The sequence below is a fragment of the Aurantibrevibacter litoralis genome (assembly GCF_034651555.1).
Taxonomy (GTDB): Bacteria; Bacteroidota; Bacteroidia; order Flavobacteriales; family Flavobacteriaceae; genus Aurantibrevibacter; species Aurantibrevibacter litoralis.
The window spans coordinates 57,672-115,342 of sequence record NZ_JAYEEQ010000003.1 but is presented as its reverse complement, the minus strand read 5'-3'; the positions used below and the strand labels follow the sequence as shown (position 1 = coordinate 115,342).

The 57,671-nt window shown below is 40.7% G+C and carries 40 protein-coding genes (1 of these 40 only partly in view); 17 read left to right on the top strand and 23 right to left on the bottom strand.

Features of this window, described 5'->3' with window-relative positions:
• Positions 1-368, bottom strand: partial view of a DNA polymerase III subunit delta gene (holA, locus tag U1E44_RS04125; RefSeq protein ID WP_322929783.1) — the beginning only. Its footprint begins 634 nt before the window's first position; the window shows 368 of its 1,002 coding nt (coding positions 1-368); the start codon lies at positions 366-368; its stop codon lies off the left edge, out of view.
• Positions 369-453: 85 nt separating this feature from the next.
• On the opposite strand from holA, the gene U1E44_RS04120 reads away from it, so the two are divergent.
• The 3 genes from U1E44_RS04120 (at position 454) to U1E44_RS04110 (ending at position 2,862) form a co-directional block, all read left to right on the top strand.
• Positions 454-900, top strand: coding sequence for a type I restriction enzyme HsdR N-terminal domain-containing protein (locus tag U1E44_RS04120; protein ID WP_322929782.1), 447 nt, complete (start codon positions 454-456; stop codon positions 898-900).
• Positions 901-912: 12 nt separating this feature from the next.
• A complete protein-coding gene (locus U1E44_RS04115; protein WP_322929781.1) occupies positions 913-1,914 on the top strand; it encodes a glycosyltransferase family 2 protein in 1,002 nt (333 codons plus the stop codon).
• Positions 1,915-2,013: 99 nt separating this feature from the next.
• Complete coding sequence (locus U1E44_RS04110; RefSeq protein WP_322929780.1) at positions 2,014-2,862, top strand: OmpA/MotB family protein; 849 nt, start codon at positions 2,014-2,016, stop codon at positions 2,860-2,862.
• Between the two features lie 304 nt (positions 2,863-3,166).
• Here the strand turns inward: U1E44_RS04110 and U1E44_RS04105 are convergent, their stop codons facing one another.
• The 3 genes from U1E44_RS04105 to U1E44_RS04095 all read right to left on the bottom strand — a co-directional run bounded on the left by U1E44_RS04105 (position 3,167) and on the right by U1E44_RS04095 (position 10,082).
• Positions 3,167-3,787: an L-threonylcarbamoyladenylate synthase gene (locus U1E44_RS04105; protein ID WP_322929779.1), complete on the bottom strand. Its 621-nt coding sequence runs from the start codon at positions 3,785-3,787 to the stop codon at positions 3,167-3,169.
• Positions 3,788-4,307: 520 nt separating this feature from the next.
• Entirely contained in the window at positions 4,308-7,700 is a 3,393-nt protein-coding gene (locus U1E44_RS04100) for a HEAT repeat domain-containing protein (protein WP_322929778.1), read from the bottom strand.
• 54 nt (positions 7,701-7,754) lie between these two features.
• Positions 7,755-10,082, bottom strand: coding sequence for an ATP-dependent helicase (locus U1E44_RS04095; protein ID WP_322929777.1), 2,328 nt, complete (start codon positions 10,080-10,082; stop codon positions 7,755-7,757).
• Positions 10,083-10,364: 282 nt separating this feature from the next.
• Here U1E44_RS04095 and U1E44_RS04090 point away from each other — a divergent pair, with 282 nt between their 5' ends.
• From U1E44_RS04090 to U1E44_RS04075, 4 genes are all read left to right on the top strand, one after another.
• Positions 10,365-10,910, top strand: coding sequence for a DsrE family protein (locus U1E44_RS04090; RefSeq protein ID WP_322929776.1), 546 nt, complete (start codon positions 10,365-10,367; stop codon positions 10,908-10,910).
• A gap of 37 nt (positions 10,911-10,947) precedes the next feature.
• On the top strand, positions 10,948-12,222 hold the full coding sequence (locus tag U1E44_RS04085) for an amidohydrolase (protein ID WP_322929775.1): 1,275 nt from the start codon (positions 10,948-10,950) through the stop codon (positions 12,220-12,222).
• 232 nt (positions 12,223-12,454) lie between these two features.
• Entirely contained in the window at positions 12,455-13,294 is an 840-nt protein-coding gene (locus tag U1E44_RS04080) for an OmpA family protein (RefSeq protein WP_322929774.1), read from the top strand.
• A 291-nt stretch (positions 13,295-13,585) separates the two neighbouring features.
• Positions 13,586-14,104, top strand: a complete 519-nt coding sequence (locus tag U1E44_RS04075) for a DUF7935 family protein (protein ID WP_322929773.1) — start codon at positions 13,586-13,588, stop codon at positions 14,102-14,104.
• Here the strand turns inward: U1E44_RS04075 and U1E44_RS04070 are convergent.
• The 3 genes from U1E44_RS04070 to U1E44_RS04060 are packed head-to-tail and all read right to left on the bottom strand — an operon-like array spanning position 14,088 to position 17,979.
• Complete coding sequence (locus tag U1E44_RS04070) at positions 14,088-14,996, bottom strand: patatin-like phospholipase family protein (protein WP_322929772.1); 909 nt, start codon at positions 14,994-14,996, stop codon at positions 14,088-14,090. The two genes, U1E44_RS04075 and U1E44_RS04070, sit on opposite strands and share 17 nt — an antisense overlap.
• Complete coding sequence (locus tag U1E44_RS04065) at positions 14,993-15,898, bottom strand: patatin-like phospholipase family protein (RefSeq protein ID WP_322929771.1); 906 nt, start codon at positions 15,896-15,898, stop codon at positions 14,993-14,995. Before U1E44_RS04065 ends, U1E44_RS04070 begins: the two co-directional genes overlap by 4 nt.
• Complete coding sequence (locus tag U1E44_RS04060; protein WP_322929770.1) at positions 15,895-17,979, bottom strand: M1 family metallopeptidase; 2,085 nt, start codon at positions 17,977-17,979, stop codon at positions 15,895-15,897. Before U1E44_RS04060 ends, U1E44_RS04065 begins: the two co-directional genes overlap by 4 nt.
• A 597-nt stretch (positions 17,980-18,576) precedes the next feature.
• Here U1E44_RS04060 and recG point away from each other — a divergent pair.
• The 5 genes from recG (at position 18,577) to leuB (ending at position 25,825) form a co-directional block, all read left to right on the top strand.
• Complete coding sequence (gene recG / locus U1E44_RS04055; protein ID WP_322929769.1) at positions 18,577-20,682, top strand: ATP-dependent DNA helicase RecG; 2,106 nt, start codon at positions 18,577-18,579, stop codon at positions 20,680-20,682.
• A gap of 293 nt (positions 20,683-20,975) precedes the next feature.
• Positions 20,976-22,388 carry a 3-isopropylmalate dehydratase large subunit gene (gene leuC, locus U1E44_RS04050; RefSeq protein ID WP_322929768.1) on the top strand — a complete coding sequence of 471 codons (1,413 nt, stop codon included), beginning with the start codon at positions 20,976-20,978 and terminating at the stop codon, positions 22,386-22,388.
• Between the two features lie 104 nt (positions 22,389-22,492).
• The gene (gene leuD, locus U1E44_RS04045) at positions 22,493-23,089 is read left to right on the top strand and encodes a 3-isopropylmalate dehydratase small subunit (protein ID WP_322929767.1); all 597 of its coding nucleotides are present in this window, start codon (positions 22,493-22,495) and stop codon (positions 23,087-23,089) included.
• 91 nt (positions 23,090-23,180) lie between these two features.
• Positions 23,181-24,698 (top strand): alpha-isopropylmalate synthase regulatory domain-containing protein, encoded by a 1,518-nt coding sequence (locus U1E44_RS04040; RefSeq protein WP_322929766.1) that lies wholly within the window; start codon positions 23,181-23,183, stop codon positions 24,696-24,698.
• 71 nt (positions 24,699-24,769) lie between these two features.
• Entirely contained in the window at positions 24,770-25,825 is a 1,056-nt protein-coding gene (gene leuB, locus U1E44_RS04035; protein ID WP_322929765.1) for a 3-isopropylmalate dehydrogenase, read from the top strand.
• A 75-nt stretch (positions 25,826-25,900) separates the two neighbouring features.
• Here the strand turns inward: leuB and U1E44_RS04030 are convergent, their stop codons facing one another.
• The 8 genes from U1E44_RS04030 to ilvD all read right to left on the bottom strand — a co-directional run bounded on the left by U1E44_RS04030 (position 25,901) and on the right by ilvD (position 36,065).
• Positions 25,901-27,106: an MFS transporter gene (locus U1E44_RS04030; protein ID WP_322929764.1), complete on the bottom strand. Its 1,206-nt coding sequence runs from the start codon at positions 27,104-27,106 to the stop codon at positions 25,901-25,903.
• A gap of 247 nt (positions 27,107-27,353) precedes the next feature.
• A complete protein-coding gene (locus tag U1E44_RS04025) occupies positions 27,354-28,946 on the bottom strand; it encodes an NADP-dependent glyceraldehyde-3-phosphate dehydrogenase (protein WP_322929763.1) in 1,593 nt (530 codons plus the stop codon).
• Positions 28,947-29,041: 95 nt separating this feature from the next.
• A complete protein-coding gene (gene ilvC / locus U1E44_RS04020) occupies positions 29,042-30,517 on the bottom strand; it encodes a ketol-acid reductoisomerase (RefSeq protein ID WP_322929762.1) in 1,476 nt (491 codons plus the stop codon).
• 30 nt (positions 30,518-30,547) lie between these two features.
• Positions 30,548-31,075 (bottom strand): acetolactate synthase small subunit, encoded by a 528-nt coding sequence (ilvN, locus tag U1E44_RS04015; protein ID WP_322929761.1) that lies wholly within the window; start codon positions 31,073-31,075, stop codon positions 30,548-30,550.
• A gap of 132 nt (positions 31,076-31,207) precedes the next feature.
• Positions 31,208-31,915 carry a class I SAM-dependent methyltransferase gene (locus U1E44_RS04010; protein WP_322929760.1) on the bottom strand — a complete coding sequence of 236 codons (708 nt, stop codon included), beginning with the start codon at positions 31,913-31,915 and terminating at the stop codon, positions 31,208-31,210.
• 4 nt (positions 31,916-31,919) lie between these two features.
• Entirely contained in the window at positions 31,920-32,501 is a 582-nt protein-coding gene (locus tag U1E44_RS04005) for an O-methyltransferase (protein WP_322929759.1), read from the bottom strand.
• A gap of 50 nt (positions 32,502-32,551) precedes the next feature.
• On the bottom strand, positions 32,552-34,285 hold the full coding sequence (ilvB, locus tag U1E44_RS04000; protein ID WP_322929758.1) for a biosynthetic-type acetolactate synthase large subunit: 1,734 nt from the start codon (positions 34,283-34,285) through the stop codon (positions 32,552-32,554).
• Positions 34,286-34,382: 97 nt separating this feature from the next.
• The gene (gene ilvD, locus U1E44_RS03995; RefSeq protein ID WP_322929757.1) at positions 34,383-36,065 is read right to left on the bottom strand and encodes a dihydroxy-acid dehydratase; all 1,683 of its coding nucleotides are present in this window, start codon (positions 36,063-36,065) and stop codon (positions 34,383-34,385) included.
• A 734-nt stretch (positions 36,066-36,799) separates the two neighbouring features.
• Here ilvD and U1E44_RS03990 point away from each other — a divergent pair.
• Both U1E44_RS03990 and U1E44_RS03985 read left to right on the top strand, forming a co-directional pair.
• A complete protein-coding gene (locus tag U1E44_RS03990) occupies positions 36,800-38,176 on the top strand; it encodes an aldehyde dehydrogenase (RefSeq protein WP_322929756.1) in 1,377 nt (458 codons plus the stop codon).
• Between the two features lie 126 nt (positions 38,177-38,302).
• Positions 38,303-39,421 (top strand): hypothetical protein, encoded by a 1,119-nt coding sequence (locus U1E44_RS03985; protein ID WP_322929755.1) that lies wholly within the window; start codon positions 38,303-38,305, stop codon positions 39,419-39,421.
• A gap of 208 nt (positions 39,422-39,629) precedes the next feature.
• Here U1E44_RS03985 and U1E44_RS03980 read toward each other — a convergent pair whose 3' ends face one another.
• The 7 genes from U1E44_RS03980 to U1E44_RS03950 form a co-directional block, all read right to left on the bottom strand.
• Positions 39,630-39,929, bottom strand: coding sequence for a DoxX family protein (locus U1E44_RS03980; protein WP_322929754.1), 300 nt, complete (start codon positions 39,927-39,929; stop codon positions 39,630-39,632).
• A gap of 230 nt (positions 39,930-40,159) precedes the next feature.
• Positions 40,160-41,548, bottom strand: coding sequence for a glucoamylase family protein (locus U1E44_RS03975; protein ID WP_322929753.1), 1,389 nt, complete (start codon positions 41,546-41,548; stop codon positions 40,160-40,162).
• The gene (locus U1E44_RS03970) at positions 41,541-42,914 is read right to left on the bottom strand and encodes a glucoamylase family protein (RefSeq protein WP_322929752.1); all 1,374 of its coding nucleotides are present in this window, start codon (positions 42,912-42,914) and stop codon (positions 41,541-41,543) included. Before U1E44_RS03970 ends, U1E44_RS03975 begins: the two co-directional genes overlap by 8 nt.
• An 89-nt stretch (positions 42,915-43,003) precedes the next feature.
• On the bottom strand, positions 43,004-44,794 hold the full coding sequence (locus U1E44_RS03965; protein WP_322929751.1) for a LamG-like jellyroll fold domain-containing protein: 1,791 nt from the start codon (positions 44,792-44,794) through the stop codon (positions 43,004-43,006).
• A gap of 25 nt (positions 44,795-44,819) precedes the next feature.
• On the bottom strand, positions 44,820-46,361 hold the full coding sequence (locus tag U1E44_RS03960; RefSeq protein WP_322929750.1) for a RagB/SusD family nutrient uptake outer membrane protein: 1,542 nt from the start codon (positions 46,359-46,361) through the stop codon (positions 44,820-44,822).
• Positions 46,362-46,462: 101 nt separating this feature from the next.
• Complete coding sequence (locus U1E44_RS03955) at positions 46,463-49,477, bottom strand: SusC/RagA family TonB-linked outer membrane protein (RefSeq protein ID WP_322929749.1); 3,015 nt, start codon at positions 49,475-49,477, stop codon at positions 46,463-46,465.
• Positions 49,478-49,711: 234 nt separating this feature from the next.
• Positions 49,712-52,489, bottom strand: a complete 2,778-nt coding sequence (locus U1E44_RS03950) for a helix-turn-helix and ligand-binding sensor domain-containing protein (protein ID WP_322929748.1) — start codon at positions 52,487-52,489, stop codon at positions 49,712-49,714.
• 226 nt (positions 52,490-52,715) lie between these two features.
• On the opposite strand from U1E44_RS03950, the gene hemN reads away from it, so the two are divergent.
• Entirely contained in the window at positions 52,716-54,077 is a 1,362-nt protein-coding gene (gene hemN / locus U1E44_RS03945) for an oxygen-independent coproporphyrinogen III oxidase (RefSeq protein WP_322929747.1), read from the top strand.
• A gap of 24 nt (positions 54,078-54,101) precedes the next feature.
• Positions 54,102-54,923 carry a universal stress protein gene (locus U1E44_RS03940; protein ID WP_322929746.1) on the top strand — a complete coding sequence of 274 codons (822 nt, stop codon included), beginning with the start codon at positions 54,102-54,104 and terminating at the stop codon, positions 54,921-54,923.
• A gap of 303 nt (positions 54,924-55,226) precedes the next feature.
• On the opposite strand, the gene U1E44_RS03935 is transcribed toward U1E44_RS03940, so the two are convergent.
• Positions 55,227-56,627: a Gfo/Idh/MocA family protein gene (locus U1E44_RS03935; protein ID WP_322929745.1), complete on the bottom strand. Its 1,401-nt coding sequence runs from the start codon at positions 56,625-56,627 to the stop codon at positions 55,227-55,229.
• A 593-nt stretch (positions 56,628-57,220) separates the two neighbouring features.
• Here U1E44_RS03935 and U1E44_RS03930 point away from each other — a divergent pair.
• A complete protein-coding gene (locus U1E44_RS03930; protein WP_322929744.1) occupies positions 57,221-57,598 on the top strand; it encodes a hypothetical protein in 378 nt (125 codons plus the stop codon).
• Positions 57,599-57,671 lie beyond the last annotated feature (73 nt).

The window sequence follows — 57,671 nt, the reverse complement described above, 5'->3', positions numbered from 1 at the left end:
AATTTCTTTCGTTTATCCAGCGTACCGTACTTATAGCAAAGAACCAAAACCGTGGAGGGTTGAGGATGTGCTACATACTCACTTAATTGCTCAATGGTTTTTGAAAGATGCTGCGCCTCCTTCACAATGATAACCTGTTTTTCTGCCATCATGGGGTATCGTTTGGCATGACCAATTATTTCTGCCACTGTGGTATCCTTCCCATAGAGTACCATTTGGTTAAACCCTCGCTCTTCTTCAGACAAAATGTGCTCTTCAATATAGGTTGAAATCCTGTCAATATAATAAGGCTCATCACCCATTAAAAAGTAAACCGGTTTTATGTTCCTTTGCTTTATATCTGTAACGATCTGTTTTACTTCTTCCATTCAAAAAAAAATCATCAAATTTACACTCTTAAAAAGACACCTTTCGGGTTCTAAATAGCTCCTATTAAAGCAAAAACGCAAAGAAATGATTCCGCTGCAGTTTTCAGAGTACGAGTTTCGCTTCAAAAATAGGGAAAATAAAATCTTTATTTTTGATGATATCCGTAAAAAATTCGTGGTATTACAGCCCGAAGAATGGGTACGTCAGCACACAGTACAATTTTTAATCCATGATAAAAAATACCCAAAAAGTCACATTAACGTAGAAAAGGAAATTAGAATTCACAACTTAAAAAAAAGGTATGATATTCTGGTATACAATCCTTTGGGTGAAATTGAAATTCTAGTAGAGTGTAAGGCTCCGGAAATAGCTATAACGCAGCGTGTTTTCGACCAAATTGCGCGTTATAATTTTCACCTAAGGGCGAAGTACCTCATGGTGACTAACGGCTTAGCTCATTTTTATTGTATAATGGATTTTGAAAAAGAAAAATATACTTTTTTAGAAGAAATTCCTGATTTTAGCCTTTAATTTGTCTTCAGATTGAAACTAGCCATTGTTATACTTAACTGGAACGGAGCGGTACTTTTAGAAAAATACTTGCCTTCGGTTACCCAATTTTCTAATGGGGCTGCTATTTACGTAGCCGACAATGCATCTACTGACGACTCTGTCGCCTTTGTAAAGGCGAATTATCCTAAACTAAAAATTATTCAGAATACGGAAAACGGCGGCTTTGCCAAAGGGTATAACGATGCCCTAAAAAAGGTAGATGCGGATCTATTTTGTTTACTGAATTCGGACGTGGAGGTTACTGAAAACTGGCTTAAACCCATTGAAACGGCTTTTGCAACCAACCCCAAACTAGCCATAGCCCAGCCCAAAATTTTAGATTTATTGAAACCAGATCATTTTGAATATGCGGGTGCCGCAGGAGGGTTTATAGATCGGTTGGGATATCCCTTTTGCCGGGGACGTATCTTTCAAACCTTAGAGAAAGATACGGGGCAATACAATGATTCTAGAGAAATATTCTGGGCCACAGGAGCTTGCATGTTTATTAAACGTGATGTTTTTTGGGATTTGGGAGGCTTTGATGAAGCTTATTTTGCGCATCAAGAAGAAGTAGATTTGTGTTGGCGGGCAAAAAACAAAGGTCTCAAGGTATATTATATAGGGGCGTCTTCGGTGTACCACTTGGGGGGCTCTACCTTAAGCAATATGAATCCGAGAAAAACCTTTTTGAATTTTCGAAATTCCTTGTTTTCGATTACCAAAAATTTACCCCGAAATATTGCGGTGCCCATAATTTTGCTTCGTTTAGTCCTCGACGGAGTGGCTTTCTTCCGCTTTTTAATTCAGTTTAGAATGCGGCACGGACTGGCTATTATCCAGGCCCATTTTAGTTTCTATTATCATTTTCGTAAAATGTGTCGCAAGCGAGAAAAGACCCCGTTTATAAAAAAATATTATGTTACCAAATCCATTGTGTGGTCTTATTTTGTGCATCAAATACGTTATTTTAACATTTTAGTAAAAGATTAACGAAAACAGCACCTTCACGGAATGCTTTTTGTCTAATTTTGTGGTGTTGTATTGTACTTTGAAGAATAAAAAAAACCTTAATCTATATATTGAATAATTATGAAAAAAATCATTTTAGGCTTATTTGGGGTAACTTTATTGTTATCTTCTTGCGTTTCCCAAAAAAAATATGCCGACCTAGAAGCCAAACAAAAAGAAACACAAGATTTGTTGAATTCGGCCACGGTTAAACTAAATTCTTGTTTGGAAGAAAAAGCAACCGCTTCTTCTAAATTGAAAACCTTGGAAGACCAAAATGCATTCCTTCGTGCCAATAACCAAGAGTTAATTAACAACATGGGGAATTTAACTACCTTGACCACCAAAGGTGCCGAAAACTTAGAGAAATCCTTGGAAAGTTTACAAGAAAAAGACCTTACTATCAGAAAACTTCAAAACGCCATTACACGTAGAGATTCTGTGAACCTTTCCTTGGTACAAAGCCTTAAAGGGGTGTTAGGAAATTTGGATGATCAGGACATTCAGATTAGTGTAGAAAAGGGTGTTGTTTTTGTCTCTATCTCGGATAAATTATTATTTACCAGCGGTAGTTACAATGTAACTTCCAAAGCCAAAGAAATTTTAGGTAAAGTTGCCCAAGTGGTAAACAATAAACCGGATTTTGAGTTTATGGTAGAAGGCCATACGGACAATGTACCGTACCGAAGTGGTGTATTATTAGATAACTGGGATTTAAGTACCAAAAGAGCCACATCTGTAGTGCGCATTCTTCAAAATGATTATGGTGTAGACCCTAAAAGAATGACGGCTGCCGGACGAAGTGAATACATTCCGTTATCGCCAACCGATAAAGCCAAGAACAGAAGAACCCGAATTGTGGTATTACCAAAATTGGATCAGTTCTACAGCATGATAGAAGAAGGTATGAAAGACCCGAAAATTAACTAAGGTTTTTGCCTTGTACATACCAAAAACGCAACCCAAATGGGTTGCGTTTTTTTTATACTTACTTTGTCTTAAGATGCCTTACCTACGTATAATAAAAAATTTCTTGAAACTGACTATCCCCGAGGCAAGCCATAGGGGTAATTCGCCAGTTTCATTTTGGCCTTTGGGCCAAAAACAAAAACCGAAATTTTGTATTTCACCTCACCCGGAACTGCAAAAAGACAGTTCCGACCTCTCCAAAGGAGAGGTAAATAGGAAACCCCGACCTAAGGGTCGCGGAATCTTTAGATTGAACCGTTCGCTCTTAAAAAACATCTAATGTACCTTTCCCTTCGCGCACTACCACGGGTTCTCCCTGCGAAAGATCAATGATGGTGGAAGCCACATTATCGCCATAACCACCATCAATAACAACATCTACCAAATTCTGCCATTTCTCAAAAATGAGTTCCGGGTCGGTAGTATATTCTATAAGCTCATCCTCGTCCCTTATAGAGGTAGAAACAATGGGATTACCAAGGCCTTCTACCAGCGCTTTAGCAATGGCATTGTCCGGTATTCGAATCCCTACCGTTTTTTTCTTTTTAAAATCTTTGGGTAAATTGTTGTTTCCCGGTAGAATAAAAGTATAGGGTCCCGGTAAAGCACGTTTTAGAATCTTAAACGTAGCTGTATCTATCTGCCGAACATAATCCGAGAGATTACTTAAATCGGCACAAATAAAAGACCAGTTGGCTTTTTCTAGTTTGATGCCCTTTATACGCGCAATGCGTTCTAGGGCTCTAGTGTTGGTAATATCGCAGCCCAAGCCGTATACCGTATCGGTGGGATAAATAACCAACCCGCCTTTTTTAAGTATATCTACTACTTTTTTAACCTCTTTTGGGTTGGGGTTTTCGGGGTATATTTTGATGAATTCTGCCATACAACCTTTCCTTCTTATACCTACAAAATAACGCTATTTTTTTTAATCTGCTAAGGCCTTTAGGACGATCCAAAAATAGACAACTAAGCCGTTGTTCATTTTGGCTTGATTTCTTCAATTTTTGCCCTGGTCTATAGGGTAAATCGAAAAAACCTTTATTACTTCCTTCAGGATCGAGGCAAATAAATAAAAAATTTCTTGAAACTGACTAGCCCCGAGGCAAGCCATAGGGGTATACTTCTACTGCGCTCAGTACGGGTTTCGCCAGTTTCATTTTGGTCTTTGGGTCAAAAACCGAAATTTTGTATTTTACCTCACCCGGAACTGCAAAAAGGCAGTTCCGACCTCTCCAAAGGAGCGGTAAATAACCCCGACCCAAGGGTCAGGGAATCTTTAGATTCAAGATTTTAGTATCATATAAGCACTAAATGATCAAAATACACAATGGGTACAACAACAAAAACAAACAGCATAGGACGTAGGGCTATGCTGTTTGTTGTATTGCAGTAATACCGAAAAACTATTTTAAATTCACTAAAAATTCTATCACATCCCGAAGTTCTCGTTTCGACATCAGCATGCCCATAGCCGGCATACTAGAAGGAAGATTTGTTCTTTTGGCGATACGCCCCAAAGGAATTTCCATTGGCTCTGCCTCCGCCGTTTTTAAGATGAGTTCATCGGCATGTTCCTCTAGCAGAATACCTGTAACATTTTGCCCATCCGTTAAGGTTAAAGACACCGTTCCGTAACCTGGGGCTAAGCGAGCACTTGGTTCTACCAAAGCTTGTAAAAGCTGTTCTCTACTTAACATACTACCTATATTTGTAAGCGAAGGCCCCACGTTTCCGCCATCTCCACCCACACTATGACAACGCATACATTGACCTGTACTATTATACCGGAAATAATCCCTACCGCTGCCACGATCTCCACCAAACAAGGTTTCCTTGAATGCATCAAGCGTATTTTCGTTCGATTTTAATGGTGCTAATTGAGCAATTAGTGTTTCTGACTGTGAAGCAGTAACAGCCTCAGAAACATCGAGCAGCAATGCCGACGAAAGTTTTTTACGCGCTAATTGATCTATGAGTCCACCTAGCACGGCTTCTGTTTTTTCTATAGGCATTTCCCCTAACACCCGTACCACTTCTTGTTGCTCTCGTAAGGTGCCATTTTTGAAAATTGGATTAACGATTGACGGTAGTTTTTCCTTAGAAATATCGAGTTGGCCTATAAACTCTATAGCAGTAGTACGTACCCCTTGATCCTTATCTTCCATTCCTCGCTTAATCACGGACGCTATGTTGCTATATTTTAAGCTGCTTAAGGTTCTTACAATGGCCGACCTTACCTCCGGATAGGTGCTTTTCGCCATCTTTTTGTCTAGAATTTCGTTATAATCCGAAATACCCAATTCTCCTACCATTTTAGCGATAGACACAATCACCTCCGGGTTACTTTCCTTTAAGAACCCTTCCATATGCTCCTTTACTTTTAGGATTACAGGTGCAGCATCTCTTTGTATTTCACCTCGGTTACGGCCATCTACCCTATCTAGCACGGAAGGGTTAGACCAGGTTCCCAAAGCGGCCAGTGCCTCGGCCTTCAAAGAAGCGCTTACTTCTGGGTTATTGGTGTAGGATAGTAACCCATCCAATTCCTTGGAGCCACCAACACGTAAACTGGCATTAATCGCTCTTCGCATCAAAGCTTCCGATGTAAATCGGGTTTCATTTAGCACCGCTGCCAATTGCGGTAAGGCATCTGCAATAGATAGATCGTCGTTAATAGCTCTAGCAGCTTCAGCTACAATATATTCGTCTTCATCCTTTAAAAACAAAGCGATTTGGGCATCTCCCAACCGCCTTAAAACCAAAACTGCCGCGATCCGTAACGCCCTATTTGGATGTCCTGCCAAGGCCACCAAGGGTGCAGGGTCTCCTATCCGGGACAAGGCCAACACCGCTGCATGCCGCACGTATACATCGGTATCATTATTTTGCTCAATAAGCCTTAATAAACCCTCGATGGCATTCTTCTCCTTTATACGACCTAAAGCTTGCGCAGTAAAAAATTGTACCCTAGAATTGTCGGAGGACAATAGTGGAATTAGGCTTTTCCCGGCCTTCGCATAGCCCACATCGCCCATAACCTTTGCCGCCTGTGCTATGATCTCCGGATCGGAATCTGCAAGTAAGGGAATTAAATTTTCTGAAACACTAAGATCTGCGGCGGCCAATTGCCCCAATCCCCAGATACCATGAATACGTGCGAACTGATTTTCCTTTTGAGCTACTGCATTTTTAAAAACAGATAGAGCCTTTTTTCCTTCTTTTGCCAATGCAAACTGTGCCTTTTGCCGGATTCGCATATCGTCATAAAATAGGAGTTGATACAATTCATCCCTAGACTGTTTGTCGAAATTTAGCGTCATCAGACGTGCGGTTTCTTGTCGTTGAGCGCTAAGATCGTTTTCGTCGTCGCTTACATCCATTTTCCAAACACGTCCATAATTTTTAGTATTCCATCCATTAATCCAGTCGGCAACATAAAGTGCGCCATCGGGTCCAAATCGCAGTCCGGTGGGTAAAATACCACTGATAATTACATTTTCTTGTTCCAGTTCAAAAGAAGCTCCTGATGGCTTTAAGGTAAAAGCCCAAACACGGGAGCGCACCGGAGTACCCACAAATTCTGATAAAAAGAAATGGTTTTTCCATTTGGATCCTAGTGCAGTACCCGGATTAAATGTCATTCCGGTGGGTCCATTATGGAAATTCATGATCGGCGGAATAAAATAGGCCGCCTGTCCTTCCCATCTAGGTTTGTACATAGCTTCATCCATCCATACATTGTACCCGTTATTTTTAGGATCGGTATACTTACCAAATTGCCAACTGGTACGCCAACCTGCATCCAACCCATCTACAATGTACACTAGGCGCTCGCTTTCGCCTGCATGGTCGCCATCGTTATCTGCCGTTATAATATTACCATATGCATCAAAAACGAATTCATGTGTGTTTCGCAATCCGGCTGCAAACACCTCAAAATTGCTTCCATCCGGGTTAGAGCGCACAATAACACCTTGATTTGGATAGGGATAAGTACTTCCATCTACCGCCGTGATATTGGCACCAATATCTCCGGCACCCCAGTATATTTTGCCATCCGGACCTTCAATAGCACCAGACATTCCGTGACCCCCAAAACCAATGTGCACGTTGTATCCGTGACTGATAGATGTTTTATTTTCATAAACCCCATCACCATTAATATCCTTTAAACGCCACATATCTGGACCAATCCCGAGAAATATATCGTCCTTACGCACCAATAATGCACCCGCAACATCGGTAATCTCTTCATTAAAATCGGAAAGAATACGGGTAGATTTATCTGCGAAGCCATCCCCATCTTCATCTTCTAATTTCCAAATCTCGTCTTTTTCTACGGCCAAATCTTGCCAATCGTGTAGCCCATCGCCGTTGAGGTCTTTTAACCATTCGTTTTCTTTGCTTTTTTCAGGAGCAAAAACTTCCCGTAAAAAAGCCCTTCTTTCGGCTACTGTGGTTAAACTAATAGACGGTGTCATCCAATCCCGATGGCCTCGAATATCGAATTCCGAATTTTTCTGTCGGTTTGTTCGGGTAAGATATACAGCCCCTTTGTCATCGATGTCCATAGCAATGGGATCCGGAGCCAACGAATCTGAAGCCCACAGGGTAAGCCTGAGGCCATCTGCCAATGAAACAGGAGTATTTTCTCTTACCTCAGCGGCTCTAAGAGCCACATCTACGGTGTCTCTGACCACCAAAGGTATTTCTGTAGGGATTTTAGGCTCCGGTGCGCAAGCTGCCACCAAGATTACACTTAAAATAAGCGTTGCTGGTTTTTTAAAATGTGTCATTTGGATATTGTTGTTTTGGTTTTGGTGCTGTACGCAAAAGTAAGGTTAAAATTTTTAGTGAGATACTATTTCTAGCTTCGCAAAGCGAAGGAGTAACTTTTTAATATCGCCATGATCAAATTGTATTTCGGCCTTTTTATCATTTCCGATGCCTTCTATTTTTAAAACCTTGCCACGCCCAAAACGCGAATGGTTTACGATAGACCCCATGGAAAGACTGCCATCTATTCCGCTTGGATTACCAACCGGATGAGCAAGATCGGGTTTTAGTTTTCGCAACTTACGCAATTGATTTTCAGAAGGTTTAAGAGGATTAGGTGCTGTGCCATTGATCGGTTTATCTTGTCGCAAACGACTTTTATCTACCTCTCCAAAAATATCGCTGTCTATGGCCGATGTATAGCGATACGTTGTTATGGGCGTTAGATCTTCTATATACTTTTCATCGATCTCACCAATAAACCGGCTCGGTTCTGCATCAATTAATTTTCCCCAACGATATCGATTTTGGGCATATGTTAAATAAGCCTGCTTTTCTGCCCGTGTTACGGCTACATAGAACAAGCGACGCTCTTCTTCCAACTCGCTTCGCGTACTCATACTCATCGCTGAAGGAAACAAATCTTCTTCCATACCCACAATGTACACATAGGAAAACTCTAATCCCTTGGCTAAATGTACGGTCATAAGAGCTACACGATCATCATCTCCGGTATCCTTATCCAAATCTGTAGCCAAGGCCACATCTTCTAGAAATTCTGACAAATTGCCGGTAGCTTCTGCTAATTCTTTTTGTCCTTCCACGAAATCTTTAATACCGTTTAGTAATTCTTCGATATTTTCCATTCGGGCTATTCCCTCGGGAGTACCGTCTTTTTTAAATTCTAACAGGATCCCGGTTTTTTTTGCGACGTGTTCGGCAAGGGTAAACGCATCGGTCGTTTCATTCATGATTTGAAAGCTTTTGATCATGTTTACAAAATCTGTCAATCGACCCCGTGTGCCTGAATTAATTTTTAAATCTACTTTAGCTATATTTTCGATCACCTCAAAAATAGACCGTTTGTATTGGTTGGCTGTTATGGTAAGTTTATCTAAGGTACTTTGTCCTATGCCTCTTGCCGGAAAGTTAATAATGCGAACCAGAGCTTCTTCATCTTTGGGATTGATCACCAATCGCAAGTAGGAAAGAATATCTTTTATCTCTTTTCGTTGGTAAAATGAGAGTCCACCGTAAATACGATACGGTATATCTCTTTTACGCAAGGCATCTTCTATAGCTCTGGACTGCGAATTAGTGCGGTATAATACGGCAAAATCACCATTTTTTAATTGATGTTGCATCTGATTTTCCCAAATAGAACCCGCCACAAAACGACCCTCTTCGGCATCTGTAGGGCTTCTGTGTACTTTTATGGCCGCGCCTTCTTCATTGGATGTCCAAACTACCTTTTCTAACTGGTTCTTGTTTTTTGCGATGATGCTATTGGCCGCATTTACAATATTCTTGGTAGATCGGTAATTCTGTTCTAAACGATATAGTTTTACGCCTTCGTAATCTTTTTGAAAATTGAGAATATTAGAAATATTAGCCCCTCGAAACGAATAAATACTTTGGGCATCATCGCCCACCACACAAATATTTTGATACCGATCTGATAGTGCTTTTACAATTAAATATTGGGAGTGATTGGTGTCTTGATACTCATCAACCAAAATATACCGAAATCTATCTTGATATTTCATTAGAACCTCCGGAAAGCGGGTAAGAAGCTCATTTGTGCGCAACAAAAGATCATCAAAATCCATAGCACCCGCTTTGAAGCAGCGTTCTACATAATGCTGATAAATTTCACCCAAACGAGGTCTTTTAGCCATAGCATCGGCCTCTAAAAGTTCCGGATTATTAAAATAGGCCTTTACGGTAATCAAACTATTCTTGTATGAAGAAATTCTATTTTGAATCTGTTTGTATTTATAAACATCTTTGTCTATACCCATTTCCTTAATGATGGAAGCAATTAGACGTTGGGAGTCTTGGGTGTCATATATTGTGAAATTGCTGGGGAAACCCAGTTTATTACCATCAAAACGCAACAATTTGGCAAAAACAGAATGGAACGTTCCCATCATAAGGTTTTTAGCTTCTGATGTGCCAACGATATCTGAAATTCGCTTTTTCATTTCCCGCGCAGCTTTGTTGGTAAATGTAAGTGCCAGAATATGAAAAGCATCTACCCCCTGAGCCATTAAATGTGCTATTCTATAGGTAAGTACCCTTGTTTTTCCGGAACCTGCACCAGCAATCACAATCAATGGGCCATCCTTGTGCAGCACCGGTGCCTTTTGGGCTTCATTTAACTCATTAATAAACTTCTCCAAGACTTTCTTTGTTTTTAAGGGAGGGTGAATTTAGACATAAATACCCTTATCTTAAAACCTTGATTTTAATAATTATGAACAAATAAGAACGAGACAAGGTGTACTCGCCGTGGATGTAGTGCAGAACGGACTTCTACAAAACACCATCTCTTGAAAATGCTATGGTTCTATAGCAATTAAAAAGCTGCGGGTACCTCTTAGCCTGTACGCCATTTTCATTTTTACTATTTTTTTTCTTGATATGCCACCTTCTTGTTATATTTAGCACATGATAAGTTTACTATGTTAAAATTTAATCCTTTTATTCTTCTTGCTGTTGCGTTATTGAACATGGTTAATTGCCTAGGGCAATCTAAAAACACGGGGCCGATTATTTCAGATTTTGGAGCTGTATTTACCGTAGAAAATCCTGATTTTGTATTGAATACCTTAAAAAACTACCATGCGGTATTCGATGTTATGGCGAGTCCTGAAAGCCATACCGTACTAAACCCCAATATAGAAACGGCAGCTCGTTTTTTAAATATGCATGCGCAGGCAGGCATTCCTATAAATCAACTTAAAGCAGCCCTTGTGATACACAGCACTGCGTCTAAAGATATTTTAAGCGATAGTGCGTACCAAGCCCGCTACGGGACGGAAAATCCGAATAAAAAATTGATTCAAGCCATTACGGCTGCCGGAGGCCAGGTTATTCTATGCGGGCAATCGGCCGCGAGTAGAGGTATCGCCAGAGATGAACTTATGCCGGAAGTGCAATTGGCACTATCGGCGATGACAGCACTTATTCAATTACAAGACGAAGGCTATCGACTTATAAAATTTTAAGCATCAAAAATAATAGGTTAACATTTAAAATTGAAACATGAAGAATATAATCACAGCCGTACTACTTTGCTCGGGGTTATTAACCTTGGCACAAGGCCCTAATTTGGAAAAGGACTACACTGCCATAGAACGTAAAGTTATTGAATGGCGCAGGGAAATACACCAAAATCCGGAATTGGGTAACAGGGAGTTTAAGACGGCGGAGAAAATTGCGAATCATTTAAAATCGCTAGGGTTAGACGTAAAGACCGGTGTGGCGCATACCGGGGTTGTAGCCATTCTTAAAGGCAACCGTCCCGGAAAAGTAGTAGCGCTACGCGCAGACATAGATGCGTTGCCGGTGACAGAAAGAGCCGATCTGCCTTTTAAATCTCAGGTAACCGCGGAATTTATGGGAGAGAAAGTAGGCGTCATGCATGCCTGCGGACATGATACGCACACAGCTATTTTAATGGGAGTGGCTGAGGTCTTATCTAAAAACAAAGACAAAATTAAAGGAAGTGTAAAGTTTATATTTCAACCTGCCGAGGAAGGTCCGCCACCGGGTGAAGAAGGTGGTGCCAAATTGATGGTTAAAGAAGGGGTGCTACAGAATCCGAAGGTCGATGCCATTTTTGGGTTACATATTAACTCCCAGACACCGGTAGGCACCATTAAGTACAAATCGGGCGGCGCAATGGCCGCTGCACAACGTTTTGTAATTCAGGTAAAAGGAAAACAAACCCATGGTTCGCAACCCTGGTCTGGAATAGACCCTATTTTGATTAGCGCAAAAATAATAGACGGATTGCAGACCATTGTAAGTAGGGAATTAAGACTAACCGATGAGGCTGCCGTAATTTCTGTTGGTAAAATTACGAGCGGTGTACGTTTTAACATCATCCCGGAAAGTGCTGAAATGATTGGCACCATACGTACGTTAGATTATGATATGCAAGCGCAGGTTACCCGAAGAATGCAAGAAATGGTGCCTGCTATTGCAAAAGCTTACGGAGGCGATGCTACCATAGAAATTACTACCAGTACAGAAATAACATACAATGAGCCTAGTTTGGTGGCAAAGATGCTACCCAGCATCCAAAAAGTAGCAGGCATAGAAAATGTTCAGGAACAAAAGGCAATTACCGGAGCAGAGGATTTTTCTTATTTTCAAAAAGAAGTACCCGGCTTTTTCTTCTTTTTAGGAGGAATGACCCCAGGAAATACCAATGCTGCACCGCACCATACACCCGATTTTGTATTGGACGATAGCGGGCTTCTTTTAGGGGTTAAAGCGCTGACTCAAATGAGTTTAGATTATTTGGGTAGCTAATTTCTTGTAGAGTAAATTTATATCCACTGTTATAAAAAACGTGTAACAGCCACCTTTTAGAACCGCATTAAAAGCCACAGCTACAAAATCGGTGGCTTTTTCACTTTCAAAAAGAAATAATGGATGAAATGATGGAATTATCGATTTTTTTTACCGCTTTCTCGCGACTTTTAAACATCATGGTTTCACTTGGGAGAAAACAGGTTTTGTATGCATTGTTTTAATTTTCATTATGAAAACCCGTATTTTTGACCTTATATTTGCTCAGAAATTGAATTGTAAAAACATGATCTACTACGGGATGAAAACACATGTATTTTTAATAGCTGCCTTATTGGCTGCCATGCTTACACAAGCTCAAAATAAAAAAGACCTTCTCTATGAAATTGGAAATTTAAAGTCGGAACTTACCGAAACCAAAACGGCGTTGGCAGAGGCAAAGAAAATTGAAAAGGCCAGTTTGGCTGAGGCAGAAGCCCATAAAGTACAAGCCTTAGAACTCCAGAAAATAAATGCCTCCTTGATGCAAAATCTCAATAGTTTTACCGAGGCATCGGCACAACGATCAGATAATATTGGGCGCACTTTAGAAACACTCAAGGTAAAAGAAGCACAGCTAAAAGCAATTACAGATGAATTTAGTAGAAACGACTCTATTGCCTTACTTGTCCTCACCAATTTTAAACAAACCCTTGGAGAAGACGCCAATATTGGTGTAGAAAATGGTGCCGTTAGTACCTTATTGTCTCCCAATTTGTTGTTTGGCTCGAATGCGAATAGTTTTGCGTTACAGGCAACGGCAGAGCAACCTTTAGAGCAAATTGCCAAAGTCATTAAGGCTAATCCCGATACAGCAATTGCTATAGAAACACAAAGCACAGGCACAGATGGACTAGATTTGGCTGCCCGACGTGCTTCTGCGGTTGCCCAAAGCCTGATTACCACCCACGGAATAGCCCCCGAGCGGATTACCGCTTTTGGAAAAATAGGAGCGTCGCAAACCACTTTTATCAGAATTCATCCAAAATTTGATGCCTTCTATTTTAAAGTGAGGGAAAATTTGAAGAAATAAGGTATTGATTCGTGCCTGATTTCATTATTTAGAATCCGAACCTACTTTAATTTTCTGCAAAACCAGATTGCCGTTTAGTACTGTTTTGTTTCGCTTCAACAAAAGGATACACGAAACAGCCCCACTAAAAGTTCGAGTAGTGACGTAGCACGGATTGCCACCATAAACCCGTGCTAGAAGCATATAAAATAGAGAAAACCGAAGTTCAGATAAATTGGTTCCAAGATTCAATGGTTCAAAATACGATTTCAAAAAATCCTTCGTTTTAAACGCATAACCAAAGCTAAACCAATGAGTGGAGATCAAATTTTTCAAATGTTTGCCTATTTACTACCTGCCGTGGTCACCGGTATGGTGGCTTTTTATTTTTTTAGATTGCACACCAAAAACGAAGAAGGGCGCCGCCGGTATCTTTTGCACAAAGATTCTCAAAAAAACACCCTTCCCATACGCTTGCAAGCCTATGAACGCATGGCATTATTTTTAGAGCGGATTTCCATTCCCAGTTTGGTGGTGCGGGTTGCGCCAAAATCGACCCACAAAAACGACTACGAAAATTTACTGGTAAAAAGCATTGAAAATGAATTTGATCATAACCTATCGCAACAAATTTATTTATCCGATGAATGCTGGAATATTATTAAGGCTGCTAAGAGTGCCACCATACAGGCCATACGCAAGGCTGGAATGAGTGAGTCTGACACCGCCGATAAACTTCGGGAAGATATCCTGAATGAAACCATGGACAAGCAATCGCCCTCTGCTACCGCCTTGTCGTACGTAAAAAAGGAAATTAGTGAGCTGTGGTAGTTGGTTTTATTTCCTGATGTTTGTCTTTGGCGTACTTAAACCCTTGCAACCACCAACTTGTCATTAACTTTCGATTAAAAATCAGGGAGTTTTCGGTTAATTTTGTGGGGGTATAATAGAGATTCAGTTTTACATTTTTGTGCTTTGCCGCCAACACGCCTTCAGAAATATCGTGATATCCTATTTGATCTAACACAAAACCGTAGATACTAAGCATTAAAGAAAACGGATTTTTCCCCAGTACTTTGGTGTGTTCCATGGTTTCGGCTTCCAAAATAATGGCATCTATTTCTGTGGCACCTCTTAAAATGGCTTCTTTTATAGGAACTACAGATCCCAACCCGCCATCTCCATATTCAAATCCATCTTTTTTTACAAGCGACATAAAGGGAATATAATTGCACGAAATCCATGTCCATTCGCAGAACTCTTCGTAGCTGTAGTCTTTAATCGATTTGTATTCTACACGATTTTTAGATAAATTAGACACGGTAACTACGACATCTTTTTTCGTTGCTATAAGCGATTCGTACTCGGCTTTGGTAAAATTTTTGGCAATGGTTTTTCGCAAGGCCTTGCTTTCGCCAAAAGTTCGTTTTCCTTTGACAAATTGCAGGAACGTATTTAGAAAGTTTATCCCTACATATTCCCTGTCACCTTTTTTGCGTACCACAAAGGGATTTAGGCTAAAGATAGAGCGTTGTTTTACGTTGGTATAAAGATCATACAGTTTATCGCTTTTATTGAGCGCCAAATGCGCTATGAGCAAACTGCCCGTTGACGTACCCACCAAAATATCGTATTCTTTTTTTTCAACCTCCATAAGGTATTGGGCTACACCGCCCGCAAAGGCTCCTTTGCTTCCGCCACCGCTTATAACAAGTGCTTTCATTCTACATCTATCTGATTGGTTTCTGTGCTTTTAAATTTGGCAAAATTATAGCCACTCTGCCACCAAGCGGTCATTTTTTCCTTGTCAAAAATAAGGGAATTGGTCGTGAGTACGGCCGGGGTATAATAAAAATTGATAATGGCATCATTATGCTTCGCTGCAAATTTACCGATCCGAATATTTTGATCCTCTATCCGATCTAACATAAAAGCAAACATATTGGTCAGCAGCGAAAAAGCATTTTTGGAAGGCATCCGGTTTAGATGGGTCACTTCGGTTTGTAAAATTATAGCATCTACCACCGTAGCGCCTCTTTTTATTGCTTCTTCTATGGGTACCATACTGCCCAAACCACCATCGGCATACTCACAGCCATTCTTTTTTACTAGCGTCATAAATGGCGTATAGTTGCAAGAAATCCATATCCATTCGCAAAACTCGTCATACGTGCAATGGGTAATAGATTTGTATTCTACCTGATTTAATGAAAGATTAGAAACAGTAACCACAATGTCTTTTGGGCCTTTTTTAAGTTTTTCAAAATCTGCCTTGGTTAGGGTCTTTTTGATCAACGTTAGTAAATTATAACTCTCCCCGAAGGTTTTGCTTTTTTTAAGAAAGTTCAGCAGCACATTCCAATGGTTGATACTGATGTTTTCAATGCCGTGCTTTTTGGTGATAGAAAAGGGACAGGTACTAAATATATTTTCCTGACTCACAGAGGTGTAAACCGATCGTATTTTTTCGATTTCTTGAAGTGCCAAATGCGAGATCAGTAAGCTTCCCGTAGAGGTTCCAATAAAAAGATCGTAAACCTGCTTTTGCTCTTCCATAAGGTATTGCGCCACACCCCCGGCAAAGGCACCTTTACTGCCACCGCCTGAAATAACCATTGCTCTCATTTTGTTCCTAATTTAGTGAATACATATGCAGTTTCCGCTACCGGTAAGTGCTGAGCCAAAACCTGTATGCGTTTTCTATAATCTTGATTTTCTAGTAGTTCATTGAGTAACTCACGGGCAAATTTTCGAAATTGCCACACGTGATGCGCTGTTGCATTAATAAGGTCTTTTAGGTTCTGATCCGTATACTCAAAGGCATTATGTACATATTGAAAGGCGGTCTGCCGAATCTCATATCCAAAATCTACTGCGGTGTAGCCTGCCAATTCCGCATAATATTCAGGCTTTTTAGCTACCTCATACCCATTGGTTAATACCGCTAAAGATAGCCAAAGTATGCGTACATTTTTATTGGAAAAACCTTCTATGCCCTTCGTTTTATCTAAATACTGGTTGCGGTGATTCGGGAACTGAATCCACAACCGATAAAGCGCATTTTCTATAGTTTCGTAACTTGCGTCGTTCAAAAGGGATGCAAATTCTGTTTGCAGTTCATCGGGAATTTTCCGGATGTGCACGGCAAGTGCCTGTCGTATCTCCCAACTATCGGACCGTAAGGCTTCTTGAATAAAATTGACCCCCATATACCTGTTATACAACGCAATCACTGCTTTTTTAAAAAAAGGCGAATTTGATTTTTGCCAATATTTTTTTACTACGTTTTCCTGATCAATGGTGGTGGTGATCATTTCCTCTTGCAATGCAAAAAAATCTGCCATTTCACTAGAAGCACGGGACAGTGCGCTCTTGGCAATCCCCATAGGAAATGTCGTATTGTGCAACCAAAGCGCTTCAAAATCTGAAAGATCTTGCCCACTTGCTGCTTCTACAGCCTCTAAAAAATCAGAAACAGTTACATTCCTAAATTGATGTGTCACTAAATAATTTTTCACACCTTCCCTAAAGGACTCCTCACCAACACGTTGGCGAAGCATAAATAAGGCCCATGCACCCTTTTGATAAAAGGTAAGGCTGCCAGCTTTCGGATCGGTTAAGGCCTCTCCCTTACCATTTCGAGACAATTCGTTTAGCTGTTGGGCAGATTCTAAAAGATTCCAATAAAAATAAGGTTCACCAAAAAGCGTCTTTTCTGCTAAAAGTGCATAATAGGTAGCAAAACCTTCATGCAACCAATGATGTGCGCTATCTACTTCTGTAACCAAATTGCCAAACCATTGGTGTGCTAATTCATGGGCATTAATGTTGATATAATTTCGATCTTTAAACGCGACTGAATCTATTACATAGGCATCAGAAAAAATAGTATTGCCTGTATTTTCCATACCGGCATATAAAAAATCGCGAACGGGAATTTGCTTATAATTTTGCCATGGATATGCCACGCCGATTTCTGTTTCCAGTATATCAAAAATTTCTTTCGAATACCGATACGTTGGTTCTATGCGCACACTGTCCTTAGGGTAGTAATAGAGTGCTAAAGGTACCCCGCTGGCAGATCGCAATTCTTTTTTGTGATACTTGCCGATGGCAAATGCTACCAAATAGCTACTCATGGGCTTATTCATGTTAAAGTTCCACGTCTTAAGGCTATCCTTTTCTTGAACTGAAACAAGTGCGCCATTGGCCATTACTTCGTACTGCTTATTAAACGTAATGCTCAAATCAAACTCCACTTTTTCGGTCATATCGTCAAAGCTGGGCAGCCAATGGCTGGTGTACTTGCCCTGACCTTGCGTCCATATTTGTTTGTTTTGGCTATTCCCATCCCAGCCCACGAAATAAACGGTCTGTTTAGGGCGTACCGTATAGGTTAACGATAATGTATACGCTCTTCCTTTTTTAAAATGATATTTTACAGTGATTTTAGTGCCGTCGTTTGTAAAACGAACTTTTTTTGTATTTAAAGTAACCTCCGAAAATTGATGGGCTTTTGCGTCTAAAAAAACAGTGTCTATTGTCTCGGAAACATGGAATGTATAAGTAACGCGTCCACCTATTTCTTTTGTATTGGGGTTAATGGTTAAAGCTGCATCGGCATGCGTAAAATCTACTATAGGCGTTTTTTGAGCATTCATTAACAAGACATAAAATGCTAAAAAAATCTGTAGAAGTTGTTTCATATATTTGTTTTATCTTTTTTCGGTGAACACATGGACATCCACGTATTCTTTCTCCTATATGTCTATAAATTATCATGAAGGTTTCATCTGTCTCAATTACGCCTACGTAACGGTGCATTTTTATGAATAAATAATGGCGTGATCCATACTATTTATATCTTAAACTAGCATTGAAAAGTATTTTTTTTGTTCATACTAAAATGCCCATAAATCTAGTTGTTCAATTAAAAATAGTATTTTCCTACGACTACCACCGTATTATTTTTCAACGGATTCATGGAAACCCAAATACAAATAAACCACAAAATAAAGAATTTCGTAAAACTGACGATCCCATAGGCAAGCCTTGGGGCTACCCCTTCAATAAACGCCCTACTTAGTTTATCGAAGTGCTCAGGGCAAATTTCGCCGGTTTCATTTTTACCTGAAAGTCGAAACCGAAATTCATAATGTTACCGCACCCAAAACTACCAATAGTAGTTTCGATAGCTCCAAAGCAAAGGTGGCTGCGAAAACCCGGGGTATGCTCCAGAGAATTCTTTAGATTAAGTATTTTGCTTTGTTGCAGTTTTATAGGTTTACCACTATTTTAGTCGCATGAACCAGAATTTTCTTAATACGCCTATTGTGTATCTGAAAGGTGTAGGACCCCATAGGGCACAAACCCTTACGTCCGAGCTTAATATAGGTTCTTACGATGATTTGTTGCATCTTTTTCCGAACCGGTATATCGACAGAACCCGGTACTATACCATAGCAGAAATACAACCACAAAGTGCCGACGTACAAATCATTGGGAAAATTGTGCATCTCAAAACTGTAGCTCAAAATAAAGGAAGCCGATTGGTAGCCACCTTTGAGGACACTACCGGGCAAATGGAATTGGTGTGGTTTAGAGGTGTTAAATGGATTCGTGAAAACCTAAAATTGAATACGCCTTACGTTATTTTTGGGCGTTGCAATTGGTTTAATGGTATTGTTTCCATGCCGCATCCGGAGATGGAATTGTTAGAAGCGCATCAAAAAGGGCTTCGATTGTACATGCAGCCGGTTTACCCATCTACGGAAAAATTGAGCAATAAAGGAATCAGCAATAAGGTAATTCATAAAATGTTACAACAATTGTTTGTTGAAGCCAAAGGTTCCTTTCCCGAAACGCTGTCGAAAGACCTACGGGCAGATTTAAAACTTCTTTCCCGATCGGAAGCCCTATTCAATATTCATTTTCCAAAAAACCAACAACTCTTAGCACAAGCTGAATTCCGTTTAAAGTTTGAAGAATTATTCTTTATACAACTGCAACTCCTTTCCAAAAAAATGTTGCGAAAACATAAAATAAAAGGCTTTCCCTTTCATAAGGTGGGCACGTTATTCAATGAATTTTATGAAAATCACCTGCCGTTTCAACTTACCAATGCCCAAAAAAGGGTGGTAAAAGAAATTCGTGCCGATTTGGGAAGTAAGGCGCAAATGAACCGCTTGCTGCAAGGCGATGTGGGTTCCGGAAAAACTATTGTGGCACTCTTAATTATGCTTTTGGCCATAGACAATGGGTATCAATCTTGCCTTATGGCGCCTACCGAAATTTTGGCGCAGCAACATTTTAACAGCTTACAGCAGTTAGCCTCCGGAATTGGTATTCGGATAGGGTTGCTTACAGGTTCGGTTAAGAAATCGGAACGGAAAAAAATCCATGAACAACTAGAACGTGGGGAAATACATATCCTCATTGGCACCCATGCGCTTTTGGAAGACAAGGTAAACTACCAAAATCTAGGCCTTGCCATAGTGGATGAACAGCATCGTTTTGGGGTGGCACAGCGCTCTCGATTGTGGCATAAAAACACGCTTCCTCCACATATTTTAGTAATGACAGCGACCCCCATACCCCGAACATTGGCTATGAGTTTATACGGCGATTTGGATATTTCGGTTATCGATGAATTGCCTCCCGGGCGAAAGCCTATAAAAACAGTACATCGGTATGATGGCAATCGCTTAAAAGTTTTTGGTTTTCTAAAATCGGAAATTGCTAAAGGCCGTCAAATTTACGTGGTATATCCGCTTATAAAGGAGTCTGAAGCTTTGGATTACAAAGATTTAATGGATGGGTACGACAGTATGGCACGAGACTTTCCGCTTCCTACCTATCAAATTTCTATTGTTCACGGCCAAATGAAAGCGGAAGACAAAGACTATGAGATGCAGCGATTTATTAAGGGTGAAACGCAGATCATGGTAGCTACCACAGTCATAGAAGTAGGTGTAAACGTACCCAATGCTAGCGTAATGGTCATTGAAAGTGCAGAACGTTTCGGCTTGTCGCAGCTACACCAGCTTCGTGGTCGTGTGGGACGCGGTGCCGATCAAAGTTATTGTATCTTGATGACTGGCCACAAACTTTCTGCAGAAGCGAAAACCCGTATAGAAACCATGGTAAGCACCAATGACGGATTTCAATTGGCCGAAGTGGACTTGAAACTTCGTGGTCCCGGAGACCTCATGGGCACGCAACAAAGTGGCATGCTCAATTTAAAGATTGCGGATATCGTAAAAGATGCAAAAATAGTACAACTTGCCCGGCAATATGCGGTATCTTTCCTTAAAAAGGATCCTGTACTACAATTAGAGGAAAACCGAGCTGTAAAGGAAACCTTAACGATTTTGATGCAGCAGAAAAATATTTGGAACTACGTAAGTTGAACGCTTCTTAAAAAAATCACCTTCTAAACAGAAGAAAACAAGAATTTGAACATCGTAATTCCAAGCCAGATGTCTAGGTTATAAAATCTTATATTTTTAAATTTGCACGTTTTAAAATGTTCCATTTCTGAAGGCGTAAAAATTAAAGTGACTTTACTACAAATATTACATAATAAAGATGAAATGAGCCATGCTAAAAAGTGTAACACATTAGAGAATGATTATTGGCGAGTTTCATTCCTGTGCTGAGCGCAGTCGAAGCATGACCAATTTGATAAAATAAATACTAATACATGAAAAAAACATTATTTGACAAAGTATGGGATGCCCATGTCGTTCATAAAATAGAAAACGGGCCTGATGTCCTTTTCATTGATCGGCACATGGTGCACGAGGTTACAAGTCCCGTTGCGTTTTTAGGGCTAAAAAGCAGGGGGATTAAGGTTTTATATCCTGAGCGTACCTTCGCAACGGCAGATCATAATACGCCCACTATCAATCAGCATTTACCGGTAGCCGATCCATTATCCGCTATTCAATTGAAAGCATTGGAAGAAAATGCCAAAGCACATGGTATTTCGTATTGGGGGTTGGGTCATGAAAAAAATGGCATTGTCCATGTCGTTGGTCCGGAATATGGAATTACCCTTCCTGGAGCTACTATTGTTTGTGGTGATTCTCATACCTCTACGCACGGTGCATTTGGTGCTATTGCGTTTGGCATCGGAACCTCTGAGGTAGAAATGGTTTTGGCCACCCAATGTATTATGCAGCCCAAACCAAAAAGTATGCGCATAACCATTGACGGAGATTTAAATTTTGGTGTAACACCAAAGGACGTGGCTCTTTTTATTATTTCCAAATTAACAACTTCCGGAGCTACAGGCTACTTCGTGGAATATGCCGGAGAAATATTTAGAAATATGAGTATGGAAGGCCGTATGACCGTTTGCAACCTAAGTATTGAAATGGGTGCTCGAGGCGGTATGATTGCGCCTGACGAAAAAACCTTTGAATATATTGCCGGACGCGAATTTACACCCAAAGGGGCAGAATGGGAGAAAGCAATGAGCTATTGGGAAACGCTCTATACGGATACCGATGCGCCTTTTGATAAAGAATTTCGTTTTAATGGTGCAGACATTGAACCTATGATTACTTATGGTACCAACCCTGGAATGGGTATGGGGATCACCAAAGACATCCCCACATCAGACGCTGTACAAGGTGGTGCATCAACCTATAAAAAATCCCTGCAATATATGGCCTTTAATGAAGGAGAAGCTATGATTGGAAAGCCTATTGATTTTGTATTTTTGGGGAGTTGTACCAATGGTAGAATTGAAGATTTCAGAGCCTTTGCCTCCATTGTTAAAGGTAGAAAAAAGGCACCCAATGTTACCGTTTGGCTGGTACCGGGATCGCATAAAGTAGAAACGGCTATTAAAGAAGAAGGGATTCTCGACATTTTGCAAGCGTCCGGTTTTGAATTGCGAGAACCCGGATGTTCTGCTTGCCTTGCCATGAATGATGACAAAATTCCCCCCGGAAAATTAGCCGTAAGTACCTCTAACCGAAACTTTGAAGGGCGCCAAGGCCCGGGATCCAGAACTTTATTGGCAAGTCCGCTCGTAGCTGCCGCCGCAGCCGTAACCGGAAAGGTAACGGACCCTCGGGAACTCATGGAGGCATTAGTACCTAATTGATTTGAGCCTTGTGAATCGTAATTCTATGCGAAAATCAAATCTTTAAGATAAAGCTAAAATGCTTGTATGGGAGCATTAAAAAAACAATAAACGAACACCGAATAATGGCATACGATAAATTTAACATCCTTAAAAGTACCGCAGTACCACTGCCTATAGAGAACGTAGATACCGATCAAATTATTCCGGCAAGATTCTTAAAAGCGACTGAACGCAAAGGATTTGGCGATAATTTGTTTAGAGATTGGCGTTATAATCAAGATAATAACCCTAAGTCCGATTTTGTGCTGAACAATGCGACCTATAGTGGTAAAATTTTAGTGGGCGGTAAAAATTTTGGTTCCGGATCTTCTAGAGAACACGCAGTTTGGGCTATCTATGACTATGGATTTCGATGTGTGGTTTCTAGCTTTTTCGCAGATATTTTTAAAGGAAACTGTCTTAATATTGGTGTGCTGCCCGTACAAGTGAGTCCGGAGTTCTTGGAGACCATTTTTAAAGCGATAGAAGCAGATCCAACCACGGAATTAGAAGTGGATTTAGGTACGCAAAAAATAACACTTTTGGCTACCGGAGTTCAGGAGTCCTTTGAAATTAATGACTACAAAAAGAAGAATATGCAAAATGGTTTTGATGATATTGATTACCTATTAAACATGAAACCAACCATCGAAAAATTTGCTGCAAATACACCTTTATAATTTTAGGAAAGATCATACGTACAACCCATCTATATTGGGATATTTCCAATGAACCCCCTTTACTTAAGTAGCATTATGTGCAACCTTTAAAATGAAGCAAAGAAAAATTGAAATAATGGATACTACGCTCCGAGATGGCGAGCAAACTTCGGGAGTATCCTTCTCGGCCTCGGAAAAACTAACCCTGGCTAAATTGCTTTTGGAAGAACTTAAAGTAGACCGCATTGAGGTGGCCTCTGCCAGAGTATCTGAGGGCGAATTACAAGCGGTAAAAAAAATCACAGAATGGGCCGAAGCGTCCGGATATCTAGAACAAATTGAAGTACTTACCTTTACAGATGCAGGGGTTTCATTGGATTGGATGGAACAAACCGGTGCAAAAACCCAAAACCTCCTCACAAAAGGCTCTTTAAACCATTTAACGCATCAATTAAAGAAAACTCCGGAACAGCATTTTGGCGAAATTGCTGCCGTTTTTGAAGACGCCAAAAAAAGAGGAATCAACAATCAAATTTATTTAGAAGATTGGAGTAATGGCATGCGAAATTCCAAAGATTATGTGTTCCAGTTTTTGGACTTTTTGACCACCCAACCTGTGAAAAGGATTTTATTGCCCGACACCTTAGGTGTCCTAACCTATTGGGAAACTTTCAATTTTTTATCAGAAATCATACAACGATACCCTACCCTACATATCGATTTTCATGGTCATAATGACTACGACCTAGGGGTAGCCAATGCCTTAGAAGCCGTAAAAGCCGGTTGTCATGGACTTCACTTAACCATCAATGGCATGGGCGAAAGAGCCGGGAATGCCCCAATGGCCAGTGTCATTGCAGCCATAAACGATTTTTTACCCGATATAACCACTTCTGTAAACGAATCATCACTGTATAAAGTAAGCAAACTTGTTTCGGCATTTACCGGATTTAGCATCCCTGCCAATAAACCCATAGTTGGTGATAATGTATTTACGCAAACAGCCGGCATTCATGCAGATGGAGATAACAAAATGAACCTTTACTTTAATAATTTGTTACCGGAGCGGTTCGGAAGAAAGCGAAAATATGCACTGGGAAAATTATCGGGAAAAGCTAATATTGTTAAGAATCTCCAAGAATTAGGATTAACTCTTAACAACGATGAACTTAAAAAAGTAACGGAGCGCATCATCGAATTGGGCGATAAAAAGGAACGGGTCACCAAGGAGGATTTACCTTACATTATATCAGATATTTTAGACAGTGAGGCCTATCAAAAGAAAGTGCTTGTAAAATCGTATGTACTTACCCATTCCAAGGGATTAATGCCCTCTACCACCGTGGCTGTTGAAATTGAAGGCAATTGTTTTGAGGCACACGCGCAAGGTGATGGCCAATACGATGCCTTTATGAATGCCCTTAGAAAGCTCTATGCATCCAGAAAATTGAGTTTGCCCAAACTGGTCGACTATGCCGTGCGCATTCCCCCGGGCAGTAATTCGGATGCCCTTTGCGAAACGTTGATTACCTGGGAGAAGGAAGGCAGAGAGTTTACCACCACGGGGCTAGACTCAGATCAGACGGTTTCTGCGATAAAGGCAACTGAAAAAATGTTGAACATCATTTAGGTGAATACGTAAAAAACTAGAAATTAACATTCAATCCAATTACAGTTAAGAAGAACTAAGCATAATAAAGCATGAAATTACACATAGCCCTTTTAGCCGGAGACGGCATAGGTCCCGAAGTTATTGCGCAGGCGGTAAAAGTATCCGATGCCATTGCCAAGAAATTTAACCATGAAATCGTTTGGACTCCAGCCTTGACAGGGGCGGCGGCTATAGATGCGGTGGGAGATCCTTACCCAGAAACCACGCATGAGGTATGTGCCAAGGCAGATGCCGTATTGTTTGGTGCTATTGGGCATCCCAAATTTGACAACGATCCTTCTGCCAAAGTACGTCCGGAACAAGGACTACTTAAAATGCGTCAAAAACTAGGGCTTTTTGCCAATGTGAGGCCAACATTTACGTTTCCTTCCCTTATCGATAAATCGCCCTTAAAAAGAGAACGAATAGAAGGTACGGACTTAATTATCCTTAGAGAGCTCACAGGGGGTATTTATTTTGGAAAACGCGGCAGAGAAGATGAAGGAAATACAGCATATGATACCTGCACGTATACGCGTTCGGAAATTCAACGTTTAGCCAAAATGGGCTTTGAAATGGCCATGAAACGATCTAAAAAACTTTGCTGTGTAGATAAAGCCAATGTGTTGGAAACATCTCGTTTATGGAGAGAAACAGTACAAGCCATGGAAAAAGACTATCCGGAGGTAACAGTCTCTTATGAATTTGTAGATGCTGTAGCTATGCGTTTAGTACAATGGCCAAAAGCGTACGATGTGATGATTACCGAAAATCTTTTTGGCGATATTTTAACCGATGAAGCGTCAGTAATCTCCGGTTCTATGGGATTAATGCCGTCTGCTTCTATTGGTTTAAAAACAAGATTGTACGAGCCCATACATGGATCGTACCCTCAGGCCGCAGGTAAGGACATTGCAAATCCTCTGGCCACCGTATTGTCCGCAGCCATGATGTTTGAAGACTTTGGCCTAACAGAGGAAGCAGAATCCATTCGAAAGGTAGTAAACGAATCTTTGGCTGAAGGTGTGGTGACAGAAGATTTGGCCGATGGCGGAACCTCCTTTAAGACCAGTGAAGTTGGTGATTGGTTAGCAGCTCATATTTAAAAGGCTACCCATCGAAAAAAAAAGAAGCCGTCTAAAATGAATGAGACGGCTTCTTTTTTTCGTTTTAATGGCATTTTAAGTAGGTAATGCCCACTTTTTCTTCTTGAAACGGATGCCCGTTTTTCCTTGTGCCCATAGTAAAGTACCTGCCATAAGCACCCCGGCACCTGCCAGAGCTGCGCCTACCCAATCGGCAGAAGTAAATCCGTAACCCATCGCTATGGGTAATCCGGCCAAATAGGCTCCAGACGCATTGCCCATGTTAAAAGCACTTTGATTCATGGAAGATCCCAAAATCTCTGACCCTTTAGACGCCTTGATGATCGCCATTTGAATTGGTGTAGATATACTAAAGCCCACCGCTCCGATAACAAAGGTCATTACAAGTACCAACACTTTGCTTTCGGCCAAAAAGGTGTTGAGGAGCAACACAAAAACCATCAGCATTAACGAAATAAATACGGCGTTCAGTGCCGAAAATCGTTCCACCATTTTAGCCCCTAAAAAATTACCTACAATCATTCCCAAACCAGCAATGACCATCGCATAGCTCACGACACTTTCGGGATGTCCGGCCACTTCGGTAATCAATGGTGCGATATAACTGTACCAAGCAAAGAATCCACCTGTACCTATAGTAGTTAGTAAAATAAGCGCCAAAAGCTGTGGTCTTTGAAACACTTTTAAGTCGCTTAGCAAGGGTTTTGAAGAGGAAGGCGGAAGGTTAGGCATCCAAAAATATATACCCGCCATTGCCAAAAGACCGCAAATACCAACAATTAAAAACGCAATACTCCAATGGTAATGATGTCCAACATATGTACCTAAGGGAACACCTAACACGTTGGCAAGCGTAAGTCCGGCCATCATAATGGCAATGGCTTGAGCCGCTTTTCCGTCTTTGGCAAGTTTTCCGGCCACTACAGCACCAATACCAAAAAAAGCACCATGCGGTAATCCCGACATAAAGCGTGCTAGCAAAAGCATTTCATAATTCGATGCAAAGGCCGATAGGGTATTGAACACCGTAAACCAAAGCATTAAGGCCAAAAGTACCTTATGCGCAGACCATTTACTGCCTAGTAAAGATAAGGTTGGGGCACCCACTACAACCCCCAGGGCGTAGGCCGCAATAAAATGACCGGCCATAGGAATACTAATGCGGAGGGCATTGGCCACATCGGGTAAAATACCCATGATTACAAATTCCGTCATTCCAATACCAAAACCACCAATAGCCAGTGCAATTAAAGGTTTCAAATTTTTAAATTTCGATTTCATGTTAATCAATTTGGACTACCTAGATTCAAATACGAACTACTATGGCAATCTTTTGTGGGTACAAATTTAGGTGTATTCGAATATTGAGAAGTATGGGCAGTTATCCAATATGTGTTCTATATTACCTTACATACAGAAGAATTTATATTATAAAGGGTAAAATACCCCATATACTGCCTTGATAAATAAGATAAAAAAAACCTGCACCGTATTTTGTGCAGGTTTCCTGGTATTAGGATATCATTTCTTATAAAATGTAATCTGTGCTTACAAAATTGGATAATTTGGTCTCCAATAATTTCTCGAGGATTTCATTATTAATGGCATTGTCCTTAGACGCTACAAAGGTACGCACCGAAAAAGATCGGAGGGCGTCATGCACACTTAGCGTAGATTGGGCTGAATCTTTTCTTCCCGTAAAAGGATACACATCCGGGCCTCGCTGACAGGAACTGTTGAGATTTACCCTGCAAACTAAATTTACTAAGGTATCAATTAAGGGAGCTAAGGCATACACATCATTTCCGAATAAACTTACTTGCTGTCCGTAATTGGAGGCGGCCATGTCATCTAATGGTTCTTCAATATCCTTAAAGGGTATCACGGGAATAACCGGGCCAAACTGTTCTTCATGATACACCCGCATCTCCTTAGAAACGGGATAAAGTACAGCAGGCCAAATATAATTTTCTAGCCGCTCTCCTCCTTTAGAATTCAAAATAGTAGCTCCTTTAGCTTGCGCATCATCTATTAACCCTTGTATATAGCTTGGTTTATCTACTTCGGGTAAAGGCGTTAGTTTTACACCAGATTCCCAAGGGTTGCCAAATTTCAAGGCATCTACGCGTGCTGCAAAACGCGCATTAAACGCTTCTGCAATGTCTTCATGCACATATATAATTTTAAGGGCAGTACATCGTTGTCCGTTAAACGATAAGGTACCTGCCAGGCACTCGTCTATGGTTAAATCCAAATCAGCGTCTGGTAAAATAATGGCAGGATTTTTAGCTTCTAGCCCAAGCACCAAACGCAATCGGTTACTTTTAGGATGTTGCTCCTGCAGTGCATTGGCCGATTTGCTATTTCCTATTAATGCCAAAACATCTACCTTACCCGTCTTCATAATGGGGCTTGCTACTACCCTTCCCCGACCAAAAATTACATTAACAACTCCCTTTGGGAAACAACTTTGAAAAGCTTCTAACAACGGAGTAATTAATAAAACACCATGTTTGGCAGGTTTAAATATCGTAGTGTTGCCCATGATAATAGCGGGAATCAAAAGCGCAAAGGTCTCATTAAGCGGATAATTGTAGGGACCCAGGCACAACACTACACCAAGAGGCCCTCTTTTAATATGCGCATACACCCCGTCGTGCTTCTGGAACTTGGCGGAGTTGCGATCCAATTCCTTGTATTCCTCTATGGTGTCATTAATATAATCCACCGTTCGGTCGAACTCCTTTTGCGAATCGGGCAGGGATTTGCCAATTTCCCACATGAGTAGTTTTACCACTTCTTCCCTTTTTGTTTCCATTTTTTTTACAAACTTCTCCATACACGCAATCCGATCCTTTACGTGCATGGTGGGCCAAATACCTTGCCCCCTGTTATAGGCTTTTAAAGCGCTATCGAGCACCTCCAAAGCTTCTGTTTCTCCTAATTCGGGAATTGTTCCTAATAAGGTAGGTTTGTATTTTAGGGTTGAAGAAATGGTTGAGTATACTTCTGTAGTAGCACCCTTCCATTCTTTTAATTCCCCATCGGTAAGATAGGTTTTTTGTGTTATGGGGTGTTTAATTTGAAATTCTTCCGGAATTATTTGTTGTGTATCGGCCATTTTAATGTGTTAAGTGATGGTGTAAAGATAAGAAGATAAAAAAAGAAAAGGCTGCCTCTTCTAAAGAGACAACCTTACTAAATTGTTAAAAAGACTTATACAATTGGTTTCATAGCCGTCATAGAAGCACGTAAGCGTGCCCCCACAACTTCTACTTGGTGATCTCTAAGTGCTTTATTAACGGCTATGAGTTTGGCATTATCCACGCCATTTCCTTTAGCTTCTCCAAAAGACTTTCCTATAACATCGGTATCAATTTTTTTCATAAAATCGGCCAACAACGGTTTGCAAGCATGGTCGAACAAATAGCAACCATATTCTGCAGTATCCGAAATAACCCGATTCATTTCAAATAATTTTTTACGAGCTATGGTATTTGCAATTAGGGGTGTTTCATGAAGGGATTCATAGTAAGCCGATTCTGCGATGATTCCGGATTCGGTCATGGATTCGAAAGCCAATTCTACTCCTGCTCTCACAAAAGCTACCATAAGTACGCCGTTGTCATAATACGCTTGCTCTGAAATGGGTTCACTTCCGGCCGGTGTTTTTTCAAAAGCTGTTTCTCCGGTAGCGGCACGCCAAGTCAATAGATTTTTATCATCATTAGCCCAATCTTCCATCATTGTTTTAGAGAAGTGGCCGCTCATGATATCGTCCATGTGCTTATGGAACAAAGGGCGCATAATTTCTTTCAATTCCTCGGAAAGTTCAAAGGCCTTAATTTTTGCAGGATTCGACAACCGATCCATCATATTGGTGATGCCACCGTATTTTAGCCCTTCTGTTACCGTTTCCCAACCGTACTGTATTAATTTTGAGGCATACCCTGGTGCAATCCCTTTTTCAATCATTTTATCAAAACACAAAATAGAACCGGTTTGCAAGAGCCCACACAAAATAGTTTGCTCGCCCATTAAGTCCGATTTTACTTCCGCTACAAAAGAAGATTCTAGCACCCCGGCCTTATGTCCGCCAGTGGCGACTGCATAGGCTTTGGCTTGCTCAAAACCTTTGCCTTGAGGATCATTGTCTGGATGTACAGCTATAAGTGTTGGCACCCCAAACCCTCGTTTGTATTCTTCTCGAACTTCGGATCCGGGGCATTTTGGAGCCACCATGATTACGGTGATGTCTTCCCGTATCTGCATGCCTTCTTCCACAATATTAAAGCCATGCGAATACGATAAGGTAGCGCCTTGTTTCATTAATGGCATAATCGTGGTGATCACGTTGGTATGCTGTTTGTCTGGCGTTAAGTTAATGACCAAATCAGCGTTGGGAATCAAGTTTTCATAGGTATCTACCGTAAACCCGTTTTCCTTCGCATTTAGGAATGAAGCCCTTTGTTCCTTTATGGCGGCCTCCCGTAACGTATACGAAATGTCTAATCCGGAATCACGCATATTAAGTCCTTGGTTTAGTCCCTGAGCGCCACAGCCCACAATTACTATTTTTTTTCCTTTTAAAGCCGATACACCATCAGAGAACTCGCTAGATTCCATAAACCTGCATTTTCCCAATTGGGTTAATTGATCTCTAAGGGATAGTGTATTAAAATAATTTGCCATTTTGTATTCTCTTTTTATGGTTTAAATTGATTAACTGTTTTGAAATTCTTTTAAAATTGCTGAAATTTTCATTTCTGATTTGGATACAGATATCCTACCCGAACGAACAAACTGCATAATACCAAATGGTTTTAATTGATGGTGCATTTCATCAATTTCGTTTCTTCGTCCTGTTTTCGCTAGAACGAAAAAGTCTCTGGAAACGGTTACAATTTGTGCATTGTTCTCCTTAATAATGTTTTGAATTTGACGTTCATCAAATAAGAGGTGCGATGCAATTTTGAACAGTGCCGATTCTTGGTATATGGTTTCCTCATCGGTATGATAAAAGGCTTTTATAACCTCGATTTGCTTTTCTATTTGCCCCACAATATTATGTACCCATTTCTCCGTAGTGTGTACTACTATGGTAAATTTAGATACATCGTCAATTTCTGATTTAGAAACATTTAAGCTTTCTATATTAATATGACGCTTTAAGAATATACCCGATATTCTATTCAGCAATCCCACGTTGTTTTCGGAATATACTGATATGGTAAACCATTTATTTTCCATACGTTTCAGAATTTCGCCATTTCGGAGAAATGGGTTGTTTTTATTGGTGTTTTAATTATTAGTTGTTATTGTTAAATTAAATTTATTTAGAATGGGGCTATGATTGAAATTTTAGGTCATATATAACCCCTTTTATTTAATACCTCCAAATGCCCCAAAGCACATATTTTTATGCAATATTTCAATGCTTTTAAAACCCACAGTTCGCATCAGATCTATTTGAAAGTTAATGGATCGCGGGGAGTCCTCTTTATGAATATAATCAAAAACATTTTCTCTATATGCGCTACCATTAATACCTTCTAAATAATCACCATAGCGTTCCCAAATGTAGGTGTCTAAAATGGGGGTTTCCTGCGTTACTAGGTCTGCAATCATAAAACATCCGCCCGGCTTTAACAAAGCGTGGATTTTTTTGAACACATCCTCCCAATCTTGATCATCGCGTAGATGATGTAGAACTGCACCGGCCAACACAATATCATAATGATTATTCTCTAGCGAAACGCTGCGAATATCGCCACGGACAACATGGATTGCTCCGGTTGTTTCTACGGAGACTCTTTGGTATGCTCTATCTAACATCGGGGCGCTTAGATCGACTAAAGTACAGTTTAATTCAGGAATTTTAGAAAGCATTTTTAAGGTGTAATTTCCTGCTCCGCAACCAACATCTAATAAATTTATGGCATTTGGCACCAATCTGAATGATGCTTCTGTAATCAACTCTAATGAAATTTTGGCATCTATTGTGGCCACCTGTCCTGCTTCAAGGTTCGAGAACCTCTCAACATCGTTGTCAAAACGCGCTTCTATTTCCTGTACTGTCGATTTATTCATTTTCTCAATAATTTCGTGCCGCAATAATCAATCCCGTAGACCAATTCATTTTGGTTAGTGTCATATCGTTTCTATTTTCAAGATACCGAATCAGTTGGTTCACGTTGTTTTCATGCCCTTCCGGCCAATTTGGCTGCTGTGTCATATCATCAACCACATAAAACCCTCCAACTTTTACCAATGCCAATACGGCATCAATATCGCTGTACTTACCGGGCCATGCATCGGCAAAAATCAAATCGAACTTTTCACCCTTATAATTTTGTATCCACTCCGACCCATCGGCACAAACCAATTGAACCCGCGCATCACTCCCAAAATACTGTTGGGCAATAGCGATAAGCTTGGGGTCGTTGTCTACCGAAATAATCTTGGAATCGGCATCCATACCATCGCACATCCAAGACAAGGAGCGTCCAATTCCCGTACCCAGTTCTAACACATTAGATTTTGGCTTGGACGAAATCAATGTTTTTAATAAGGTTCCCACGTACAGATCCGAAGACATGGTAAACCCAATCTCATTGGATTTTCTTTCAATTTCTTCATGGATTTTGGGGATGTTCTGAATTAAAGAATCCATCATATCGCTAAGCGCTTGGTGCTTTTAAAAGATAAAAATAACATTAGGTGTTTTTATTTTAATCGAATATCAGAAACAGAAGCACCGGAAGGAATCATAGGGAATACATTCCCTTCCTTTTCCACACAAACTTCTAAGAAAAAAGCGTCATTTGAAGCTATCATTTCTTGAACAGCCACTTTTAAATCCTTGCGCTCGGTAACCCTTTTGGAGGTAATATGATACCCTTCGGCAATTTTTACAAAATCGGGATTGGTCATTACTGTAGAGGCGTAACGGCTCTCAAAAAACAATTCTTGCCACTGCCGCACCATGCCTAAATGATCGTTATTAAGTACCACAATTTTTACCGGGGTTTTATTCTGGAAAATAGTCCCTAATTCCTGAATTGTCATTTGATAGCCCCCATCGCCAATAATAGCTACCACCTCCCTATCCATAGCACCCATCTTGGCACCTATAGCCGCAGGCAATGCAAAGCCCATGGTGCCTAGCCCTCCTGATGTGATATTGCTTTTGGTTTGTCTAAATTTTGCATACCGGCAAGCCATCATTTGGTGTTGCCCTACGTCGGTGACAATAACGGCATTGTTCTTTGAGGCGATATTTATCTCCTCGATCACCTCGCCCATGGTAAGTCCTTCTTTCGTGGGGTGCAACTCGTGCTGTATGATAGATTCATACTCAATTTTATACTTTTCCTTAAATTCATTATGCCAAGAGGTGTGACTATTGGCCTTAATTTTTGGCAAAAGCAACGATAGGGTCTCTTTCGCATTGCCTAAAACAGCCACATCTGCAGTTACATTTTTATTAATTTCGGCGGGATCTATTTCAAAATGGATCACCTTAGCTTGTTTGGCATAGGTATCTAAGCTTCCGGTTACTCTATCGTCAAACCGCATCCCGATAGCAATAAGCAGATCGCATTCGTTCGTTAAAATATTTGGACCATAATTGCCATGCATGCCTACCATGCCCACATTTAAGGGATGATCTGTATCCATAGCCGATAAGCCCAAAATAGTCCATGCTGCCGGGATACCCGCTTTTTCTACCAATGCCTTTAATTGCTCCTCGGCTTGAGCCAATATAACACCCTGACCAAAGACAATAAACGGTTTTTTGGCTGCATTAATTAACTCTGCAGCCGCCTCAATGGCTCCGGCTTGTGGTTTTGGGTAGGGATTGTAGCTTCGCACTCCCGTGCAATGCGTATACGAAAACTGAAATTCTTCTATTTGCGCATTTTTTGTAATATCTATAAGTACGGGACCGGGACGTCCGGATCTGGCAATGTAAAAGGCTTTTGCCATAATTTCAGGAATTTCAGAAGCTCTTGTTACCTGATAATTCCATTTGGTTACCGGTGTAGATATTCCGATAATATCGGTTTCTTGAAAAGCGTCTGATCCCAGCAAATGGCGTGCTACCTGCCCTGTGATACACACCATAGGGGTAGAATCTATTTGAGCATCGGCCAGGCCGGTGACTAAATTGGTAGCCCCTGGACCGGAAGTAGCCATAGCCACGCCCACCTTTCCTGTTACTCTGGCATAACCCTGAGCCGCATGGGTTGCCCCTTGCTCATGTCGGGTGAGTACATGGGTTAACTTATCCTGAAATTTATACAACTCGTCATACACAGGCATAATGGCACCCCCTGGATACCCATAAATTAGGTCAATACCCTCTGCCAATAAGCAATGAATAATAGCTTCGGCACCACTAATTTTGATTGAAGTCTGTTTGCCTACGGTATTTTTCCGTTCTTTTATTGTTTCCATATTTTTAAAAATTCGTGAAATGGTAGTATTTCATTTTTAGTGGTTTACCCTATCGGAATCCACCACACCTTACTGCGTACTGCTACGCTAATTTCATTTAAAATTCGTCGGTAACACAACCTTTGGAAGCGGAAGATACCGTTTTGGCATATTTATAAAGTGCCCCACGATCTATTTTTAACTTGGGGGCAACCCATTTGGCTCTTCTCTTCGCTAATTCTTCATCAGAAATTTCAACGTTTATGGTATTGTTGACGGCGTCAATGGCCACAATATCGCCATTCTCGACTAAGGCAATATTTCCTCCCACTTGTGCTTCGGGCGATACATGACCAACCACAAACCCATGCGATCCTCCGGAAAAACGTCCATCGGTGATTAAGGCTACTTCCTTACCCAAACCAGCACCCATAATAGAGGACGTGGGTTTTAGCATTTCGGGCATTCCGGGCGCCCCTTTGGGCCCTTCATAGCGAATAATAACCACATCGCCCTTTTTTACCTTTCCTGTTTTAATACCAATATTTACTGCTGTTTCGCTATCAAAAACATTGGCGGTTCCTTTAAAGTATAGCCCTTCCTTTCCGGTAATTTTTGCGACGGCACCATCCGTTGCAAGATTACCAAATAAAATTCGGATATGACCCGTTTCTTTAATGGGGTTATCCAAGGTTTTTACAATGGTTTGCCCTTCGTCCAAATCCGGTACTTGTTCTAGGTTTTCTGCTAGTGTCTTGCCGGTAACTGTTAGGCAATCACCGTGAAGCATGTCGTTGGCCAACATATATTTTAACACCCCTGGAATTCCCCCCACGGCATGCAAATCCTCCATGGAATATTTGCCGCTAGGTTTTAAATCGGCCAACAATGGAGTTGTATCGCTTATTCTTTTAAAATCATCTAAGGTAAATTCCACTTGGGCCGCTTTCGCAATAGCCAAAAAGTGCAAAACCGCATTCGTTGAACCCCCAAGCACAGTTACCAAACGAAACGCATTTTCCAGTGCTTTTTTGGTAACAATATCCAGTGGCTTAATATCACGTTCTAATAATAAACGTAGTGCTTCTCCTGCCGTTACCGCTTCCTGTTCCTTTAAATTGCTGTTACTTACGGCAGGATTAGAGGAATTAAAGGGCAACGACATCCCGAGTGCCTCAATGGCAGACGCCATGGTATTTGCCGTATACATGCCACCGCAAGCTCCTGCACCAGGACAAGCTTTGTGTACTACTTCCTTAAATTCTTCTTCATCTATAGTACCTGCTACTTTTTGCCCATAGGCTTCAAAAGCAGAAATAATATCCAATTTTTTTCCGTTATGACAACCTGAGGCAATTGTGCCTCCATAAACCAATATAGACGGTCTGTTTAAGCGCAACATTGCCATTAAGGCACCCGGCATGTTCTTATCGCAACCCACTACCGTAATTAAGCCGTCATAACTTTGCGCCTGCACCACAGTTTCCATAGAATCTGCAATAATATCCCTTGAAGGTAACGAAAAACGCATTCCCGGCGTACCGTTCGAAATACCATCACTAACACCAATGGTATTAAAAATTAATCCGACCATGCCCGCATTAGCTGCCCCTTTTTTAACATGTAACGCCAAATCATTTAGATGCATATTGCAAGGATTTCCTTCATACCCCGTACTGGCAATGCCAATAAATGGTTTTTTAAGATCCGCATCGGTTAATCCTATAGCGTGCAGCATAGCCTGAGCTGCAGGTAGGGAGACATCTTGAGTGACAGTTTTACTGTATTTATTTAATTCCATTGATAGCACTTAATTTAGCAACCTTAGAAGGTTTGATGCTCAAAGATAGTTGTTTCGATGGCAACGTATTTTTAACAATTTTTAGAGGTTCAAATCCAGTTTTATTATAAAAGACTTATATAACTGTATATCATTTATTTACATTCCTATTTCATATCATATTCAATACTTATTTTTCTTTATGGAAACCATCTTTACTCCCGAATCCATTTGTGAAAAAACACGCTTCAACCTCGCCTGTGAAGTGCTTCTCAGGACTACAATTACGAAACGTTTGGGATCAAAAGCGCGTTGTGGAATAAAATAGGATGTGCTATGGTATGGGTAGCATTACGAACAACGCTCTAAAGGAAATCTATTTGTAGGGTATGCCTTGTATTCATGGTACCGCAAAATGAAACAGATTATAAACTCCCAAAATTAACGCTAAGCACAGAATTCCATTTCACTGTATACTACGACACCCATCTTCAATATTCGGTAACCGAACTCTAATTCTCACCTGTTTTAATGCGCTACAGTTGCATTTTCGGCAATGCCTTTGTCAAATTTAATTAGTTTCCGTTTTTCATTCCAATAGCTTCTAATCATACTTATGAGCTTTCTTAAAACAGTTCATTTAGAACATATCATGATTTTTGTAGTACGCCGTGAACTCCCCATTGCTGTGTAAATTTAATTAAAATAGCCCCCGAACACGAGCGCAGCACCCAATTTGATTAAATTTGATATCAATGAAGACATTTTCCGAAATAAGAACGTTGCATCGTGATTTTTTTTTGAGCGAAATCACGAAGTCCATTTTGTACCGAAAATCGGTTTTAAAAAAGCTATATCAGGAGATCGTTGTCCGAGAGGATGCCATTTGCGATGCGCTTTATGCCGATTTTAAAAAGCCCAAATTTGAGGTACTGCTTTCGGAAACTCAAATTGTGCTGGCAGAACTAAAACGATGTATTCGCAAATTAGATTCATGGTCTCGTCCAGAACGGATTAGGTCTGCTGTAGTAAATTTTCCCTCTTCAGATTGGATCTACAAAGAACCTTATGGCAATGTGTTGGTTATTTCTCCATGGAATTATCCATTTATGCTGGCTATGATGCCGCTAATTGGCGCAGTTGCTGCAGGAAATACTGTGATTGTGAAACCTTCTGAAAAATCGCCAAACACCTCGGCTCTTTTAACACAAATTGTAGGTGCCGTTTTTAATCCGAACCATGTGCAGGTCGTTTTGGGTAACGTTGCTGTAGCACAACAACTTTTGGCACTACAATGGGATTATATTTTCTTTACCGGGAGCAGCAATGTTGGCAAAATAGTATACGAAAAGGCCGCCAAGCACCTAACACCGGTAACACTGGAACTGGGTGGTAAAAATCCCTGTATTGTAGATACATCTGCCTCTATAGATTTAGCGGCAAAGCGCATTGTCTGGGGTAAATTTTTTAATGCCGGGCAAACCTGTGTGGCTCCGGATTATATCTTGGTACATCAACAAGTGAAACCGATGTTTACCCAAGCATTAGTGAAATGGATTACTTATTTTTACGGTAATGATATAGCGGCATCCCCCCACTTTGCTCGCATCGTGAATTCTGATCATCTCCGAAACCTTATAGAAAAACTAAAGGATGAAACTATCATTTTTGGGGGTACTTGGGATAGTACAACGAATTACCTTTCTCCTACTTTGGTGGACAGCCCTTCATGGGACAGTGCATTGATGCAAGACGAAATTTTTGGCCCCATATTACCCATTCTCTCGTATGAGTCCGAAGCAGATATTGAACATTGCCTTACTAAATTTGGCAAACCTTTAGCAACATATATCTTTTCGAACAACAGGCGCTTTCAAAATACAATTATCGCCAATTACAGTTTTGGTGGCGGCGTAATTAACGATGTTTTAATTCATTTAGGGAATCACAGGCTTCCGTTTGGTGGGGTAGGCCAAAGTGGTATGGGTGCTTATCGCGGAAAGCGTACTTTTACAACATTTACCCATCATAAACCTATAAGCAAAAAAGCCAATTGGGTAGATATCCCATTGCGTTATGCACCTTATACCCTTTCAACAAAGATTGCGAAAGCGCTAAAAAAATTCTTTTGAAACAACAATCGTCCTTTTTTAAGAAATTTTGCAGCACATCTATCCTCCTAAAAATGATACCTTTGTTGTCTCCAAACACAAGGTAAAGCTATATAGTATAAGTATTGATTTTAGAATATAATTTTTATGATTACCATTAAAGAAGCCCTATCAAAATCGGAATTAAAAGCCTTTGTAAAATTTCCGTTTCGCTTGTACAAAGATTCTCCCTATTGGGTACCTCCCATTATCTCGGATGAATTGGATACGTTCGACAAAAGTAAGAATCCCGTTTTTAAGGATGCCGATGCCCGTTTTTTTCTGGCGTATAAAGGAAAGGAAATTGTGGGGCGTGTAGTCGCAATCATTAATTGGATTGAAGTACGCCAACAGCAGGTGCGAAAAATGAGATTTGGATGGTTTGATTACATTGATGACCCAGAAGTATCAAAATTATTACTTGATAAAGTGACTGAAATTGGAAAGCAACACGAGTTGGAATATTTAGAGGGTCCGGTGGGCTTTTCTAACTTAGATAAGGTTGGGGTATTAGTAGAAGGGTTTGATTCTATAGGATCCATGATCACCTGGTATAATTATCCGTACTACGCTTCCCATTTAGAACGACTGGGTTTTGTAAAGGAAAAGGAATATATGGAAAACAAATTCCCTGCAAAGAATGCCGACCCCAAACTCTTTGTTAAAATTCAGGCACTTATAAAACAGCGGTACGGTTTACGAGAGTTGCATTTTACCAAAACGTCAGAAGTAATGCCCATGGCCGATAAAATGTTCGATTTGTTTAACGAAACCTATGCCAAACTCTCTTCCTTTGTGCCTATTACAGAAATTCAAAAGGAGTATTTTAAAAAGAAATATATCAGCTTTATTAACCCGGAATACATCAAATTTGTGGTCGATAAAGAAGATCGACTCATTGCTTTTGCCATTGTTATGCCCTCATTTTCTGAAGCCTTACAAAAAGCCAAAGGAAAACTATTCCCTTTTGGTCTATTTCATCTATTGCGCGCCAAAAAAAGGAGTAAGGACGTTTTATTTTATTTGATTGGGATTCATCCAGACTATCAAAACAAAGGCGTTACCGCAATAATTTTCAATCAATACCACAAAACATTTACCGAAAAAAAAATAGAAATGTGCTACCGCACTCCGGAATTGGAAGAAAATGTTGCCATTCGCCAAATGTGGAAACATTTTGACCCCGTTATTTATAAAAGGCGACGCACCTATAAAAAGAATTTATAACCCCATAGTACTCTTGGTGTACATTTCCTTTTTTATCCCAAAGCTGCCTTAGACAGGTGTAACCATGAAGAAGAAAGCTTTTTCGTGCCTAAAGCAACGGAGATCACTCTTTGTTTGTTTTCAAAAATTAACAGTACCGCAGTACTAGGAAATTATACGGTACAAATACGAAAATTAATACCAACCCGATTGTATAAGGATTTTTACTTCACCAAACGTATCTCGCTTTTTTCTGAAATGCCATTACTAAGGCGGAAATACGCACAAAAAGTCCTAATATAAATCCCAATCCGGTTACACATTCAATCCCCTTGCCAAGATAAACCAGAGCCAAGCCGTAGGGCTTATTTTTGAACTGATCCCATTCCGAATAAGAAACCATAAGATCATTGTTAAAAATCTCCAAGCCGTGGAAGAACATTAGCGCTCCGGTAAAAATACGAATAAGCGCAAAAACGCTAGCCTCCCCTTTTAAAGCATCCGAAGAAAATAACCAATTCGTTTTCATTTGTACCAGATCTTATCTTTTTAATGACTCATATAGTTCAGCTCGGAATCACAGGATAACAACAAATATTGCCTACCTAGTTGGGTTACCAAATTATAAAAATAAGGGCGTTTTCACACGCTGTTCGCTTTATCTTTTTGAAAAAGCAAAAAGGATGCCGCTGCCATCGTTAACGCAAGTGTAGAAGGTATTGCCAATTAAATTACATGCCCTATATCCCGCTTTACCAATCAAAAATTAAAACCTAAAAGGGTAAGTCCTCGTTGTACGTCCTCATTTTGCATAAACAAATTCCATAACAAGCCACTTCGGTAATTCTCTATCATGATAATTTGTGGCCCCTGATCTATAGCTAAATAGGCCTCCGAAGTCCAATACGCATGGGTTGGACTAAATGCGTCGTAGAAACCGGCTGGCCCCAAAAGTTGGTCTTTTTTACCATAAAAAAAGTGCATGGCGCGCAGCGCCTCCTCGGGCGCATAAGGCAGTGAGGCAATTGCCGCTGTAGGGGCAATGATTCCCAAATCGTTTTTAGGGTGATGTGCAGAATAACCTAGACTACCATCGGCGTTTCGCGAATAGCTGGCCGTTAGCCCCCAGGCGTCCCTTCCATAATCTACGTAGCCCAACGGATTTTCTACACAGTAATTATAGTTGATCATTACGTGGTTTTTAGCCACCTCCCAATAATTGACAAATTCGTCTGAAAGCTGCCTTGGATCCAATCCTAAAAACGAATAATGCGCCCAAAATAAAGGACCACCAAAGTCATTGGCTCCGGAGTGCTGCACCAATAAAGGAAAACCGTATTGGGAATTGTTGGCTCTTATACTCCCGTTGGCAGCCCATCCGTTATTATAAACATCCTTAGTTATGGCATATTCCGGTGAGGCTGCCGCCATAACAAAGGCGATTAAAGTTTCATTATACCCCTTTAGTTCCAGATTTATGGCAAAACCGTTGTTGGGACTCCAATGCCATAAAAGCCTGTTTTGGTTATTGGTGTACCAATTCCATTCTACCCCTTTCCACAACCGATCTGCCGAAGCAGCAAGTACAACTTCTTCTGGACTCCCATTTTTAAAGTATTCGTAAATACATACGAGTCCTTGTGCTAAAAAAGCGGTTTCTACCAAATCGCCACCATTATCCAAAGGACTGAATGGAATAACCCGACCATTGGTGCCGTTCACCCAATGCGACCATGCCCCATGAAACCTATCGGCATTTTCAAGAAAATCTACTATTTTTTGGAGTCGATCTACCGCCTCCTGCCGCGTTACAAATCCTCTTTCGATACCCACCAAAATGCCCATCAATCCAAATCCTGTGCCTCCTATTGTCACAACATTGGCGTCTAAAGACGGATTATTAGGGTGAAACCGTTCTTTGGCTGCAGCGGAGTTGCTTTCCGCAAAATCCCAGAAATATTTAAAGGTTTCCCTTTGGGTTAAATCTAACAAGGCCTCATCACTAATTACCGGCAAGGGTACCGCAGGAGGTGCTTCACTGCCATTTTCTTCTGGTAATTCCGAAATCCCTATAGGGCTAGAACCATCATCCGAAGTACAGGCCGTCAGAAAAAATCCGAAAAGCAATACGACATAAAATTTAGTCATTATTTTCAATGCTTAAATATGAAAATCCTAGTTTTTCGAGCCCCAATAAAACATCTTTATTACTCATGAATAGGCTCCATAACAACCCTGTTCTATAATTCTCTATCATTACCGGTATGGGCCCTTGATCTATGGCCAAATAGCGGGGCAAGTACCATTTGTGTTCTACACTGAAGGCATCATAGGGGCCGTATTTCCCAATCAAGGTATCTTGTTCCGTGTACATATAGCGTAAAAATTGTAAGCTTTCTTCAGGTGTATAGGGCATGGAGGACAAGGCCGCTGTGGGCGAAATTACCCCCTCGTCATTTCCAGGTCTGTGACCGTCATATCCTTTGATGGAATAGCTTGATGTGAACCCCCACAAATTTTCACCATATCCCTTAAATCCCAGTGGATTATCTAGGGCATAGGCATAATGTATCTTGGCGTGGTGGGTATTCAACTTCCAATAATCAGCAAATTGATCTTGTAATCCGTTGGGGTTTAATCCCAGATACGAATAATGTGCCCAAAATAAAGGGCCTACCGGGGCATCGTCGTGTTCGTAATGATCTAATTCCGTTCGCAACCCATAATACACGGTATCTTTTGATATGGCTCCCTTTCTGGCCCATCCTTTTTCGTACACTTCCTTTGAAATAGGATGCGTGGGCGATGCGGCAGCCAGCACATACATAATAAGGCATTCATTATAACCGCCTACAGGAAAGTTCATTTCCCATCCAAATTTAGGAGACCAATGCCAGTACAAGACGGTTTCGCCACCCTTGGTATACCAATCCCACTCTACGGTTTCCCAAAGTTGTTGTATTTTCTCCCCTACTTTCCTTTCCCGTTCATTATCTTGGTTAAAATAAGCCTTTGCAGTTAATAGACCTTGAATTAAAAAGGCGGTTTCAACCAGATCACCGCCATCATCTTTGGCGCTAAAAGGAGCTGTTTTCCCATTGGGATACAGCCAATGCGGCCAAGCCCCGTGAAAACGGTCGGCTGTTTCCAAAAAACCTACTATCCGCTCAAAGCGGGTTAAGGCTTCCTCCCTACTTATAAATTTTCGTTCGACTCCAACCAATATGGCCATAAGGCCAAATCCTGATCCTCCTGTGGTTATTACGTCTTCATCATTCTGGGGATAAATACCATCTAAATGAACACGCTCTCGCGCCAAGCCCGAAATGGGTTCTGCGCCTTCCCAAAAATAATTGAAAGTCTGCTGTTGCACCTTGTCCATTAAGGCTTCATCGGACCATTTTTTTATCGGTAATGTCTGTACTATACGCTCCTTTTCTTTGTTTTTTGGACCGTTGCACCCAACAACAAAGGGTACAACAGCCAAAAAAACAACTACTACAACTAACCTCATAACTACAACTAACTCAACAATATTCGTAAATTAACCATTGGGGATTATACCGTAAAACCCATGATATTTTTTTGGGAACTAACCCTTATTTATAAATCAAAATTTCGGATATTTTGAATTTCGGATTGGGTTAACGCTTTATTGTATAGCCGTAGTTCATCTATAAAACTAGGATCGGACAAGTGCCCCCATTCTGTAAATCGCGGGGCGCCAGATCCTATGGTCAGCATATCTACCCCCGACCAATCCATGCCAGAAAAATCTCCTTCAGAAACCACTTCACCATCAAAATAAACCGCAGCATGACTGCCTGAAATGGTAAACGCAATATGCACCCATTCTCCTGCGGTTGTATCCAAGGTAGCACTTGCACCGCCATCAAACCAACTTTCGCCGGCCCCGGTGCCCACATTTAGCTTTATAATCTGATTTGCAGGGCTTCCTTCTCTAAAGAGACGGAAACCGCTGGTTCTTAGGTTTTGTACATCAGGAAATCCCGCATTATCAGTATCTTGCGGACCCATTACCAGAATTCCGGCCCTATCTGGGTCACCATTTACCTTATACCAAAATGTGGCACTAAATTCCTCGGTGGTTAATCCTGAAGAAGGCACCGTAAGGTAAGCACCTGAGGCTCCTGCAAAAGCATTGTTACCTTTTACTCCTTCGCCTGCAAAGGTGGTTGTACCCACCATAGTAGCCTCCGTGTTTTTAAAAAGCTCTTTATTGTCCCCATCGAAAGGCATGTAGAACATTTCTCCTTCAAAAGTGGGTACAAATCCAATGGCAAGCCCGGATTCATCGGCTATAATGTCCTGTATTTCTCCTTGCGAAAGCGATCTGTTAAAAAGGCGAAGTTCATCCATAGCACTTTGATCTGAAAGGTGACCCCATTCTACAAATCGAGGTGCGCCGGACATAATAGATAAAATATCGGTACCGCTCCAATCTATCCCGGGGAAATTTCCCTGACTTACAATTTCTCCATTAATATATACGGTGGCCTGATCTGCGGCAATGCTAAAGGCCATGTGCGTCCATCCCGTGCCGGGAGCTACATCTGCGGCAGCCCCACCATCGAACCAACTTTCACCGGCACCGGTGCCCACATTGAGCTTGAAGCGTTGATTTCCACCCGCATTTTCTCTAAAAAATCGAAAACCTGCAGTTCGATTATTTGGATTCCCCGGATTGGCCAAATCCGGCGGCCCTACGACTAAAATACCCGCTCTATCGGGGTTTTCATCTAATTTGTACCAAAAAGCTGCACTAAATTCGGTACCCAACAATCCTTCCGTAGGAAAGGTAAGGTAGGCATCTGCAGCACCTTTATATGCATTGAGACCCACAAAACTATCTCCGTAAAACCCTGGCGTACCCACTCTTGTGGCCGGACTTATACTTACCAATTCAATGACATCGCCATCAAAAGGCATATAAAAAATTTCACCGGCATACTTGGGAGTGTAAGCAGGTTCTTTCTCAAAATTTACCGTGGCTGTGGTAGTTTTACCTTCTATATCAGTGCCTATTATGCTGAGTTCATGCGTTCCATCTCTTAGATTATCGTAAACAAAATCAGACACCACTACCCGTCTAAAATCTAAAAAATTGGTAAAACTTCCTATTTCTGTGCCGTTGAGAAGAATACGGACAGCGCTAATTTCTATATCATCGGTAACCTCAAAATCGATGGTAATGGAGGTAACCACTTCCAAAACCTTAATTTTAGTGCCTTCTAGTGGAAAGTTAATTTTCACCACAGGCGCAGAAAGGTCTGCACCGGGATCTACTTTGCTAATACCATCAATTCCTTGGTCGCATCCAAGAAATAGAAGCAGTGCCAACCAACTTGCAAATATGTATTTAAAATTTTTCATTTCTTTTGAATTTTAGTTTGTCCTTTTAATTGTCCCCCAAAATTGGAAACTGATCTACCTGTGCCTGTGGATATGGCAAGAATACTTTGTCCGGTGAAAAAGTGCGTCCGTCGTAACTTAATTCATCGTATCGTTTTAGACGTATGAGATCAAAATATCGTTTCCCCCATTCCATACTTAACTCCGCATATTTTTCGTCGAGCACCTGATCTAGAGTTACACCAGATAGTGGTGGTAAAGACGCTCTGGCTCTTACTTGGTTTACGGCATCATCCGCACTAATAGAAGAGCCACTGGCACCATGTGTCAGCGCTTCAGCATACATCAATAAGATTTCGGCGTACCGAATAATATTGTAATTTTTATTGCTGCCGTAAGCTGTCCTTCCCGGAATGAGTTGAACCGATGGTAAATAATGTTTTCCGCTGCTAAAGAGTGCACGGGAAAAATCATTAATAATATCGCCATCTCTGGTCGTATTGCGCACAAACGCGGGTAAGGTAGCAAAGGCCGGATCGGTCTGCAACTCGGCAATACCGCGATCTGTAAATAGGACACTTGTTTCTAAGCGTACCGTTTCCCCGCGGCTCAACATAAATTTAATGAATTTCATACTGGGCTCAAAGAAGCCCCAACCGCTCCCTGCACCGGTAACTGCGGGTGTCCAATTCTCAGGGCCATAGGGATCGAAAAGGTGCCCTCTCCGATCTCCTTCGCCTTGTCCGAAATCTGAAAATTGCATATCTAACAACACTTCATTACTCAATTTCCCCGGGGTTTTAAACAATTCATAGTAATCGGGAAAAAGACTAAAAGCACCGGAATTGATAATTTGCCCAGCGGCATCAGCTACCACCTGATAGTTTTCGAGTTCTTGATTTGCCATGGCCTTAATCGCCAATGCGGTATGTGTTGTGACTCCGCCCGGAATATCGGTACGCGTGTTGGGACGCCCTTGTGCAAGAAACGGTATGGCTTCGTCCATTTGATCCGAAATATGTTGCATCACTTCCGTTTGGGTCGGAATTTCGGTAACCGATAAAAGTTCGGCTGTATCTGAGGATTCTGGAATAAAAACAGCACCCCACGTTTGCGAAATATGAAACAGCATTATCGCTCTTAGCACTTTGGCTTCTGCAATAAATTGGCTTCCTTGTGCCACACCGGCATCATCTGCCAATTCTTGAAAACGCTCTATTTGTTCCATGGCCGTGTGCGCCGTAATAATATCTACATACATATTCTCCCAAAGCGAATTATACATCCAGTAGTCCTTATTATAATTAAAGAGATCTGTTTCTGCAAAATCTTGTTGATCGCCTAAACCTCCGGCATTTACATCGTCACCGCGAACGGCAAGGAGTAAAGGTTGCTCCCAACCCCTTGATTGAAAAGCTTCGTACACTCCAATGATGGAGAGTTTCATGTCTTCCGTTTTACTAAAATCGGTACCCCCAGCAAAATTATTGTTAAGCTGCGGCTCGTCTAATTTGTCTGTACATCCTAAAATTGCCAGCGCAAGCACGGCACAAAGGATCTGAATTTTGTTTTTTAATAGCAGTTTCATATGTTCATTTTTTTATTGTTTCTGTAACCCATAACCAAGCTTGTTTGTGTGTTGTCTTAGGTAACGGTCCTACGATTTCTTTTTGATTTATAGTGTTCCTATTATATTTTTACGTTTACCCCTATGGTATACACCGCAGGTACAGGAGAGGTTTGATTGTCTACTCCGTCGGCGACTTCAGGATTAAATCCATTATAATCAAATACGGTAAGGGGCTTTTCTGCCGTAACATAGATTCTAAGTTGAGGCAAGCCCGGATGTTCCCTGTTTTTGTTGATGGTATACCCAAGAGAAATGTTTTGAATCCTGAAGAAATCGCCATCTTCAATAAAAAAATTATTGAGTCGCTGGTTCCATCCTTTGCGAATACCGGCTGCGGAAGGATAGCTATTCGATGTTCCTTCTCCGTGCCATCGATTAATGGCGAAATCCCTATCGATATTTGTGCTGGTGGTAAAGATGACCTCTCCTCTTTTTCGATTTAGAATCTTATTTCCCCCTTGGCCAAACCCACTAAGCGAAAAATCGAAGCTTTTATATTCAAAACCCAAATTGAAACCAAAGGAATAGTCCGGTAAGAAAGAACCCAAAACTTTACGATCGTCATCGGTAATGTCGCCATCGCCATTAATATCCTTATATTTAAAATCGCCGGGTACCAAATTATTGGCAACGGCCACCGGATCTGCTTGTATTTCAGCTTCATTTTGATACACACCAATTACCTCTCTGCCATAAAAAGCGAATAGGGACTGATCTACAATGGACCGCTGCCTAAACTCTGCACTACCGGCATCGAGAAAGGGCTGCCCTCCCAAATCCTTCACTTTATTAGTCAAGGTCGCAAAATTACCACCAATACTATAGCTAAAGTTGTCGGAAACTCTCTTGCTCCAATTGAGTGCCAATTCAAAACCTGAATTCCGTATCTCACCAATATTTTGTCGTGTACTGCCCGGAATTAGAGGACGAAGCACAGGAATTACGGCATCTTGAGTGTTACGGACATAATAATCGGCTTCTATAGACAAATTATTGTTCAGCATTCGTGCGGACAAACCTCCATTTACCTCTTCGGTAACTTCCCACTTTAGGGCGGTAAAATCGCTACTGGTGCTTACTCCGGATACCAGCACATCATCAAGCGCTGTATTTACCACATTTGAAGTTATAGAACCCTCACTGGATGGCACTTTATCGTTCCCCAAGCGCCCCCAGCTTCCGCGTAGTTTTATAAAATCAAATACTCCATTATTCTCCATAAAAGTTTCTTGCGAAAGCACCCAAGCGGCACCAACGGTTGGGAAATAGCCCCATTTTTCTTGATATTTATTAGTTCCGTCTGCACGGAAGGTGCCGTACAAAAGATACCTATCATCAAAATTATAAGAAATACGGCCAAAAAATGAAAGTCCAAATTCTTTGCGCCCATTATCTCTTACATCATCTTGTACAATGGTTTGTGCCTGATCTAAAAAGAACGCTTCCTCGCCACTTAATGGAAAATTAAGACCACGGGCTTGCAACATTTCAAAAGATTCGTTTCTAAAAGACGAACCTCCAAGCACACTTAGATTATGTTTTCCAAATGCCTCGGTATACGTAAGTGTATTGTCCCAAATTTGGTTCGAAATGGTGATGTTTCGCTTAAGAATGGAAGCATCTTCTCTTTGGAAATTATCTCCAATAAAAAACGGTAGCCGAATTTCCCGCCTTTCCTCGGTCTGGAAATTGTGATTATACGCTGTTTTGAACGTAAGCTTTTTAGGGATAAATTCTATTTGTGCATAAAAATTGGCGAGCACATTTCTGATCTTTGACCTATTTTCGGTAAAATCCATAGATGGGAATGGGTTTTGACCATTTCGAAAACCCAAATCCTGTGCATTGGCATAGCGCACGGGAGTGGCATTTACGTTAAGCTCATCAAATACCGGCAAAATGGGCACCGCAAAAAAAGCTTGCCGCCAAGCCGAGTCTTCGGCGTCATATCTTGTGGCATTGCTGAGCACTACATTGCCACCTACGGTTAACCTGTCATTTACTTTAAAGTCTATTCTACTCCTCAAATTGAAGCGTTGGTATTCATTTTTCATTTTAAGGAGGCCTTCTTGTTCAAAATAATTACCTCCAATAGAATAGGTAGCATTATCACTGCCACCATTAAAGCCCAAACTGTGGTTTTGAATAAGACCCAATCGGGTAACCTCATCATACCAATCTGTATTTACATTAGGAATGTTAGGGTTCACCCTACTGCGACCAAATCGCTGCATGGCATTGAGAATGAATTGCGCATCGGGGGCAGAACCGGACTCTAACGCAATGGTAGTAAACTGCTCGGAATTGGCCATCTTTAAGACATTTTGAGCCACTTGATACCCCGTATACCCATCGTAGGTAATTTCGGATTTTTTATTAAACGTGCCCGATTTTGTTTCAATAATAACAACGCCATTGGCTGCTCTTACTCCATAAATAGCAGCTGCCGAAGCATCTTTTAAGACAGATACCGAAGCAATGTCCGAGGGATTTAAAAAGGTGATGTCCTCAAAAAAAGCACCATCTACTACAAACAACGGTCCCGCAGCATTTGGATCAAAAGACCCTACACCTCTTACCCTTACGGTGGGTGCCTGTCCCGGTGATCCGTTATTTACAATCTGAAGTCCGGCTACTCTGCCTTGTAAGGCTTGCATGGCATTTCCGGTAGGGTTCATCATTAATTCTTCCGCCTTTACCGTGGTTATAGCGGAGGTCAAATCTTTGGACTTAATTTGTCCGTACCCAATAACCACAACTTCATCTAATGCCTGAGCATCTTCCTGTAAAGCAATGGCCAACGCAGTGCGGCCATTCACATTTATTTCCTGTTCTATGAAACCAATATAGCTGATCACTAGTGTCCCGTTGGATGGAATATTGCCAAGCACAAAATTTCCATCGAAATCGGATTGGGTGCCTGTATTGGTTCCTTTAAGTAGTACACTTGCCCCGGGTAAAGGCTCACCATTGACATCTGTAATTGATCCTGATACCGTTACGCTGACTTGACCAACAAGCACCAATTGAAACAGAAAAAAACAGATTGTCAAAATTCTGTGGGTTATTTTCATAATTATTTAATATTTGAGTTAGATTAATGCCAAATTACCAATTAATTCAATAGATCATCTTATGTTGGCCTACATAAAAAATACATCAAAGACACAAGCCATTGAAATGCCTGTAGAAACAACGTTTTGCAGTAGTTTGGAGAAGCGTAAAAGTTAAATAATTAACAGTATGATGTAGTAATGATGTATCGCAAATACACGGAGGTGAGCACGCTACAGGATATGAAAACCCCTTTATTTAAAGCTTATCATAAAATTAGTAATGTTTTCGTTACTATCTAATCCAAGTTTTTTGCGTAAGCGATAGCGATGTATCTCTACGCCTCGTGTAGTAATGCCCAATAACGGTCCTATTTCCTTTGAGGTTAGATTCATTTTTAGATACGCACATAATTTAAGATCCTTTGGGGTAAGCTCCTTATACGTGGCCAATAGTTTTTCAAAAAAATCTTCGTGCAACTCTTTAAAATTGATTTCAAAATTACGCCAGTCTTCGTCATCGTTTATGGAATGATCTAGCTTTTTTATAAAAGAACGATAGCGCTGTTGATTCGAGAATTTTTCCTTATTCACCAATAGCATCCCTTTTAACTCTTGAATAAGTTCATTTTTCTTGGCTACATTCATGGCAGTACTTGTGAGTTCCTTTTGTTTCGATCGGACTTCTTTCGCCATTTTTTCCTTTTCGAGTTTCATAAGGTGTTCCTTCTGTTCTCGTTCCATCTGTCTTTTTAATTCATTGTGTTTTCTATTCAATTTTAATCTATTATACCGTCTAATGGACAATAGTACACCAATACCCAATAATCCATATAGCATAAGGCTTGGTTTGGTAAGATACCACGGTGGTGCTATTTCAAATTGAAGGACATACGGCTGCGATGTTTCATTGTTTATTCCCAGCGTTGCCACACGTAGTTCATAGGTACCAAAGGGAAGGTTCTGAAAATTTAGAGTTCCTGAATATACTATAGCCGACTGTTCCTTTGCCCCTGAAAGTTGATAATAATAACCGGGTCTTAATAGCCCTGGCACCGCCATCTGAATAGTAATATCTTGAGCTTCTTTATGTGGAATTTTAAAGATAGTAGATTGTAGCGAATACCTGTTATGCTCGTCTTTAAAATACTCTAAGGAAGGTGATGGCAAGCGTACATCGCGCAAATAGCGCTTAAAAATATTGAGGTTAATTTTCCCAAAACCATCGCCGAGGGTGAAAAAATAAAGCGAGTCGTTTAATTTGATCAGGTTTTCCGCTTCTGGTGATAGTCGCTTTCTCATTTGGGTAGATAAAAGAATAACCAAACTATCCTGCTTTAAATCTGTGTACACAAGCTCGTCGCTGGTTTCATTATCTATAAACCAAAAATGCCCGTCATCGGTGCGGAGCAACTCCTTATTTTGGTAAGGATTAAATTCAATAAAAGGAGCGATCTTATCTAAAATAGGGTCGTATTTATACCATTTCCCATCACTTTGGATAATAATCTGATTTTTAATATTATAAAGTTTGATGTTATAATTATTAGGGATTTCCTCGGTGGTAAATTCTTTCATTTCCACAATGGCATCAAAATCCGAATTAATTTTTATGCGATACAATCCCTTGTACGGATGCGCCACCCATAGAACTTCATTATTCTCAAAGCAAAATTGTTTCACAGGAAAATCGAGGCCTGCTACACGAGTTATTTCCCAAAGTCTGTTAGAATTCCGATGGTATTTTGTGATTCCATTATACGTACCTTGCAAAAAAACATTCCTTTCTTCAGGTACTTTTATAAATTGATATCCACCTGCATAACTGGTAATCTTGTGAAATGAATCTTGTGATACGCGATAGGTTCCCGTGTTGTGACCCACCAACAAATCGCCCTCTAGTACTTCCAAATCCCACACATGACCTTGCGAACCTTCAATAAATTCTAATTTATCATCGAGAAAAGTGTACACACCGGTATTACTCCCCAAATACAACTGATCTTTATACGTCGCAATATCATACACTGTACCCAAAATACCGGAATAGTCTGTGAAAAAGGAAATCGGCGTATGTAGTTGAACTCTATCGATACCATTGTCTAAACCTACCCAAAGATCATCTTGAAATTGCACCAAGGATAATACCGTATTATTTTGTAGCCCTGTTTCCCTATTAAGACGTTCTATGGTTTTTGTAGTGATATTGTACAGATATATACCATTTTTAATGGTGCCAAAAGCAATCTTACCCGAGGTTACGTAGAGTATTTTATTAAGCTGATGTAATTTCAGTTCGCGGTTTACGGTTTCATCCCAAGGAATTAGGAGGTTATTGCGCAACAAATAACATCCGTTTTGTTTGGTGCCTATTAGTAGTTCATTATCTGCCAAAACCGCAAGATCTACGATAATATTATCTGTAAAAAAATCGTCGTCTTTCCAAAGTTTCAGCGTATTCCCTTCTAACCAAAATAGGCCATTGCTATCACTCGCCACTAGGATTTTGTCTTTATAAAGTGTCATATCCATAATTACAACATTGGGCTGTACCACTTTTATGGTATCATGCTGATAGATATATATTTTAAAAAACGACCTAAAAATAATTTGATCTTTGTACGCAATGATCTCCCAAAATTCCTCACTCGAAAACACATTGTTATCTATAAGATGTGTAAGTGAGGTATATACCAACATCCCCACTTCGTTTTTTGTCCAAAAGCCAAACTCCTCATAAGATCCTGTGTAAATTTTCCCATCAACATAGGCTACAGAACGAATTATGGTATTGTTCGGAAGTTTATAGAGCTGCCATTGCTCGCCATTATAATAAAGCAAGCCTTTGTTGTTAGCCACAAATAAACCACCCGAATCATCGGTTGCCAATCCCCAGTTCTGACTAGCGGCATTATAATCAAACACTTTATAGTTATGAATGGGAGGCACCATATGCTGTGCCATTAGGCATAACGGAAGCAACCATATAGAATATGGAATATATCGGATCACAAAATAAAGTAGGCCCGGCATTCTGGGGATATTTTTTTATAAAACTTAGCCATGAATATACGAAAATCATTGACTATTGTTACTTGTTTTGTCCTTCCCTTGTCCTTAGTGCATAGTATTACCTTTTAGCATGCATCTTCAGGATTGTAAAGATATTCGATTTGCATACGTAAACCGCTTCCTTATATGACATCCGTCATAGTAATCCCTTCCTGCATCGCTTATCTTTGCCGCAAACGTTTTGCCAATGAATCATCTTGTCGATAAATACAATATTCCCGGACCCCGATATACAAGTTACCCTACGGTTCCGTATTGGAATAGGGATACATTTTCGGAAAAGCAATGGATTCATACCCTACAGAAAGGTTTTGATGAAAGTAACCAAACCGATGGCATTAGCCTGTACATACACCTGCCATTTTGCGAAAGCATGTGTACTTTTTGCGGCTGCCATAAACGCATCACTAAACGCCACGATGTAGAAAGTCCCTATATTAGGTCTGTACTAAAAGAATGGCGGCTCTACCTCGCATTTTTTACGCACAAACCCAAAATTAAGGAATTGCATTTAGGGGGAGGAACACCTACCTTCTTCTCGCCCGAGAATCTGGCATTGCTAATTAACGGCATCTTTACACATGCCGATAAGGCCAATGACTGTGAGATGAGTTTTGAAGGTCATCCGAACAATACCACAAAAGCACACTTGCAAACCCTTTATGATTTGGGTTTTAGAAGGGTAAGTTACGGAGTACAAGATTATAACAAAACCATACAAATGGCCATTCATAGAATACAACCCTTTGAAAAAGTAAAAGAGGTTACGGACATGGCCAGAACTATAGGATATACTTCGGTAGGACACGATATTATCTTTGGGCTGCCCCACCAAACCACCGAAGACGTAACAACGACCATTGCAAAAACAAAAGAATTAATGCCGGATCGACTGGCATTTTATAGTTATGCTCATGTTCCTTGGATGAAAGGCAACGGGCAGAGAGGTTTCAAAGATAGCGATTTGCCCTCCCCTGTTGAAAAACGAAATCAATACGAAACAGGCAAGCGGTTGCTGGCCAAGGTGGGGTACCATGAAATTGGGATGGATCATTTTGCCCTAGCTACAGACAGTTTATACAAGGCTATAGCCGCTAAAACCCTTCACCGCAATTTTATGGGATATACCGTGTCTAAAACCCGATTGATGGTTGGCTTGGGTGCGTCTAGCATAAGCGACAGTTGGTACGGTTTTGCCCAAAATGTAAAGAGTTTGGAGGAGTACAATCATTTGGTTGAAAATGAGATCATTCCCATTTACCGAGGGCATATTTTAACCGAGGAAGATCAGATCATTAGGCGTCATATTTTAAATTTAATGTGCTCCATGCAAACGTCTTTGGCACATGCCAATGAAAAATTTAATGAGCTCCCTTTGGTGATAGAACGCCTGCGAGAGATGGAAAATGATGGGTTGGTAACAATCTCCGATACCTTAATTGAAATTACCCCACTAGGAAGGCCCTTTGTACGAAACATTTGTATGGCTTTTGATGTACTCCTCCATAGAAAGGCTCCTGAGACCAAAATATTCTCGATGACCATTTAGAAATAACCCAAAAACTTAGAAAACATGAAAAGAATTATTGTCCCCGTAGATTTCTCTGAACCCTCCGAATATGCTTTAAAAGTTGCCGTTTCTTTAGCCAAAAAACACGATTCAGAAATTTTAGCCCTACATATGTTAGAATTGTCGCAAGGTGTTTTTACGTCACCAGAAGGCCCTTATATCGATCAAAGTGTGTTTTTTATAGAACTGGCAAAGAAGCGATTTGCCGAGTTTTTAGATAAACCGTATTTGAAGGGTATATCCATTACACCCATCATAAAACATTTTAAAGTATTTAGGGAAGTAAATGAAGTAGCGGCCCAGCACGGTGCCGATTTAGTGGTTATTGGTTCCCACGGTGCCGAAGGCCTTAAAGAAATCTTTATTGGATCTAATGCTCAAAAAGTAGTACGCCATTCCGACATTCCGGTGCTCGTGGTAAAAGACGATATGCCCGAATTTAAGGTAGATCACTTTGTGTTTGCTTCTGATTTTAAGGACGCCGATATGAATGCGTATTTGAAAGCCAATGATTTTGCACGAAAGTTAAAGGCAAAAATCCATTTGGTTTATATAAATATACCGGGAGATTCATTTTTAAGCCATCAGGATGCCCAAAAACGGATAGATGCCTTTCTGTCAAAAGCGGGAGCCACGCATCATGTTCAAATTTACAATGATTATAGTGTAGAAGAAGGTGTTCTAAATTTCGGTGAAACCATAAATGCCGATTTAGTTGGGATCCCTACACATGGCCGTAAAGGCCTTTCGCACTTCTTTATGGGGAGCATTGGGGAAGATATCGTGAACCATTCCAAAATACCGGTGGTGACCTTTAAGATATAATATAAATACGTTCTTGAAACAGACTATCTCCGAGGCAAGCCGCAAGGGTATCCCTTCGATAAATACCATACTGAGTTTATTGAAGTGCTCCGGGCAGGTTTTCCAGTTTCATTGGTACCAGAAGGTCAAAACCGAAATTCATTATGTTACCTCACCCGAAACTGCCAATAGTAGTTTCATTACATGGGTCTTCTGCTTTCGATATCCTTTGGAAAAAGCTCAAAGCCTGACATTTTTGTTTAAAAAGTAACTACTTACTCCCTTGATCCTTTTTGAAGTCGGTAGTTTGCCGCACACCAAAGGTTACACCAATCGCATCGTCTCCGGATTCCAACGTACGGGTTGTCCTTGAGCGTAACTTTCATTGGCCAACAACGCAGCTCCGGCCGCTCGCAAGCCAAAAGTAGCGTCTTGCACTACCGTATTTTCTCCTCGTATCCCTTGAAAAAAATTGTAAAAATGATCATAATGGCCGCCTTTATAATCTTCAGGTGCCCGCCAGATGGTTTCACCAAGATGGAGGGAAGATTTTCGTTCCGGCGGATGCTTAAGCGCGTATTCGGTCTTCATTTTTTGCTGATTGGCTTCTGTGTAGGCATTCATGGAATACCCACCCGGAATCATCCCCAATTTAGAGCGACTTAGTTTTACCGTCTGTGAGCCCACTTCCATAACCCCTTCAGTTCCCACAAGTCGGAAACCGCCCCCATCACCGGATCCGGCAATAAAATTTACCCGAAATGACGCATTAAACGCAGCATGGGTATCCGTCTTGGGATAATCGTAAAAGGTAAGGGTTACATCGGGCACATCCCTGCCGTCTTTCCAATAGCGAAGACCTCCCGTAGATAGTGCTCGATTAGGGCCTTTAGAACTCAAAATAAAATTTAAGGTAGAAAAAGCATGCACAAACAAATCTCCTGCCACCCCTGTGCCATAATCCTTATAATTGCGCCATCGGAAAAAACGAATGGGATCGTACGCCGTTTTTGGAGCATTCCCCAAAAAAGTATCAAAATCTATCGTATCCGGATTGGCATCCGGTGGAATCGGGTATTGCCAAGCACCTTCAGCAGAATAGCGGTCATTGTACATATCCAGCATAACCATCTCTCCTATTGCCCCTTCTTCATAGAGTTGTTTTGCCTTTTCATTCCCCAGAGAAGCCATAGTCTGACTCCCTACCTGGCAAATTTTTCCGGTTTCTTGTTGCGCTTTTATAATTTCGTGCCCCTCTTCAAATCGCTGTATCATTGGTTTTTCACAATACACTGCTTTCCCTGCTTTAAGGGCATCAATCGTTATTTTCTTATGCCAATGATCAGGTGTGGCTACAATAACCGCATCGATATCGGGGCGGGATAATATTTCCCTATAATCCCGTGTAGTAAACAAATCGGATCCCCAAAGCTCCTTGGCGCGATCCAGTCGCCCGGAATACAAATCGCACACCGCAACAAGTTTTACGCCCGCAACCTTTAAGGCCGCATTGGTGTCGTAAATGCCCTGAATACCGCTGCCAATAAGGGCTATTTGGATGTGGTCGTTTAGTGAAAAACGGGGCAAAATATAATCTCTTTTGAGCCATAAGGTTTGCTCGTAGGATGTGGCCAATACATAGGGCGCTGCTGTTACGGCAGCCGAACCCAATGCCGCATTTTTCAAAAAGGTTCTGCGGGAAGCTTGATTATTCTGTTTCTTCATTAGTTGTTTGATTTGAATAAAAACCTGTTGAATATACCATTTTAAGTGGCAGCTCGCAAAACTCAACTACGAATTTCTCATCATACTTATATCAAAAAAAAAAATCAACTAGGTCAGAAATTAAAAAAAGCCCGATTGGTTGTTGGTTGATCGTTGTTCGTTGTTCGTTGTTTGTTGATCGTTGCTCGTTGTTCGCAAATTGTTTCATTATTACATTTTCAAATCAACAAATTAACAAATCATCAAATCGTTGTTTGTTGATCGTTGTTCGTTGTTCGTTGTTGGTTGAGCGTTGATCGTAAATTGTTTCATTATTACATTTTCAAATCAACAAATTAACAAATCAACAAATCGTTGTTCGTTGTTGGTTGAGCGTTGATCGTAAATTGTTTCATTATTACATTTTCAAATCAACAAATCGTTGTTCGTTGATCGTTGATCGTAAATTGGTTCATTGTTATATTTTCAAATCAACAAATCAACAAATTAACAAATCATCTAATCGTTGTTCGGTGCTGATTTCAACCTATAAACTTTCGAATTTTATGATAAAAATCATATTGTTTTATTCGTACCGGTGCTAATTTGGCTTCGTGAAAAACATTGGAATTTTTGGGGTACTCCTTTTACTGCTTGCTAAGCCGTTTTGGCCCATTGCGGAGTATATCGTAAACTTTGATTACATCGTAAATGTGCTTTGCGAGAATAAAGACAATGCGAAGTTGCAATGCGATGGCAAGTGTTATCTGATGAAAAAACTAGCACAGGCGTCGGAAGGTGCCCACGATAATCCTTTTGAAAAAAATCAAACCAAAAACGAATTAGAACTTCATTGGGTAGTATGGTTCCCAGCGCCATTTTTATTCAAAAATACTATTGATGCTAAGGTAGTACATCATTTTAAAACGACCCAAAACGTATTAACTTTTTTATTTACCTCAGATATCGCCCAACCACCGGAACTAGGATAATTTAATCTTGAACGCAATTGCATTTAGAACCGCTATGGTTCATTTTAGCGGCGTTCACCTCACACAATACGAA

Excerpts from the sequence above, each read along its gene's own strand:
- ilvB (WP_322929758.1), bottom strand. The coding sequence starts at position 34,285 with ATGGAAACAATAAAAGAACGGAAAAATACCGTAGGCAAACAGACTTCA.
- U1E44_RS04100 (WP_322929778.1), bottom strand. The coding sequence starts at position 7,700 with ATGACACATTTTAAAAAACCAGCAACGCTTATTTTAAGTGTAATCTTG.
- U1E44_RS03965 (WP_322929751.1), bottom strand. The coding sequence starts at position 44,794 with ATGAAAAATTTTAAATACATATTTGCAAGTTGGTTGGCACTGCTTCTA.
- U1E44_RS04030 (WP_322929764.1), bottom strand. The coding sequence starts at position 27,106 with ATGAAATCGAAATTTAAAAATTTGAAACCTTTAATTGCACTGGCTATT.
- U1E44_RS04040 (WP_322929766.1), top strand. The coding sequence starts at position 23,181 with ATGAAGCAAAGAAAAATTGAAATAATGGATACTACGCTCCGAGATGGC.
- U1E44_RS03960 (WP_322929750.1), bottom strand. The coding sequence starts at position 46,361 with ATGAAACTGCTATTAAAAAACAAAATTCAGATCCTTTGTGCCGTGCTT.
- U1E44_RS04025 (WP_322929763.1), bottom strand. The coding sequence starts at position 28,946 with ATGGCCGATACACAACAAATAATTCCGGAAGAATTTCAAATTAAACAC.
- U1E44_RS04010 (WP_322929760.1), bottom strand. The coding sequence starts at position 31,915 with ATGAATAAATCGACAGTACAGGAAATAGAAGCGCGTTTTGACAACGAT.
- U1E44_RS03935 (WP_322929745.1), bottom strand. The coding sequence starts at position 56,627 with ATGAAGAAACAGAATAATCAAGCTTCCCGCAGAACCTTTTTGAAAAAT.
- leuD (WP_322929767.1), top strand. The coding sequence starts at position 22,493 with ATGGCATACGATAAATTTAACATCCTTAAAAGTACCGCAGTACCACTG.
- U1E44_RS04085 (WP_322929775.1), top strand. The coding sequence starts at position 10,948 with ATGAAGAATATAATCACAGCCGTACTACTTTGCTCGGGGTTATTAACC.
- ilvD (WP_322929757.1), bottom strand. The coding sequence starts at position 36,065 with ATGGAATTAAATAAATACAGTAAAACTGTCACTCAAGATGTCTCCCTA.
- U1E44_RS04110 (WP_322929780.1), top strand. The coding sequence starts at position 2,014 with ATGAAAAAAATCATTTTAGGCTTATTTGGGGTAACTTTATTGTTATCT.
- hemN (WP_322929747.1), top strand. The coding sequence starts at position 52,716 with ATGAATCATCTTGTCGATAAATACAATATTCCCGGACCCCGATATACA.
- recG (WP_322929769.1), top strand. The coding sequence starts at position 18,577 with ATGAACCAGAATTTTCTTAATACGCCTATTGTGTATCTGAAAGGTGTA.
- U1E44_RS04065 (WP_322929771.1), bottom strand. The coding sequence starts at position 15,898 with ATGAGAGCAATGGTTATTTCAGGCGGTGGCAGTAAAGGTGCCTTTGCC.
- U1E44_RS03975 (WP_322929753.1), bottom strand. The coding sequence starts at position 41,548 with ATGACTAAATTTTATGTCGTATTGCTTTTCGGATTTTTTCTGACGGCC.
- leuC (WP_322929768.1), top strand. The coding sequence starts at position 20,976 with ATGAAAAAAACATTATTTGACAAAGTATGGGATGCCCATGTCGTTCAT.
- ilvC (WP_322929762.1), bottom strand. The coding sequence starts at position 30,517 with ATGGCAAATTATTTTAATACACTATCCCTTAGAGATCAATTAACCCAA.
- U1E44_RS04105 (WP_322929779.1), bottom strand. The coding sequence starts at position 3,787 with ATGGCAGAATTCATCAAAATATACCCCGAAAACCCCAACCCAAAAGAG.
- U1E44_RS03985 (WP_322929755.1), top strand. The coding sequence starts at position 38,303 with ATGATTACCATTAAAGAAGCCCTATCAAAATCGGAATTAAAAGCCTTT.
- U1E44_RS03950 (WP_322929748.1), bottom strand. The coding sequence starts at position 52,489 with ATGCCGGGCCTACTTTATTTTGTGATCCGATATATTCCATATTCTATA.
- U1E44_RS03970 (WP_322929752.1), bottom strand. The coding sequence starts at position 42,914 with ATGAGGTTAGTTGTAGTAGTTGTTTTTTTGGCTGTTGTACCCTTTGTT.
- leuB (WP_322929765.1), top strand. The coding sequence starts at position 24,770 with ATGAAATTACACATAGCCCTTTTAGCCGGAGACGGCATAGGTCCCGAA.
- U1E44_RS04070 (WP_322929772.1), bottom strand. The coding sequence starts at position 14,996 with ATGAAAGCACTTGTTATAAGCGGTGGCGGAAGCAAAGGAGCCTTTGCG.
- U1E44_RS03980 (WP_322929754.1), bottom strand. The coding sequence starts at position 39,929 with ATGAAAACGAATTGGTTATTTTCTTCGGATGCTTTAAAAGGGGAGGCT.
- U1E44_RS04075 (WP_322929773.1), top strand. The coding sequence starts at position 13,586 with ATGAGTGGAGATCAAATTTTTCAAATGTTTGCCTATTTACTACCTGCC.
- U1E44_RS04060 (WP_322929770.1), bottom strand. The coding sequence starts at position 17,979 with ATGAAACAACTTCTACAGATTTTTTTAGCATTTTATGTCTTGTTAATG.
- U1E44_RS04005 (WP_322929759.1), bottom strand. The coding sequence starts at position 32,501 with ATGATGGATTCTTTAATTCAGAACATCCCCAAAATCCATGAAGAAATT.
- U1E44_RS04080 (WP_322929774.1), top strand. The coding sequence starts at position 12,455 with ATGAAAACCCGTATTTTTGACCTTATATTTGCTCAGAAATTGAATTGT.
- U1E44_RS04090 (WP_322929776.1), top strand. The coding sequence starts at position 10,365 with ATGTTAAAATTTAATCCTTTTATTCTTCTTGCTGTTGCGTTATTGAAC.
- U1E44_RS03940 (WP_322929746.1), top strand. The coding sequence starts at position 54,102 with ATGAAAAGAATTATTGTCCCCGTAGATTTCTCTGAACCCTCCGAATAT.
- ilvN (WP_322929761.1), bottom strand. The coding sequence starts at position 31,075 with ATGGAAAATAAATGGTTTACCATATCAGTATATTCCGAAAACAACGTG.
- U1E44_RS03990 (WP_322929756.1), top strand. The coding sequence starts at position 36,800 with ATGAAGACATTTTCCGAAATAAGAACGTTGCATCGTGATTTTTTTTTG.
- U1E44_RS04120 (WP_322929782.1), top strand. The coding sequence starts at position 454 with ATGATTCCGCTGCAGTTTTCAGAGTACGAGTTTCGCTTCAAAAATAGG.
- U1E44_RS03955 (WP_322929749.1), bottom strand. The coding sequence starts at position 49,477 with ATGAAAATAACCCACAGAATTTTGACAATCTGTTTTTTTCTGTTTCAA.